Below are 55,290 nucleotides of genomic sequence, written 5' to 3'. Positions count from 1 at the left end.
ACGCAGCGAGCTGATGTCCACATCCACCGGCCCGCCCTCGGCGCGGGCCTTCGCGGAAGGCGCGAGCGAATCGACAAAAGGCACGGCCGCTCCTCCTGCTGCCACGCAACCGGCGCAACCCGTTGCAATCAACCATGTGCGACGCTTTGAATCCATGTCCGTACTCCGCGAAAGATGGCGCATTGTTCCCTGCGCGGCACCGCTTGGACATTAGGACAACCCTCTATAAGCGCTCACTGATTTGCACGTTTGTCGTTGACAAAAATCAATCATGCAAGTGCTGCGGTGCAACAAAGTGAAACCCGTTCGACCGGCGGCGCGATGTTGCTTGGAGGCGTTTGCGAGGCTGGGGTTCAGTTGGGCAGCTCGGCGATCGACAACGGGCGGCGCAAGGTCATGCGCTTGGCGTAATGGCCTTCCATGCGTTCGAGCACGCCGGAGAGAAAGCGCACGGCCTCGACGATGTGCGGCCCTTTATTGAGCATGGCGCACTCGGCGCGAATGCTCAGGGCGGCATCGCTGACCTCGGGGCGGGAGGGTAGGCCGCTGCGGGCCATGGTGTCGAGAATCTGAGTGGCCCAGATCACCGGCAGGTGGGCGGCCTCGCACATCCAGAGAATTTCTTCCTGGGCTTCGGACAGCCGCTCGAACCCCAGTTCCACCGCCAGATCGCCGCGCGCGACCATGACGCCCAGGCGCGGGTGCGCCAGGGCTTCGAGCAGGATGGCGGGCAGGTGATCGAAGGCCTGACGGTTTTCGATCTTGAGCACCACACCGGCATCGTCGCGCTGTCGTGCGCTGAGTTCCGCGCGCAACTGGCGCACGTCTTGCGGGCTGCGCAAAAAGGACAGCGCGACCAGATCGAGATGGCGAGCCATTGCGGCGAGATCGTCGCGGTCTTTTTCGGTGAGCGCGGGAAGGTCGAAGCGGGTGTCGGGGAAATTGATGCCCTTTTCCGCCTTGAGGCGACTGCCGCTCGGCTCGGCGTGGGTGATGCGCAGTTGCAGGGTGTCGTCCGTGCGGGTTTCGATGACCGCGCCAATGCGCCCGTCGTCCAGCCACACGCTTTGCCCGACCTGCGCCGAGGTGAAGGCGGCATCGAGGGTGCAGTGCACCTGCGGCGGCGTGGTGAAGGCGCCATCGTCGCCGCGCTGCCCAGCATGGCCGGGGCGTTCTTCGCGCAGCAGCACCAGCGGGTCGCCGACGAACAGCCGCAGTTCGCCCGGAACTTCGGCGATGCCTTGCAGCGTGCCTGCGGCCATCTCGACAGAGTCGTTCGTCAGCTTGAACGGCATGCCTTCGGCCAGATAAGCCGAGCGTTCGAAGGCAAACACCAGCAGCGCGCCCTCGCGGGAAATCAGTCTGCCTTGCCGCGCGCGCGAGCGCAGATCGGTGACCTGCAGCCGGGCGGACGATGGCAACTGCGCGGGCAGGGGCGGATGCAGCGCTCCGGCGTGCAGCAGGATTTGTCCCTCGGGAGCTTGCGGTGGCGGGCCCTCACCGCACCACAGCGCCAGCAGCGCAGGGGCGATGATTTGTCCGCGCACATCGTGCCGGGGCCGCAGATGCAGGATGCGGCCCTGCGGCAGCAACTCGCCCGTGCGCGACTTGGGCCCCGCCAGATCGATCTGCACCAGAGGACGGCGCTGCGGCGAAGCGTCGGTGCCATGAACAAGCTCGGCCATGCGCTGCCAGACGGCGGTATCGTCATGCGCGCAGTTGATGCGGGCGATGTCCATGCCGGCCTCAACTAGGGCGCGTAGCCCTGCAGCGTCTTGCGCGGCTTCAGTAGCCAGCGTCACCATGATGCGCACCTCGCGCTGCGGTCGCGGCGGGTTGAGCAGGGCGGTGGTGTTGTGCTGCAGCAGTTGCAGGCCCTCGACGAACGTGCAGGGGGGCGCGGGGCGCTGGCTGCGGGCATGGCCGAGCAAGTCTTCGAGCCGGTCGAGCACCGCGTCGAGCGCGGCGAGCACATGGGTTTCCAGCATGCCCAGCGAAGACAGGCCGATCTGAGCCAACTGGGTCTGCAACGGCCGCAGATCGGCCTGGCGCACGGCGATGTAGTGCAGCAGATTGTGGGCGCTGGCGCGGCGCTGCGGCGGCAGCGCGTCGATGCGGTCTTGGTGGGCTTGCTCATACGCGAGCGCGGCGCGGCGTAATTCGGAGACCGCGTCGTACAGCAGGCGGGGAGGAGAGGGCGTGGGTACGGAAGACATGTGCGCTTGTTACCACGCGCAGGTGTCGGCCCTGTGTCAATCCAAGTGGTGACATCAGAGCGTCACATCGCCCATTCACAGTGAAGGCATCAATCCGGGAGAAAAACGAGATGAACGATTCAGTGCACAACGGCATGGACGTGTCCATGCGCGATTTCAAAATGGGCATGGGCATGATGAACCGCGAGGCCGCCAGCACGATGAAGGCGTTTGGTGCCTTCATGGGCGAGGCCCTGGGCGATGGCGTGCTCGACGCCAAGACCAAGGAACTCATCGCCCTGGGCATGGCGATTACCGCGCGCTGCGTCTATTGCATCGGCATCCATGTCGAGAAGTCGCTGCGTGCGGGCGTGAGCCACGCCGAAATCGTCGAGGTCTGCAAGGTGGCCATCGTCATGGGCGGCGGCCCGGCGATGACCTATATCGCCGAAGTCAAGAAGGCGCTCGATCTGTTCGAGCAGGTTCGCGCTTGAGCGCTTCCCTGCTCGCGCCTTAAAACCCTTCGTCCTCGCGCAGATAGCGCCATTGCCCCAGCGGCAGTGCACCGAGGCGCAAGCCGCCGATGCGCACGCGCTTGAGACCGGTAACTCGCAGGCCGACGAGCTCGCACATGCGGCGAATCTGGCGCTTCTTGCCTTCGCGCAACACAAAGCGCAATTGCTGCGGGTTGATCCATTCCACCTGCGCCGGCCGCAGCGGCTGGTCGTCGAGCTTCAGACCGTGGCGCAGCAGGGCGAGGCGGCTCTCGGGAAAGGCGGCCTGCACGTCTTCTTCTGCGCCGTTGCGGGCTGGCGCATCGGTCAGGCTGACCCGCACCAGATATTCCTTCTCCACCGCGCTGTCTTCGCCGATGAGTTGACGGGCGATGCGGCCGTCCTGCGTGAGTACCAGCAGGCCGGTGGAGTCGATGTCGAGCCGACCCGCCACGGCCAGATGCCGCAAATGCGCGGGTGAAAACGGCTGCGGCGCTTCGCATTCGGCCCAGCGGTTTTCGGCCTTGATGAGCGCGACCGCCGGGGTGTAACCGTGCTCGGCCTGCGCGCTGACATAGCCCACCGGCTTATGCAGCAAGATGGTGACCTGCGCCGCCTGCCGGTGCTGCGCCGCCTTGCGGATGACAATGCGCGAGGCGGGCAGATTGCCCGCCACCTTGGTGCCGAGCACTGCGGGTGTGCCGTCGAGCAGCACCCAGCCGCGCTCGATCCAGTCGTCTGCCTCGCGCCGTGAGGCCAGGCCGAGTTCGGACATGCGCTTGGACAGGCGCACTTCGACGGCGGGGTCGCCCTGCGGTGCGGGCGCGACCACCGTTTTGGCGGGTGCGCTGCGCCGAGGCGCGGGTTCGGAAGAGCGCGGCCGTCCCGGCCAGACGGAAGCGGGGCGCGGTTTGGTCGTCATGGGTCTATGGGTTGAGCCGGCTGGACGCGCCGCATCAGCGTGAACAAACCGCTCGCCAGCGCGCGCAGCGGCAGTTGCGAGACCAGCAGGCCGCTGAACACCAGCGCGCAACCGAACAGGGCGCGTGCGTCCAGCGACTGATGCAGCACCAGCCACGCCGCGAGCGCGGCGAACACGCCTTCCATGCTGAAAATCACCGCGGCATGCGCGGGCACGGCGTGCCGCTGCGCGACCACTTGCAGGGTGTAGGCCACGCCGACCGACAGCGCGCCGCCGTAGAAAATGGTCCAGGCCGCGCGCTGCAGCGCTTCCAGACTGATCGATTCCACCAGCACCCCGGCGCCCAGGCACAGTAGGCCGCAGACGACGAACTGCACTACGGCGAGTTGCAGCGGGTCGTGGCGCGGCGCCATGCGGCCCAGCAGCAGCAACTGCACGGTGATGAACAGCGCACCGCCCAACTCCAGCCAGTCGCCATGCCGCACGCTATAGCCCTGGCGCACACTGAGAAAGTACATGCCGCTTGCGGCCAGTAAAGCGCCCAGCCAGACGCCAGCGCCGACGCGCCGCCCCCACAGCAGGCCCAGCAGCGGCACCAGCACGACGTAGAGCGAGCTGATGAAACCGGCGTTGGCCACGGTGGTCGATTCCAGCCCGATCTGCTGCATGGAAATGGAGATGGCCACCACCACGCCGAGCAGGCCGCCGTCGCGCAGCAGGCTGCGCAGATTTGAGGCAGGATGTGCGGCCGGATCGGGACGACGGCGCAAGGCCATCACCGCTAGCACCACGGCAGCGCCCAGCATGAAACGCAGACCGGTGTAGTAGAACGGCCCCACCGTGCCGATGCTCGCGGTCTGGGCGACGAAGGCCGTGCCCCAGATGAGCGAAGCCAGCAGCATCAAGGCGCTGGCGCGGAGCGAGGCGGGGGAGGTGGACATGACAGAAAATAAAAAACCGCCGCGCAGGACAGGAAACCGAAATTGGCAACGACTCGCTGCGCAGCGGAGTGGCGAAATGATAAGTCTTACATGCTGCGCCGGTATTGGCCGCCTACCTCGAAAAGCGCGGCGGTGATCTGCCCCAGGCTGCACACCCGCACCGCGTCCATCAGCACGGCAAACACATTTTCGTTATGAATGACGGCCTGCTGCAGCCGGTGCAGCAGGGCGGGCGCCTCGGCCGCGTGGCGATGGTGAAAGTCGGCCAGACGCTGCAGTTGCGACTCTTTTTCGGCCTCGGTGGAGCGCGCCAGTTCGAGATGCGCTGGAGCGGCATCGCCGTGCGGATTGCGGAAAGTGTTCACCCCGATGATGGGCAACTCACCGGTGTGCTTGAGCATTTCGTAGTGCAGACTTTCCTCCTGGATTTTGCTGCGCTGGTAGCCAGTTTCCATCGCACCCAACACCCCGCCGCGCTCGGCAATGGCTTCAAACTCCTTCAGCACAGCCTCTTCGACCAGATCAGTCAGCTCTTCGATGACGAAAGCGCCCTGATTCGGGTTTTCGCACTTCGCCAGCCCCCACTCGCGGTTGATGATGAGCTGAATCGCCATCGCCCGGCGCACGCTTTCCTCGGTGGGCGTGGTGATGGCTTCGTCATAAGCGTTGGTGTGCAGGCTGTTGCAGTTGTCGTAAATAGCGATCAGCGCCTGCAGCGTGGTGCGGATGTCGTTGAACGCAATTTCCTGCGCGTGCAAGCTGCGGCCGCTGGTCTGCACGTGGTACTTGAGCTTCTGACTGCGTTCGTTGGCGCCGTATTTGTCGCGCATGGCGACCGCCCAGATGCGCCGCGCCACGCGGCCGAGCACGCTGTATTCCGGGTCCATGCCGTTGCTGAAAAAGAAGCTCAGGTTGGGCGCGAAATCGTCGATGTGCATGCCTCGGGCCAGATAGGCCTCCACAAAAGTGAAGCCGTTGCTCAGGGTGAAGGCGAGCTGGCTGATGGGGTTGGCCCCGGCCTCGGCGATGTGATAGCCGGAGATGCTCACCGAGTAGAAATTGCGCACCCGGTGTTGCACAAAATACTGCTGAATGTCGCCCATGACCTTGAGCGAAAACTCGGTGGAAAAGATGCAGGTGTTCTGTCCCTGGTCTTCTTTCAAGATGTCGGCCTGCACCGTGCCACGCACGTTTTCCAGCACCCATTCGCAGATTTTCTGCGCCTCGTCATCGGTGGGTTGGCGGTGGTTGTCGGCTTCGAATTTGGCCATCTGCTGGTCGATGGCGGCGTTGAGGAACATCGCCAGAATCGTGGGCGCCGGGCCGTTGATGGTCATGCTCACACTGGTGGCGGGGTCGCACAGATCGAAGCCGTCGTACAGCGCCTTCAGGTCGTCGAGGGTGGCGATGCTCACGCCGGAATTGCCCACCTTGCCGTAGATGTCCGGGCGGCGGTCGGGATCTGCACCGTAAAGCGTGACGGAGTCGAACGCGGTGGACAGGCGCTTGGCCGGCATGCCCTCGCTCAGCATCTTGAAGCGCCGGTTGGTGCGAAAGGCATCGCCCTCGCCGGCGAACATGCGGGTGGGATCTTCATTCTCGCGCTTGAAGGCGAAGGTGCCCGCGGTGTACGGAAAGCTGCCCGGCACGTTGTCGCGCATCAGCCAGCGCAGCACCTCGCCATGATCGGCATAGTGCGGCAGCACCACCTTGCGCAGCGTGGTGCCCGACAGCGTGGTGTGGGTGAGGCGAGTGCGGATTTCGCGGTCGCGAATTTTCACCACATATTCGTCACCGGCGTAGGCGCGCTGCATGTCGGGCCACATCGCCAGCAGTTTGCGCGCGGCGGGCTGCATGCGGGCTTCGCGCTGTTCGGCCAGATCGGTCACGGCCTGCACTGCGGAGATTTTGTGCGGGTTGGCCGCGTGCAGCATGCGGCCGCTTTCGCGCAACTGCTGCGCCTCGCGCGCCAGGGTCGCTTGCGTCTCGACATTGCGGTGATAGCCACGCACCGCGTCGGCGATTTCCGCCAAATAGCGGCTGCGCGCAGCCGGCACGATGGGGGTCTGGTGGGTGCTGTGGCGTGTGGTGACCGGGGGCAGTCGTCCTTCGGCAAGCTTGAGTCCATGCTCTGCCAGCCGGGGTTTGATGGCCTGATACAGCGCCGTCACGCCGTCGTCGTTGAAGCGCGCGGCCATGGTGCCGAACACGGGCAGGTCTTCGGGCTTGGTCGTCCAGGCTTCGCGGTTGCGCTGCAGTTGCTTGGCCACGTCGCGCAGCGCGTCCATCGCGCCTTTGCGGTCGAATTTGTTGATGGCGACGAAGTCGGCGAAGTCGAGCATGTCGATTTTCTCCAACTGGCTGGCCGCGCCGAATTCCGGCGTCATGACGTACAGGCTGGTGTCGGCGTGCGGCACGATGGCCGCATCGCCCTGGCCGATGCCCGAGGTTTCGACGATGATGAGATCGAAGCCCGCCGCCTTGCACGCGGAGATGACTTCGGGCAGGGCGGCGCTGAGCTCCCCGCCCGATTGCCGGGTGGCGAGACTGCGCATAAAGACTTCATTACTGTTGCGCCACGGCCCGATGGCGTTCATGCGGATGCGGTCGCCCAGCAGCGCACCGCCGCTTTTGCGGCGGGAAGGGTCGATGCTGATGACGGCAATGCGCAGCGCGTCGTCCTGATCGAGCCGGGCGCGGCGGATCAGCTCGTCCACCAGACTGCTCTTGCCCGCGCCGCCGGTGCCTGTTACCCCGAGCACCACGCCGTGCGCGCCTTCAGCCTGCTGGCGAAGGCTGTGCATCAGCGCCGCGTCGGCAGTGCCGTTTTCAATCTGCGTGATCAGGCGTGCGAGCGAGGATGGCGAAGTCGGCAGCGCGGCAGTCGCCTGTTTTGTGTCCAGCGCGGGCAGGGGACGGTCGGCGCGCTGCAGCATGTCGCCGATCATGCCTTGCAGACCCAGCCGCTGACCATCTTCCGGGCTGTAGATCCGGGCCACGCCATACTGCTGCAGCGCCTCGATTTCGTCGGCCACAATCACACCGCCGCCGCCGCCAAACACCTGAATATGCCCCGCGCCCAGTTCGCGCAACCGGTCGATCATGTAGCGGAAAAATTCCACATGCCCGCCCTGATAGCTGGAAATGGCGATGGCGTGCGCGTCCTCCTGAATCGCCGCGGTGACGATCTCGTCCACCGAACGGTTGTGGCCCAGGTGAATGACCTCGGCCCCCATGCTGATGAGGATGCGCCGCATGATGTTGATGGCGGCATCGTGGCCGTCGAACAGCGAGGCTGCCGTCACGAAACGCAGCCGCTGCTGCGGCGAATAGGCGGCCAGCACCTTGGCCTCGGACAAGTCGGTCATCGCGGTCTCCTTCGACGCAGCGTACATGGCGCAGCGGCATGATTGATTGACGTTTACGTCAATTAGAACTGTAGCCGATCTGCGACCGCACTGAGGCTCTATCTGGTTTGCGGTGCACTATCGCCAACTACGACAAAACCCTAAGTCTGTTTTCATATTTCCCCCTTACGCTTGTGGTCAGTTCAGCCAAACAGAGACAGGGGCGTCTTTGGTGCAGGCGGGCAATTGATCAGGAGACACTTATGCGCAGACTCTTTTTTCTCGCGCCGGATGTAAATAGCGCGCACGCTTTGGTCGACAGCCTGCTGCTGGCCCGTATTCCAGACAAGCATATTCACGTGTTGGCGCGGGAGGGAACGCCGATGGGCGACTTGCCCGAGGCGGGCGTGGCTCAGCGATCCGACCTGATTCCCGCCATCGAGCGCGGTGCGGCGGCGGGCGGCGCCACCGGCCTGGTGGCCGGGTTGGTGGCCGTGGCGATCCCGGGCATGGCCATCATTCCCGGTGGCGGGCTGGTCATTGCGCTGGCCGCGGCAGGAGCGCTGGTGGGCAGCTGGGCCAGCAGCCTGGTGGGGGTGAGCGTGAGCAGCACCCGGCTTGAACGCTTCAAGGAGGCGATCGCGTCGGGTCAGGTGCTGGTGATGGCCGACGTGGCGCACGAGCAGGTGGAGTCCGTCATGCATCGCATGAAAGAGTGCTGCCCGAACGTGGCCTCGGAGGGGATGGACAACGACATTCCCGCTTTTCCGTAAGCCGCTGGGTTTTCAGTCGCCCAACAGATCCTTGGCCACGCGGGTGATTCTCGCCACGCCGGGGTGAGTGATGCGCCGCTCGACCGAGATGGCGTAGAACTCCTGGTGCATGTCGGCGCAGTGACCGAGCAGCGTCACGCCAAGTTCGCGCGCGATGTCGGCTTGCAGCACGCTGGGGGCGGCAAATGCGCCCCGGCCCTCGCGGCCGAAGGCGGTCATCAGCGCGCCGTCCTCGAATTCACCGGCGATGTAGGCGGCGATTTTGTTCTGGCCCAGCCATTGATCGATCTGCGCGCGCACCGCCGACGACGTGGCGGGCAGCAGCAGCGGCAGCTCTGACAGACACTGTGGAAAAGGCTGCGTGACGCGCTCCAGCAGCGAGGCGCTGGCATAGAAACTCAAGGTGGTTCGGCCCAGCCGGTGGTTGAACGCCCGCACATTCACGTGCGCGGGCAGCGGGGCGTCGGCGATCACCAGATCGAGCCGGTGCACCGCCAGATCGGCCAGGAGGTCGTCCATTTCGCCTTCTTCGCACACCAGCCGGGGTGACTCGCCGCCTTGCAGGGCGGGCTCGATGAGGCGGTAGGCAATGGCTTTCGGCACGGCATCGGTCACGCCGATACGCAGCGGCGCGGTGGGGCGCGCGGGCTGATCGTGTTGCAGTGCGGCCTCCAGTTCTGCGCCCAGGGTGAAGATTTCCTCCGCATAGCGCAGCACCAGTTGCCCGGCTTCGGTCAGTTCCAGATTGCGGCCGCTTTTGCGCAACAGCCGTTTGTTGAAGGATTCCTCCAGCAGCTTGATCTGCCCGCTGAGCGTTTGCGGTGTGAGGTGCAGCTGCTTGCCCGCCCGCACGATGCCGCCCGTCTTGGCTGTGACCCAGAAGTAGTGCAAGTGCTTGAAATTCATTTGTACGGTCCCCAATCACTTCGAATAAGTCGAAATGAAAAATTCAAAAATACGAATTTACTCGAAGTGACAACATCTCTACAGTTCGTGCTGTCTTGATTCTTTTATGGAGTTCAACATGAACGAGAGCAATGCCTGGGGCAAGAGTGCCGTGGTGTATTCCACCGGCACGGCTGCCGCTCCTGATTCCGCTTCTATGCCGGCGCACCGTGTGCTGCGCAATACCTATGCCTTGCTGGCGCTGACCCTGACGTTCAGCGCGGCGGTGGCCGCGGTGAGCGCCGCGCTCAGGCTGCCGCATCCCGGCATCATTCTCACCTTGGTGGGCTATTTTGGCCTGCTGTTTGCCACCTACAAGCTGAGCAACAGCGTGTGGGGTCTGGGCGCGGTGTTCGCGCTGACGGGCTTCATGGGCTACACGCTGGGGCCCATCGTCAATCATTACCTGGCGATTGCCGGCGGTGGCGAGATTGTGAGCATGGCCTTCGGCGGCACGGCGCTGATTTTCTTCGGGCTGTCGGCCTGGGTGCTCACCAGCAAGCGCGATTTCAGCTTCATGGGCGGCTTTCTGTTTGCCGGCATGATCGTGGCGCTGCTGGCCGGATTGGCGGCCGTGTTCTTCCAGATGCCCGCCTTGTCGCTCGCGGTTTCGGCCGCGGTGGTGCTGCTGATGTCGGGCATGATTCTGTTCGAGACCAGCCGCATCGTGAACGGTGGCGAGACTAACTACATCCTGGCCACGGTGAGCCTGTTTGTCAGCATTTTCAACCTGTTCACCAGCTTGCTGCAGTTGCTCGGTTTCATGAGCAGCGACGACTGAAGGAGCACGCGATGAACTGCCCGCACTGCGCAGAGACCACCCTGGTGATGGCCGAGCGCCACGGCATCGAGATTGATTACTGCCCGAAGTGCCGTGGCGTGTGGCTCGATCGCGGCGAGCTCGACAAAATCATCGAGCGCGCCGCGGCGGTGGAACAGGCGGCGGCCCCGCGAGCGACCGCGCCCCAGCCCGTGGTCCCCCAGCCGGCCCGCCAGCCGAATTTCGAGGACAGCGATTTTCGCCAGCGTTCCTACGATCCGCGCTTTGGCCAGCAGCCCTACAAAAAGCGCAAGTCGCTGCTGTCCGATCTGTTTGATTTCGATTGACACACTGCGCTCCAACCGTGTCATTTCTTGGGGGGCTGCGGCCCCCCTTTTTTTGTGCCTTCCTTTACGCTTTTTTGACTCGATCATGGAATTTCTGCACGCTTCGTTTCTGGGTTATGCGCTGTGGCTCTGGCTGGTGTTTGGCGGCGTGGTTGTCACCCTGCTGGCGCTTGACCTCGGGGTGTTGCACCGCGAGGGCGGTGAAATCAGCGTGACGGAAAGCCTGTGGCTGTCGGCGGGCTATATCGCCGTGGCGGTGGCTTTTGGCGGCTGGCTGTGGTGGCAGGTGGGAGCGCAGCAGGGCATGGATTACTTCACCGCCTATGCGGTGGAAAAAAGTCTGTCGCTCGATAACGTGTTCGTGATCTCGCTGGTGTTCACCGCCTTCGCCGTGCCGCGCGCTTTGCAGCACCGCGTGCTGTTCTGGGGCATTCTGGGGGTGATCGCGCTGCGCGCCCTGCTCATCGGCGCGGGCGCCACGCTGGTGCAGGAATTCCACTGGGTGCTCTACCTGTTCGCCGCTTTCCTGATCTACACCGGCATCAAAATGCTGTGGGCCGCCGATCATGCGCCCGACCCGATGCACAACCCGGTACTGCGCCTCATTCGCCGCGTGGTGCCGGTGACGGAGCAGTTGCACGGCAAGGCTTTTTGGGTGAAACAGCCTGACGCGCACGGGCGGGTGCGGCGCATCGCCACCCCGCTGTTCATGGCCTTGGTTACGGTGGAACTGGCTGATTTGGTGTTTGCGGTGGACAGCGTGCCCGCCGTGTTCGCGGTCACGGCCGATCCCTTTGTGGTGTACACGAGCAATATCTTCGCCATTCTGGGACTGCGCGCGCTGTACTTCGCGCTGGCGGCCATTCTGCACCGCTTCGCCTATCTGAAATACGCGCTGGCGCTGGTGCTGGTGTTCATCGGTGGCAAGATTATTGCGGCCGAGTGGGTCGGCAAGATTCCCTCGGCCATCAGCCTGAGCGTGACTTTTGGCCTGCTGGCTGCGGGTGTGCTGTTCTCGTTGTGGAAAACGCACGGCGCAGCAAGCGAAGGCAGGCCTGCTGGGGGTTGACGATCAGCAAACGTGTCGCAAGCCAAGTTGGCTGTTGCGTCTGGCGTTCAAAATCTCCTGGCTGTTGCGGCCGGGTTCTGCGGCGCGTGCTGAATCAGCTCATTTCGCTGGCCTGTGCAATGACTTCGAGCAGCGCGGCGCCGTAGGTGTCGCGCTTTTTGTCGCCCACGCCGGAAATGCCGCGTAGCGCATCCAGGCTATCCGGCCGGGCCAGGGCGATGGCCTGCAGCGTGGCGTCGGGAAACACCACAAAGGCGGGCACGCCGTGCTCTTTGGCGGTGGCTGCGCGTCAGGTGCGCAGGTGGGCGAACAGCTCGGCATCGGCGCTCGACATGGCCTGCATGGTCAGCCGCGTGCCGGTCGACGTGGTGCTGCCGTTGGTGCTGCGGCGACGGCGCTGCCCGCCGGGCTCGCGGTGCTTGAGGTGGATGCGCTGCGCGCCCTTGAGCACCGCGCGACTGGCGTCGGTGAGGTGCAGCACGTTGAAATGCGCGGCGTCGACTTCGACCAGTCGTTGTGCGACGAGCTGGCGCAGCAGCAAGCGCCAGTCGGTCTCGCTCAGATCGGCGCCGATGCCGAAGGTGGACAACGCATGGTGGCCGTGACGCTCGGTCTTCTCGGTGCGTTTGCCGCGCAGCACGTCGATGAGATGGCTGGCTGCGAAGCTGGTGCCGCTGGCCTGGCGGCAGCGGTAGATGGTGGATAGCAGCTTTTGCGCGGCCTCGGTGGCGTCGACGAGTTGCGGCGGGTTCAGGCAGTTGTCGCAGTTGCCGCAGGGCGCGCTGGCTTCGCCGAAGTAGCCCAGCAGGCGCACGCGGCGGCAGTCGGCGGCTTCGGCCAGCGCGAGCATGGCGTCGAGCTTGGCGGTGGACAGGCGCTTGTAGGCGTCGTCGGCGTCCGACAGGTCGATCAGCCGACGTTGCTGCACCACGTCGGCCAGGCCGTAAGCCATCCACGCGGTGGCGGGCAGGCCGTCGCGCCCGGCGCGGCCGGTTTCCTGAAAATAGCCCTCGATGGACTTGGGCATGTCGAGGTGGGCGACGAAACGCACATCGGGCTTGTCGATGCCCATGCCGAAGGCGATGGTGGCCACCATGACGATGCCGTCTTCATCGAGAAAACGCCGCAGGTGCGCCGCGCGTGTGGCCGCGGGCAGGCCGGCGTGATAGGGCAGGGCACGCAGGCCGTGGCCCGCGAGCATCTCGGCCACTTCTTCCACGGTGTTGCGCGACAGGGCGTACACCACGCCGCAGTCATGCGGATGTTCGCTGCGGATGAACTGCAGCAGTTGCGCGCGGCCGTCGCGTTTTTCCACCACGCGGTAGCGGATGTTGGGGCGGTCGAAACTGGAGACGAACTCGGCGCCCTCGTGCAACAGGCGCTGCACGATTTCGTGGCGCGTGGGTTCGTCGGCGGTGGCGGTCAGCGCCACGCGCGGCACCTCGGGCCAGCGCTCGCGCAGCAGCGAGAGCTGGCCGTATTCCGGGCGGAAGTCGTGGCCCCACTGCGAGACGCAATGCGCCTCGTCGATGGCGAACAGGGCGATGCGCAGATCGTCGAGCAGGGTCTGGCCGGATTCGCTCAGCAGGCGTTCGGGCGCCATGTAGAGCAGGTCCAGCTCGCCCTGGCGCGCCGCACGCTGCACCGCGCGGGCCTCGCTGGCGTCGAGGGTGGAGTTGAGAAAGGCGGCGCGCAGGCCCAGCTCGCGCAGCGCGGCCACCTGGTCTTGCATCAGCGCGATCAGCGGCGACACCACGATGCCCACACCCTCGCGCAGCAGCGCCGGAATCTGGAAGCACAGCGATTTGCCGCCGCCGGTGGGCATGAGCACCAGGGCGTCGCGGCCCGCAACCACATGGTCGATGGCCTGGGCTTGCAAACTGCGGAACGCGGGGTAGCCCCAGACGTGTTGCAGCGCGTCCAGGGCAGAGGGAAACTTCTTGGGCATGGACGCTATTGTCGCTGCGCCGACAGCCTTACTTGCGCATCAGCGTGGACTTGCCGAACAGGCTCTCGATGAGATCGACCGCCACCTCGGCGGTACGGTTGCGTTCGTCGAAGGCGGGGTTGAGTTCCACCACGTCGAGCGAGGCCAGCAGGCCGGTGTCGGCGATCATTTCCATGCAAAGCTGCGCTTCGCGGTAGGTGGGGCCGCCGGGCACGGTGGTGCCCACGCCGGGGGCGATGTCGGGGTCGAGAAAATCGACGTCGAAACTCACATGCAGATGAGTGTCGTTGTCCACGCCTTCGAGTGCCCGGCGCATGGCGTCGCGCATGCCGTATTCGTCGATGTAACGCATGTCGAACACGTCGAGCCCGGCCTGATGCACCAGCCGTTTTTCCTCTGCGTCCACGCTGCGGATGCCGATCTGCCGGATGCAGGAGGGTTGCAGTTGCGGCGCCGGGCCGCCCAGGGTGGTGAGCGCTTGCGGGCCGTTGCCGCACAGGCAGGCCACGGGCATGCCGTGAATGTTGCCGGTGGGCGTGACGGTGTGGGTGTTGAAGTCGGCATGGGCGTCGAGCCACAGCACGCGCAGCTTGCGACCCTGTGCGCGGCAATGCTGCGCCACCGCGCTGAGCGAGCCGATGGCCAGGCAATGATCGCCCCCCAGCAGGATGGGCAGGGCTTGAGCCCGCAAGGCATCGCCCACGGCCTGATGTACCGCGGTGTTCCAGGAGATGACTTCGGGCAGATGGCGATAGCCGCAGGCCGGTGGTTGCCAAGGGTTGTGCGGGCCGATGAGATTGCCGGTATCGAGCACCGTCAGGCCCTGAGCGCGCAGGGCGCGGTCGATGCCGGCCACGCGCAGCGCTTCCGGCCCCATGGAGGCGCCACGGTCTGCAGCGCCGATGTCGGTGGGCGCGCCGATGAGATGAATGACGGGGCTGGCACTCATGGGGCAACAGGCTCGGATTCAGCCTCTGTGTCGCTCTCTGCACCGACATCCGCACCGTTCAGCTCGAAGGCCCGCGCCAACACGTCCCACGCCTGCTCTGCGGTTTCGACGAAGTGAAACAGATCCAGGTCTTCGGCGGCGATCATGCCGGTTTCGACCAGATAGTCGAAGTTGATCAGCTTGCGCCAGAAACTCTCGCCGAACAGCACGATGGGGCGCTGCCGCACCTTGCGCGCCTGCGTCAACGTGAGCACCTCGAACAACTCGTCGAGCGTGCCGAAGCCGCCGGGGAAGCACACCAGCGCGACCGAGCGCATGAGAAAGTGCATCTTGCGCAGCGCGAAGTAGTGGAACTGGAAGCACAGCTCCGGCGTGATGTAGGGGTTGGGCCGCTGTTCGTGCTGCAGCACGATGTTCAGGCCGATGCTTTTGCCCTGGGCTTCGAACGCGCCGCGGTTGCCCGCCTCCATGATGCCCGGGCCGCCGCCGGTGACGACCACCAGCGGCTCGTCGGCATCGCAGGTGGCGCGGGTGACGAGGGTGGCGAAGCGCCGCGCCTCTTCGTAGTAGCGCGACATATCGAGCTGCATGCGCGCCCGCGCGACGGCCTGGGCGTTGCCTTTGGCAATGGCTTCGGCCAGGCGCTGTTGCGCCACGTCGCGCGGCAGGATGCGCGCACTGCCGAAGATCACCAGGGTGGACTCGATGCCGTGCTCGGTCTGGATCAGTTCGGGCTTGAGCAGCTCGAGCTGCATGCGCACCGCGCGCATTTCTTCACGCAGGATGAACTCGGTGTCTGTGAACGCCAGTTTGTAGCTGCTGCCCGGCTGGTCGTAGGGCGAGGGCTCGACGGCGACGATGGCCGCATCTTCGCCTGCGCTGGGAAAGTTGCGGTCGGTGAGGTGGCTGCGTTTGTGGCGCAAAAGGCGTTGTTTGTTCATGCGGCAAGCATAGCGAATCGGTTTGAACGGGAAAGGGATGTTTCGCGAGATGTTTCGCAGCGCCGCAGCCGTTACGTTTTCAAACGGCATTGCGTCGCAAATGCGCCTAAAACCCTCACATCAAAAAACGATGAGGAGCACATCATGGCAAGCATTCACCTCGATACCCCCGCGGCGGCTGGCACGCCGGGGCGCAACATCCGCAAGGCTGCTGGCATCTGGAGCCTGCTGTTTGCCAGTCTGACGGCCATCATCGGCTCGGGCTGGCTGTTCGCCCCGCTCACGGCGGCCACGCAGGCCGGGCCGGCCAGCATTCTTTCGTGGGCCATCGGCGGCGCGGCCATTCTGGTGCTGGCCTTCGTCAATGCCGAACTGACCAGCTCGTTTCCGGGCATGGGCGCGGTCATCACCTTTCCCAAGTTGAGCCACGGCCATCTGGCTGCGGCGGTGGTGAGCTGGGTGGTGTTTCTCGGCTACGTGACCGTCGCCCCGGCGGAGGTGCTGGCGGTGGTGACTTACGCCAACAACTATCTGCCGGGCATGGTCGATGCGAAAACTTCGCTGCTGACCGATACCGGCATGATCGTCAGCATCTTGCTACTCGGCGCTTTCATCCTCATCAACGCCTGGGGCGTGCGCGCCCTGCTGCGGCTGGGCAATACCTTGATGATCTGGAAGCTCATCATCCCCATTCTGACCATCGTGGCGCTGATGCTCGCCTCGTTTCATGTGGGCAATTTCACCGCGCAGGGCTTCGCCCCGTTTGGCGCCAAAGGCACGATCGCGGCCATCGCTACCTCGGGCATCGTGTTCAGCTATCTGGGCTTTCGCCAGGCCATCGAACTGTCGGGCGAGGCGACCAACCCGCAGCGTGACGTGCCCATTGCCATCATTGGCTCGGTGCTGATCGCCGGGGCGATTTTTGTCATGCTGGAAGTGGCCCTCATCGGCGCGGTCAATCCTTCCGACATCGCGCAGGGCTGGGCCAAGCTGCACTTCACCGGGGTGTCAGGCCCGTTCGCCGGTCTGGCCGTGATTCTGGGCATGAGCTGGCTGGCCATCCTGCTCTACATCGACGCTGTCGTGTCGCCTGCGGGCACCGGCCTGGTGTATGGCGGCACTACAGCGCGCGTGGTTTACGCTACCGGGCGCGACGGTCTGTCTACGCCCTGGTTCGCCAAGCTGAACAAAAACGGCGCGCCGTCCACCGGGCTGTGGATCACCTGGATCGTGGGCATTCTGTTCTTCCTGCCGTTTCCGTCGTGGCAGAAAATCGTCACCTTCATCTCGTCGGCCACCGTGCTGGGTTATGGCATCGGCCCGGTGGCGCTGATGACCCTGCGCCGCAGCATGCCGCTGGGCACTTATCCGCGCCCCTTCACCTTGAAAGGCGCAAGCCTGTGGGCGCCGCTGGCCTTCATCGTGGCCAACTTGATCATCTACTGGTCGGGCGCGAGCACGGACAACTTCCTGTTCGGCGGCCTGGCCATTATCTTTGTGCTGTTCGTGATCGGTCAGGCCATCACCCACGGCGGCAAACTCAGCCATCTGCAATGGAAGGGCGCGTGGTGGCTGGCGCCGTATTTCTTCGCCATGTGGCTGGTGACCTATCTCGGTCCGAAGGACCTCATCGGCGGCACGGGATTGCTGACCTTCTATCAGGGCATGGTCGTCGTGGTCATCATCAGCATCGCCATCATGGCCATCGCCGTAGCCAGCGGCTTGCCCGAGCCGGAAGAGGCGCGCGAACTGATCGCGATGACTGGCAGGACGCGCGGCTGATTGCTTCCGCGCAACAAAAAAGCCGCCTCGTGCGGCTTTTTTGTTGCGGCGGCGGTCAGTCCTGCCGCCGGTTGAAGCCGATCTGTTCGTAGAACGCACGCTTTTCGGCGGACAGCTGCTGATCGGCGCGGTGGATGGCGGCTAAATCCTCGACCCAGAGTGAAACCGGCGCGAGTTTGAACATATTGGCGAGCTCGTCTTGGTGCAGCGTGAGGGCGGTCATGGGCGGGTGAGGTGCGGGATATCGAGAGATGCAAATTTTAGGAAGTGTTCTTCAGGCAGGCGCGGGCTGAAACAACAGGAAACTGCAGCTGACGTGAATTTTTTCCGGTTTACCCACGGTAACAGCGCACGCCCGCGCGAACCGATAGGCTAGGTCTGAATGCCCACATGTTTGCTGGGTGAGCAGGAGGAATAGTGATGCAGTACCGACAATTGGGCGCTGATGGGCCGAATGTCTCGGCTCTTGGCCTGGGATGTATGGGGATGTCCGAGTTTTACGGGCAGGGCGACGACGCTGAATCGATCGCCACCCTTCGCCGCGCACTCGATCTCGGCGTGAATTTTCTCGATACGGCCGATATGTACGGCGTAGGACGTAACGAGCTGTTAGTCGGCCGCGCCATCAACGGGCGTCGCGATGAGGTTTTCCTAGCGACCAAATTCGGCAATATGCGCGGGCCGAATGGCGAGTTTCTGGGGGTGAACGGCCGCCCCGACTATGTGCGCCAGAGCTGCGAAGCCAGCCTGAAACGGCTGGGCGTGGACGTGATCGATCTGTATTACCAGCACCGCGTCGATCCCGAGGTGCCGATCGAGGAGACGGTGGGCGCGATGGCCGATCTGGTGCGCGCGGGCAAGGTGCGCTGGCTCGGGCTGTCCGAGGCGGCGCCAGCCACCATCCGCCGCGCGCACGCGGTGCATCCGATCTCCGCGCTGCAGTCGGAGTATTCGCTCTGGTCGCGCGACCCTGAAGGCTTGCTGCTCGACACGGTACGCGAACTGGGCATCGCTTTCGTCGCCTACAGCCCCTTGGGTCGAGGCTTTCTCACCTCGCAGATCAAGTCGCTCGACGATTTGCCCGAAGGCGACTGGCGCCGCCGCTCACCGCGTTTTCAGCCGGAGACCTTTGCGCGCAATTTGCGTCTGGCCGAAACCGTGCGGCAGATGGCCGAGGCGAAAAACTGCACCCCGGCGCAGTTCGCCCTGGCATGGCTGCTGGCGCAGGGCGATGATGTCATCGCCATTCCGGGCACCAAACGGCGGCGCTATCTGGAGGAAAACATGGGCGCATTGCGGGTGCGTCTGAGCACGGCGGATCTCATTCGCATCCATCAAGCGGTGCCGCCCGGTGCGGCCAGCGGCGAGCGCTACCCGGAAGCCGGGATGCAGGCGGTCAATCGTTGACCTAGTTTCCGATTCTTCGGCGCAACACCCGTAGATTTTCAGAGGGACGACGCTTGGGCAAGTCGGTAACATGACTTGACATTCCAAGAAAAATCGTCCCCATGCCTGCCTCACCGCTGACCGATCCCGAGATTCTTCAAGCCCTGACCGCCGAGAACCGGCTCCTGCCGTCGCCCAGCGCGGTCGCGCTTGAACTCATGCGCGCGCTGGAGCGGCGCGATCTGGGCATGCGCGACATCGCCAACATCGCGCGCAAAGACCCGGCCCTGGTGGCGCGCATGATCCAGTTGGCCAACTCGGCCATTTTCGCGGGCATGCGTCCCGCGGTGGCCATTGAAGAGGCGGTGCTGCGCATCGGCACGGGCGGGCTGGCCCGGCTGGCCATTGCGCTGTCGCTCATGCAGGCGAGCAAGGCCACGGATATCGAAGGTTTCGATCTGCGCCGGTTCTGGATGACCTCGATCCAGCGCGGTCTGGTGTTCCAGTATCTGTCGCAGCGTGTGGGCAAGATGCCCAGCGCAGAAGCCTTCAGCCTGGGCCTGCTCGCTGATGTGGGGCAACTCGCGATGGCTGTCAGTCTGGGCGCGCAGGCGGTCTATATCGGTGCCGAAGGTTCGGTGCAAGCGTTGCTGGCTCAGCAGTTGCAACAGTACGGCTACGACCAGGGCGACGCCAGTGCGGTGCTGCTCGCGCACTGGGGCTTTCCGCAGACCTTGGCGCAGGCCGTGCGTATTCGGCCGCAGACGCCGGGGGCTGCGGGCAGCCGTGAAGCGCAGCTGGGCGAGTGCGTGGCGCTCAGCCGCAGCCTGCAGCTTCGTCCGGGTAGTGTGGCGGCCGATGCCGGGCAGATGCGCAACCTGGCCGAACATCTTCAGCTCAGCGAAAGCGATCTGCAGGGTGTGCTCGCCAGCGCCGCGCAAGACATGGCGGGCATGGCAGCGGTGTTCGAGATGAAGCTCGAACAGGCCGAGGTGGATACCGAGTTCGACCGCCTGCGCCGCGCTCTGGCCACTCCGCCGCTGCTCGACGAACCCATTGCCGACGAAGTGCTGATTGTGTCGAAAGACGCCGCGCTGCGTCTTGGCCTGCGGCAGGCGCTGGAATCGGCTGGGCACGCGCTCGCCGAAGCCGCCACCCCGGCCGAGGCGTTTGAGATCGTGCAGATTCAGGGGCCGCGGGTGGTCGTGCTCGATTGGGCCGACGGCGACAGCGTGGCCGCGCTTTGCCGCAGCCTGCGCACCGAGCGCGGCCCGCGTATCTACTTGCTGGCCCTGTCCCGCGACATGGAGCAGCACGCGGTGCTGAACGCGCTGGATGCCGGCGCGAACGACGTGCTCTTTGCCCCCGTCTTGCCGCAAATGCTGATCGCCAAGGTGCAGACCGGAGCGCGCGCCACGCGGGTGCTGGCTGCTGCCGAGGCCGAGCGCAGCCACGGTTTGCGTACCCTGCGCACGCTGGAACAGCGCAACGCCGAGTTGCTGCAGGCCGCGGGTACCGACGAGCTGACCGGCGTGGGCAACCGCCGCGCGCTCGACGCTTTTTTGCCGCCGCTTTTTGCCCAGGCCGCAGCCGAGGGTCAGCCGCTGGCGTGTCTGATGTTCGACCTCGATGAATTCAAGCGCATCAACGACCGGCTGGGCCATGACGTGGGAGATCAGGCCTTGCGTGCCGTGGGGCGTGTGCTGCGCCAGCAGTCGCGCGGCATGGATTTTGTTGCGCGGGTGGGGGGCGAGGAGTTTTTGATGCTCTGCCCGCAAACGACCGAAGAGGCCGCGATGCGTGTGGCTGAGCGCATCCGCGCCGCCATTGCTGTGCCGCAAGCCGATCTGCCGCCCTTGTCGGTCAGCGTGGGGGTGGCTCTGGGCGCCGCGGGTTTCGCCGACGCCGCATCGCTCATCCGTGCCGCCGATCAGGCTTTGCTGCAGGCCAAGCGCCTGGGCCGCAACCGGGTTTGTCTGGCGCCGACTGCTTCCTCTGCGGCGGCGAGCAATTGATCTGAATGATCTGAATTTCAGACCAGCAGATGCAGGTCGGCCTGCCGGATACGCAGGCCAAGGGGGCCGCCGATCTCCAGCGCGAGTTCGCGCCAGAGTGTCGGCAGGGCGTAGGTCTCGGCTTCCAGCCCGCAGGGCAGCGCACAGCGCAGCCGCCACAGCGGGCCTTCGCATCGGGCTTCGATCAGGCGGGCCGTCAGGGTGAGGCTGTCGTCGTCTTGAGTCACTAAAGTCGAAGCCGGGCAGGGATGCACCGCCTCGGCGCGAACGGCCAGGGTGACTCGGGCGCCGGGTTGCAACTCGGTGTCAGCAGGCAGCGTGCCGCGCCAGTCCAGCACGGGCTGCGCTTCGATGCCGAGCGAGAGCACGTCCTGTGCGCCCAGCCGCGACTGTGCCAGCACTTGAAGCGGCCACAAATTGTCCACACCCGCCAGTCGCGCCGTGGGCAGATCGGCCGGGCGCTCGAACACTTGTTGTGGCGTGCCCGCCTGCAGCAGACGCCCGCCATCGAGCACGCCCACGAGGTCGCCCAGCAGGCGTGCGTCCACCGGGTCGTGCGTCACCAGCACGGTGGTGAAGGCGCGCTCGCGCAGCAGTGCAGCCAGGGTGCGTCGCAAGCCTGGACGGGCCTCGGGGTCGATGGCCGAGAAGGGTTCGTCGAGCAGCAGCAATTCGGGTGCACCGACCAGCGCCCGCGCCAGCGCAACCCGCTGCCGTTGGCCGCCGCTGAGCTGGTGCGGATACTGGTTCAACCAGGGCCGCAGATCGAGCGCGTCGAGCAGCGGATCGAGATCGGCCTGTGCGCCACGGCCGAACTGCAGATTGCGCGCAATCGTCCAGTGCGGAAACAGCGCATCGCGCTGGAACATATAGCCGATGCGGCGCTTCTCCGGCGGCTGGGCGGTGAGGTCTTGCGCGCCCAGTTGCACCTGCCCGGCGCGCGCGGGCAGAAAGCCGGCGAGGGTGTCGAGCAGGGCGCTCTTACCCGCGCCGTTGTGGCCCAGCAAAACCAGGGTCTGGCCGCGCGGAACTTGCAGATCGACGACGGCCGACTGCCAGGCGCCGATGCCCCATTGCAGCCCGCGTAAACGCAGAGAGCCAGGCACGCCATGAGCCGGGCTGGTGACTGCGGGCGTTGCCAGGACGGTGCGTTGCGTCAGTGCAGCCATGCCTTTTGCCGGTCTTGCGCGGACTGCGGCGCGCGTGCCGAGGCGAGCAGCCTCAGTCCCCAGAACAGCGCCATGACCACCAGCAGAAACAGCACCGAAGCCGCCACGGATTGCCGCAGCCCGGACTGCAGGAACAGGTCGTAGATGCGTATCGGCGCCGTCATCGGGTAATAGGCCAGCAGCACCACCGCGGCAAACTCGCCGATGGCGCGGGCGAAGCACAGCGTCAGCCCGGTGCCGATGCCCTGACGCGCCAGCGGCAGGGTGACGCGGCGAAATACCTCCCACGGCGCCGCGCCCTGAATGCGCGCGGCGCGCTCGATCTGCAGGTCCACCGCCTCGAATCCGCCGCGGGCGGCGTTCACCGCATAGGGCAGGCCGACATAACTCATCGCCAGCACGATGCCGGCAAACGTGCCCCAGAACTCCAGGCCGATGTGCGCCAATGGTGCGCCCAGCCAGCCGCCTCGGCTGAACACCAGCAGCAGCGCGATGCCCGCAATGGTGTGCGGAATGGTGAGCGGCAGATCGACCAGCGCTTCCACCGCGCTCTTGCCACGAAACTGCTGCCGCGCCAGCACATAAGCCAGCGGCACGGCGAACATCGCAGCCAGCACCGTGCTGAACAGCGCCGCGCCCAGACTCAGGCCAATGGCGCTGCGCACATCCGCCATCGCCGCCACTTGCCGCAGATCGCCCAGCGTGGGGTGCAGCAGCAGGGCCAGCAAGGGCAGGGCGATGAAGGTCAGCAGCGTCGCGCCGATCAGCCAGAACACCCAGAACATCGGGCTGCGCGCCTCACGCCTCAACATGGTTTGCGTTCCTCGGCGAGGTGATCAAAGTGACACGCCCGCCGGGCCGCCCCAAGGGCGTGTCGCCCCTTGAGGGGAGAGCCAAGCGCAGCGCAGGCTTTCGGGGCGGGCTCATCTTGGCCAGGGGACTGTGAGCTTGCGCAGGTCTGCAGGAACTTTGTCGCGGTTCATGGCGTAGGGTTGCTTGAGCGGAATGAAGCCATTGGCCGCAATGACCTTTTGCCCTTCTGGTCCGAGCAGGTAGGCGATGAACTCCTGCGCCAGCTTGGGATGCGGGGCGGTCGTTGGGATCGTGACCGCGTAAATGATGGGACGGCCGGAAAGTTCGCCGTTCTTGGTCTTGGCGCTGGCCTTGGCGTAATCGGCGTCGTATCTGGGATCGCTGAGATTGATCTGCGGCGGCAGGTCGATGGACTCCATGTGATGCTGCACGGCATCGGAGCGGTAGATGGCGAGATAGTCGATTTGACCGAGCTGCAGCGCCGAGATCAGATCGGTCTCGGTATCGCGCATATTGCTCTCGGGCGAGTTGGCCAGCACCTTGGCTTCAAGGTCGGGCTGTTTGTAGTAGCGGCCGGCCAGATCGAGCATCTGCAGAGTTTGATAGCCCGAGGGATCGGTGTTGGGGTTGGATCGCCCGATCTGCACGCCGGGTTCGGAGAGAATTTTCCACCAGTTGTCGGCGTTGATCTCCTTCGCGCCCTTGCTCTTGGGGGTGTAGATGAAGGTGATGGCGTTGCCCAAAAAGCCGATGGACCAGTCGGCCGTGGGTTTGTTGCCCTCATCGCCCTTGAACATGTACTTGGGGATGACCGAATAGTCGGCCACAGCCACTACGTCAGCCGGCTGGTGCAGAACAGTGACCTGCTTGACCATTTTGACGCTGCCGCCGAATTGCGGCTGCACGGTCACGCCCGGATGCAGCTTCTCGAAGCCGCGTGCCAGGGTGGTGAAGGTTTTGCCGAGAGTGCCCGCGGCGAACACGGTCAGGGTTTCAGCCTGGGCCGTGGTGCAGGCGGCAGCCAGCGCCAGTGCGCTCAAGGTGAGAGGGAGTGTTTTCATCGGGTGCATTGCAAGTCTCCTGTCGTTGTGCATTTTGAGCATAACGCGAAAGGCCGACGTTTGTCGTGCCCGCAGAAAGCAAGGTGGTGAGAGCGTGTTACGAAACCCGTGGCGGCCGCTGTGCCGACTTGGGGCGGAAGGCCACGCACACTGCGGGGTCGGTTTCCAGATACGGCCCGCCGATCAGATCGACGCAATACGGCACCGCGGCGAACAGGCCCGGCACGGCGCTTTGCCCGGCGGCGTCGCGCACGCCTTCGAGCGTTTCGGCAATCGACTTGGGCTGGCCCGGCAGATTGATGATCAGCGTTTTCGCGCGGATGACTGCGGTTTGCCGCGAAAGAATGGCGGTGGGCACGAAGTGCAGGCTGATGCGGCGCATCTGTTCACCGAAGCCGGGCATCTCCTTGTCGGCCACATCCAGCGTGGCCTCCGGGGTGACGTCGCGCGGAGCGGGGCCGGTGCCGCCCGTGGTCAGCACCAGGTCGCAATGCTCGGAGTCCACCAGTTCGCACAGCGTGTTGGCGATCTGCAGGCGGTCATCGGGTATCAGCCGTTCGACAAAGCTCACCGGGTTGAGCAAGGCGCGCCCGAGCCAGTCGCGCAAGGCGGGAAGGCCCTTGTCTTGGTAGATGCCGGTGCTGGCACGGTCGCTGATGGAGACCAGGCCGATGCGCACCGGATCGGCGGCGGACGTTTCAGAAACTGGGGAGGGGTTCATCGTCGGCGGGATGGTGAGGTGTGTCGTGCGCGGCGATGGCCGCTTTGACGAACTGGAAAAGTTGACGGGTGAGGCGCGGCGGCTTGTCGGCGCCGACTTCGGCGCGTGCGCCGCGCACGAGCTGGCGCAATTGTTGCGCGTCGGTGCTGGGGTATTTGTCGAGGAATTCGGTCTGCGCCTGATCGTCGGCAAGCAGAACGTCGCGCCAGCGCTCCAGCGCGTGCATGCGGGCGACGCTGGCGCGGTCGTCCTGGGTGGCTGCGGCAATGACCGCGCGCACTGCGTCGGCATCGGTCGAACGCATCAGCTTGCCCACATAAAGGGTCTGGCGCTTGCGGCCGCCATGCGCGGTGATGCGCTGTGCTTCTAGCACGGCATCTCGCAGGGCTTCGGGCAGATCGGCCTGCCGGATGGTGTGGGCAGGCAGACTGATCAGTTGTTCGCCCAGTTCTTGCAGTGCGAGCATGTCGCGTTTGACCTGGCTTTTGCTCGGCGGTCGGTCGTCGGGTGGATCAAAGGCGGGGCCGGTGGGGCGATGCGGGAATTTCATGGCTCTTATTATCCGTTGAGTTCATGCGTGCCCTGGCCACCTGCCCATCCTGGACAGTGAGCCGGGCCGCCAAAAAAGGAATGCCATATCGTGGGACGTTTCGCCTACAACAAATCGCAGTTTCAGGATCTCGCCCAGCAGGCGCTCGAACAGGCGCTCAAGGTCGGCGCCTCGGACGCTCAAGTGGAAGTCTCCGAAGGGCAGGGCATGTCGGTCGGCGTGCGCAACGGCCAGATCGAGAACGTGGAGCACAACCGCGACAAGAGCCTGTCCATCAGCGTGTTCGATGGCCAGCGCCGTGGCCATGCCAGCACGTCGGACTTTTCGGCAGAGGCCATTGCGCGCACCGCGCAGGCGGCGTTCGACATCGCCCGCTACACCGCCGAAGACGACTGCGCCGGGCTGCCCGAGGTGGAGCTGCTGGCCATCGGTCAGCAACAGCCGCAGCTCGATCTCTATCACCCCTGGGATCTGACGCCGCAGAGCGCGGCCAAGATCGCCCTGCGCGCCGAGAAGGCCGCGTTCGCCGTGGATCCGCGCATCCGCAACAGCGAAGGCGCCAGCGTATCCGCGCAAGAGTCGCACTTCGTATTGGCCAACAGCCGCGGCTTCTGCGACGGCTACGCTACCTCGTCGCATAGTCTGTCTTGTGCGCCCATTGCAGGCCGCGGCGACGATATGCAGCGCGATTACTGGTGGACGTCCGAATGCGACCCCGCCGACCTGGCTTCTCCCGAGGCGGTGGGGCGTTACGCCGCAGAGCGCGCGTTGTCGCGGCTGAAGGCGCGCAAGCTGTCCACGCGCAAGTGCCCGGTGTTGTTCGAGTCGCCGCTGGCCTCCGGCCTGATCGGCAGCTTCACCCATGCCATCAGCGGCGGCGCGCTGTATCGCAAATCCTCTTTTTTGCAAGACAGTTTGGGACAGCAGGTGTGGGCCGATCACATCGACCTGATCGAAGACCCCACCCTGCCCAAACGCCGCGGCAGCGCGCCGTTTGACAGCGAAGGTGTGGCCACGCACAAGCGCAGTTTGGTGAGCGGCGGCGTGGTGCAAGGCTATCTGCTCGGCACTTATTCGGCGCGCAAGCTCGGCATGCAGACCACCGGCAACGCCGGCGGCGCGCACAACCTGCTGCTGCAAAGCCGCCTCACGCAGGCCAAGGATGATCTGCGCGCCATGCTGCGCAAGCTCCACACCGGGCTGTTCGCCATCGAACTCATGGGCCACGGTGTCAACTATGTGACGGGCGACTATTCGCGTGGGGTCATGGGGTTTTGGGTGGAAGGCGGAAAGATCCGCTATCCCGTGCAGGAAATCACCATCGCGGGAAATCTGCGCGACATGCTGCGCAATGTGGTGGCCGTGGGCGCGGATACGCACACCTATGGCAGCAAGACCACGGGCTCCATCCTGATCGACGGCATGACGGTGGGCGGCGCGGGCTGAGTTTGCCGAGCCCCTCGCACAAGGCCGCCTTCGGGCGGCCTTGTCGTTTGCGCGTCAGCATTGTTGACTTCAAGTCAAAGCTGATTCGCGCCAGAGTCAGGAATCCTTCGCGCTTACCCGCAATGATGCGAATGGTTACAGAAGTTACGATGGTCACGTCGGGTCAAGCCGTCTCGCGACTGCAGAAGAACTCACATCCCGATCCTTTCTTATTCCCCTTCCGGAGACCCCATGGAACGTCGCTCCTTTGTCAAACACGCCGGTCTCGCCGGCATCCTCGCTGCCGGTACCGCCCCGGCCGTCATGGCCCAGCAATCGGTACGTTGGCGTCTGGCCTCCAGCTTTCCCAATTCGCTCGACACCATTTATGGCGCCGCCAATGTGTTCGCGCAGAAGGTCAAAGACCTGACCAACGGCAAGTTCGAGATCTCGGTGCACGCCGCCGGTGAACTGGTGCCGGCGTTCGGCGTGGTCGACGCCGTGCAGCAAGGCACGGTGGAGTGCTGCCACACCGCGCCGTACTACTTCTTCGGCAAAGACCCGACCTTCGCGCTGGGCGGCACGGTGCCGTTCGGCTTTAACTCGCGCCAGATGACGGCCTGGATGTTCCAGGGCAACGGTCTCAAGCTCATGCGCGAGTTCTACAGTCAGTACAACTTCCTCAACTTCCCCTGCGGCAACACCGGCGCGCAGATGGGTGGCTGGTTCCGCAAGCCGATCAAGAGCCTGGCCGACATGAAGGGCCTGAAAATGCGCATCGGCGGTTTCGCTGGCAAGGTGATCGAGCGCATCGGCGTGGTGCCGCAGAACATTCCCGGCGGTGACATCTACCCCTCGCTGGAAAAAGGCACCATCGACGCGGCGGAGTGGATCGGGCCCTATGACGACCTGAAGCTCGGGTTCTACAAAGTGGCGAAGAACTACCTGTACCCCGGCTGGTGGGAAGGCGGTCTGGAGCTTGACCTCTATGTCAACCAGAAGGCCTACAACGCGCTGCCCGCAGACTACAAGGCGGCGGTCGATGCTGCGACGGCCTATGCCCACGTCAATATGCAGGCTGCCTACGACGCCAAGAACCCCCCGGCGCTCAAGGAACTGGTGGGCAAGGGCGCCAAGCTGCAAGGCTTCCCCAAAGACGTCATGGAAGCGGCGTACAAGGCGGCCAACGATCTTTACAGCGAACTTTCCGCAAACAATCCGAATTGGCGCAAGGTCTACGCCGACTGGGTGAAATTCCGCAACGACGACATTCTGTGGTTCCGTTTTGCCGAGAACGAGTTCGACCGTTTCATGTCCACACGCAAGCTCACCTGAGCGCTGCCCCTAGCCAAAAAGCCCGCTTCGGCGGGCTTTTTTCAGGGCGTTTGGGACGGGTCAATACAATTGGAATCATCTTGATATGAAATGAATCATCTGTATCGAGAGTGACTCATTTACCCGGAGACCCTATGGAACGCCGTTCATTTGTCAAACACGCCGGCCTGGCCGGTATTCTCGCGGCGGGTAGCGCGCCCGCCGTAGTCATGGCCCAGCAGTCCGTGCGCTGGCGCCTGGCGTCAAGTTTTCCCAATTCGCTCGACACCATCTTCGGTGCGGCCAACATCTTCGCGCAGAAGGTCAAGGAAGCCTCGGGCGGCAAGTTCGAAATCAGCGTCCATGCTGCCGGTGAACTGGTTCCACCCTTCGGCGTGGTCGACGCCGTGCAACAAGGTACGGTGGAGTGCGCGCACACCGCGCCGTACTACTTCTTCGGCAAGGACCCGACCTTCGCCCTGGGCTGTGCCGTGCCCTTCGGCATGAACTCCCGCCAGATGAGCGCCTGGATGTATCAGGGCAACGGCCTCAAGCTCATGCGCGAGTTTTATGCAAACTACAACATCATCAGCTTTCCTTTGGGCAATACCGGCGCGCAGATGGGCGGCTGGTTCCGCAAGCCGATCAAGAGCCTGGCCGACATGAAGGGCCTGAAAATGCGCATTGGCGGCTTCGGCGGCAAGGTGATGGAGCGCATCGGCGTGGTGCCGCAGAATATTCCAGGCGGTGACATTTATCCCTCGCTGGAGAAGGGCACCATCGACGCGGCGGAGTGGATCGGCCCTTACGACGATCTGAAGCTGGGCTTCTACAAGGTGGCGAACAACTACCTGTATCCCGGTTGGTGGGAAGGCGGCCCGCAGCTCGACCTGTATGTGAACCAGAAGGCGTACAACGCTTTGTCGCCGGAATACAAGGCCATGGTGGAACTGGCGGCCTCGCATGCGCACATCAATATGCAGGCCATGTATGACGCCAAGAACCCTCCCGCGCTCAAGGAATTGGTGGGCAAAGGCGCCAAGCTGCAAGGCTTTCCGAAAGACGTGATGGAAGCGGCGTTCAAGGCGTCCAACGACCTTTATAACGAGCTTTCAGCGAGCAATCCCCGTTGGAAAAAGGTCTACACCGACTGGGCCAAGTTCCGCAACGACGACATTCTCTGGTTCCGTTTTGCGGACAACGAGTTCGACCGTTTCATGGCCACGCGCAAATTCACCTGATGTGCGCAGAAGTGGTCTGATGAAAACGCCCCGCAAGTCGGGGCGTTTTTTTATTCCAGGGCGGCGGCAAGATGGTCGATCAGTGCACGCAAGGTGGGCGACACAAAGCGGCTCGGCGGATAGAGTGCGTAGGCACTGCCACCATAATTTCCGAGGAAATTCCAGTCCGGCAAGACCTGGACGGCAGACCTGTTCTCCAGTGCGGGGCGCGCCACATAGTCAGGCAAGGTGCAGAGCCCCAGACCGGCCAGCATGGCCTCCAGCCGCAATGCGCTGTGATTCACGGTATAGCGACCCTGCACGACGACTTCAGTCTCAGTGTCGCCCTGCCGAAAACGCCAGCACCTGTCGTGAGCATCTTCGCCCAGGGGAAGGCAGCTGTGCGCCGCCAGATCGGACGGATGAGTAATAGCCGGGTGGGCCGCAAGATACGTGGGCGCTGCGCATAGAACGTGCTCTACCTGCATCAGCTCGCGCGCGGCAAAGCCTTCGGGCGGATGACGCGTGACGCGGATCATCAGATCGACGCCCTCGCGAAAGGGATCGACCTCATGGTCGGTCGCGATCAATTGCAGTTGTACCTGGGGCCATTGCGCCAGAAACTGCAAGAGCAAGGGATGCAGCACATGCCGGGCTAGGGCCTGTTAACGCTATTGATGCCCCCGCGTTGCCCCCAGACGGGGAGGGATGCAAGGCGGAGGTGCGAGGCAAGGCTGGTCGCCTTGCCTCGCACCGACAACGCCGCAGACGCCCCGCCTGGGGGCAACCCTTCGGGCCGGGGGTCTGGGCGGCGCACTGCCACGTTGCAGTCCGCTTGTGGTGCAAGACACCACGGCGCGGCCTGCGCCTCGCATTGCCTCCGCCCAGACCCCCGGCGCGGGGGCATCAATAGCGTTAACAGGCCCTAGTGCCTTGGGGGCGCTGATGCAGATCGATCCCTTCGGCGTTCCGGCTATTTGTTGCGGCACTTGCATGACGGCTTGCGCCGCGGCGACCAACTCGCCGCAGCGCACGCGCGCCGCGTCTCCTGCGGCGGTCAGACGGAGTTGTCGCGTAGTTCGCAGGATCAGCTGAATGCCGAGGTGTTTTTCCAGGCGAAAGACCTGACGGCTCACCGCCGAGGGCGTGGTGCCAAGCTGCCGTGCGGCTGCGGAGAAACTCCCGAACTCGGCGACTCGCAGGAAGGTCACCATTTCAGGCAGAACGCTCAAAAACGCATTTGTACTCACGGCGCAATAGTCCTGTTCCGGTGGAGGGTCTGGTTTGCCAGGGATGCACGCCCAACAATGGGACAACGCTCCATCTTATGCAGGTCTTTCGATGACAAATCCGCCTATCAAGCGCGCGGCCTCAGCGCCCGCATTTCATGCGCTCAACTTGGGTGTGCCTGAAGTGCTGCTTCTACTGGTTGCAGCGGTTTGGGGTGGCAGTTATGCGGTGACCAAATTGCTGGCTCAGCAGTGGCCGGTGCTCGACTTGCTCACCCTGCGCTTTGGTTTGACCTTTCTGATCCTGTCGCCGACCTTGCGTCCCCTGTTTACGGCGCAATGGCGAGGCGGGTTGGCGGTCGGCTCGATACTGGGACTCAACCTGCTGGCCGTGTTTCTCTGCGAAACCTACGGCGTCACGTTGACGACTGCAGCAAACGCTGCTTTGCTCATCAGTCTTTGTGTCGCGCTGACGCCACTGGTCGAATGGGCGCTATTGGGGCAGCCGCCCACCTTGCGCGTGTGGCAGGCGGCGGGTTTGTCGGTGATCGGAGCGGGTTTGCTGTCGGCAACATCGGGAATTGGCCGCCCGGGCTTGGGCGATGCGCTGGTGCTTCTCGCTGCCTTGCTGAGGGCCGTGATGGTGACTCAAACCAGACGGCTTGCAGCCCGTCATGCCTTGCCCGCACTGACTTTGACCGCCGTTCAATCGGGCGTGGTGACGGTGGGGTTGGCTGCCCTGGTGTGGGTCTGGCGCGGGCCACACTGGCCGTCCATCCCCCTGCGGGCCAGTTTCTGGGCCGGGATGGCGTTTCTGGTGTTGCTGTGCACCGTATTTGCTTTCTTTGCGCAGAACTATGCGGCGTCGCGCACGAGCCCCAGCCGGGTCTCGTTGTTGATGGGTAGCGAGCCTTTGTTTGGCGTGTTGGTTGGCGTTGCTCTGCTGGGCGAGAAGATGACGATACCGGGCTGGCTGGGAGGTGGTCTGATGGTGTTTGCAGCTTGGCATGCCACTCGCCTTCCGAATCAGACGAATGAGACCGCGTCTGCCTTATGCGGGCTTCGCACCCCGAATCCACAACCTGGCGAGCCCGTGCGCCACCAAGACGCACAGGGCGCCCACGAACGCCCCGCCGATCACGTCAGCAGGGAAGTGCGCGCCGACGGCGATGCGTGACCATGCCACCCAAAGCGCGAACAGCCACAGCACGACGCTCCAGGGGCGGGGCAGCGAAAAGGCCAGACTTGCGGCAAGCACCATGGCAAATGCCGCGTGACCCGAGGGAAAGCTGTGCGCAAACTTGGGTTCTCCAAGCACATGAACCATCTGCGGCCCGAAAACCTCAAGCGGTCGCGGAAAGTGGGCCCAGGGTTTGAGTACGCCGTAAATCGAGACAAACAACAGCAGATTGGCCCAGGCGTAGACCAGCACGCTGCGCAGAGAAATCAACCGGGGCCAGCGCATCGCGAGGGTCAGCAGCAGGCCGAGGTAGACCGGCAGCAGATGATGGTCGCCCAAGGCGGTGCCCAGGCGTGCGGCGTTGTTCCACACCGGGTTGTCTCCGGCGTGATTGATGGCGAGGAATAGGCGGGCGTTCCAGCCGTCCCATGCGTACCAGAGGGCGTGAGGGTCGAGTTTCATGGGCGGTTATCCGTTTGCGGGCACCAGGCGCGTGCCCGCGAGCACATCGTGCAGATACTGACGGTCTTTGCGCAGCAGGCTGGTGCCGGCCCACAGCAAAATGCCCGCCGCGAGCAGCCAGCCGGTCTCCTCTGGTGAAAGATGCAGGGCCGCAGCCAAGGTCAGGGCGGGGACGACCCAGAGCCAGGCCAGAACGGCGCGCCATAGTGCCCGCCCAAGGCCGAGCGGCGCCCCGCTTGGGGTGACCAGAGCGATTTTCCAGACCTTCATGGGTAGTGTTTGTCGACCTGCACTCCAGAACCCGGCGCCATAGCCGGTGAGCGCAACGAATTCTGCGGCTTGCAGGATGACTCGGTGTGTTGCCGACGCCTGCGGCAAACCCAACAAGTGCAGTAGCCCTAGCGTGACCGCCGCAGTGACCAGGGACAGGCCCAGCAGTATGAGCCCTTCATAGGACAGGCAGGCCAGGCGTCGGCGCAGTGGGGGCGCGTTTAGAGAAAGCATGGATTTGGGCGAAGACGTGCGCCCGTCGCGCGAACTTAGCGAGCCGGGCAGCGCAGCACATCTGCACAAGGCAGGGCGGCGGAAGCGGCTTTGGCGGGTATCGGCGCCGATGCCGGGAGAGGTGGCTGGGGCGCGGGTTTGACGGGGGGCTTGACAGGTGGCGCGTGGCTTGCAGCAGCCTGTTTTTCCTGCAAATATTTGCCCACCTGTCCGGGGTGGGGCTTGGGATGTCGGGCTTCTTCCTTGAGCCGCTCACGTTCGGCCTGAGGCAGTTTTTGGTAGGCCTCCCAGGCTTCGCGGCGGCTTTGCTGCGGCGTCTTGCCGGTGGAGAGAAAATTTTCGCGCGCCAGACGACGTTTTTCCGGACTGAGGTGCGCCCACTCATTCATCCGCTGCTGCAGGGTTTTTTGCTGCTGCGGACTCATTGCGGGATAGCGGGCGGCAATGTCGAGCCATTTTTTCTTGCGGTCGTGATCGAACTCGCTCCAATCGGCTTTTAGGGGGGCAAGAATGTGCTGCTGCGTCGCGCTGAGGTGTTGCCAGCTCGGCGGCGCTTCAGCCGCATGCGCCGGAGTGACGCAGAACAGCAGGGCCACGAACAGGCCCAGCAGCAAGGCGGCCTGAAACAGAGCCGACTGAAACAGGGCAGACTGAAGCAGGAGGGAGCGCTCCATCAGGCGTGGAGGACAGGGGCGCAAAGCCATTAGCGCTCCAGCTTGAGGTAGCGGGCAAATCCGGGATCGGCGTAGGCCGCTGGCGGCAAATCGCCCAGCAAAAGGGCGGTGTCGATGTCGGCCGTGACGCGGATGAACCGTTCCTGTTGATAGTCTTGCAAGACCAGCAGGCCGACGACCAGCACGATCAGCGGCAGAACGGCGCCGAAACGAAACAGCCACGACCTCCAGAGCGAGGGGCCCGCCAGCGAAAGCGCGCGGCCCTGCGCGACGGCAGCAGTTGCCGAAACGGGCTGAATCTGGGCGACCGCCATCAGCCGCAGGGCCTTGAGGCGCTCGGACTGTTCGGGCGTGATCTGCTGCTCGGCCTGTTGCAGCCGTGTGGCGAGTTGCTGCGCAAGGCGGGCTTCGACTTTGGGGCGCAGCGGATCGGTTGCGTCGTTTTTCATGAGTAGCCCTGGGCTTTCAAGACGCGTGCCAGCGAATGGATGGCGCGCGAGCAATGCGTTTTGACGCTGCCTTCCGAGCAGCCCATGGCTTGCGCGGTTTCGGCAACGTCGAGTTCCTCCCAATAACGTAACAAAAACGCTTCCCGTTGACGTGCGGGCAAACGCGAAATTTCAGTTTCGAGATGTTTCAGGATTTGCATGCGCTGAACCTGGGTTTCGGCGCTCTCGAGATGCTCGCTCAGTGCTTCGAGTTCCAGCGTTTCGAGCAGGTCAAATTCGCCCTCGCTTTCCTGAGATTCAAAATCCGACAGATTGCTGAACAGCGCGCTGCGCACCTTGCGCTTGCGATGCCAGTCGAGAATGGCATTGGTCAGAATGCGCTGGAACAGCAGTGGCAACTCCTGGCGCGGTTTATCGGCGTATTTGGTCGCCAGGCTGATCATCGCCTCCTGCACCAGATCCATCGCGGCGTCGTCGTCGCGCGTCGAGAACGCGGCGCGCAAAAAAGCGCGCTTGTCGATGCTGGCGAGGAATTCGTTTAGTTCTCGTTCGGTGGCCATCGAGTCGGACGTCGTGCGGTCCGTGAGGATGAGAGGCAACTACACATTATGCAATGGCGCATCGTTGCACCAAATAGGCCACAGGACGGGCTCATGAAGCTCAACCAGCCGACTGGTATTGGGGCGACGTTGGGGCGTCAATCCGTTCTGATGCGAGACCAAAATCCCCACGGTCATGTGCAGCAGTGCTGCGCTGCACTACACTACCCAGTTCCGTTTGGTCTGAGCCTCCGTGCAGCAACAAGGTGAGATGCGATTTGCATTGCCTGCCGCGCCCACAACGTTCCAGATCGTACGTGTATCCCAAAGGCCGGCCACAAGCGGGTGCCGAGGGAGACCTGAAGTCTTTCGTCAGAGAAATTCACAAGGTGAACTCATGGAAATGAATCGCACAGAACACAAGTCGGCCGCTACGGCCGCATCAAAGTCCGGCGCGGCAAGCGCGCAGGAACTCACCGGGGCCGAAATCCTGGTGCGATGCCTTCAGGAAGAAGGCGTCGAATTCATGTGGGGCTACCCCGGTGGGGCCGTGCTCTACATCTACGACGAACTCTACAAGCAAACCTCGATCCAGCATGTACTGGTGCGGCAGGAATCGGCTGCGGTTCATGCTGCAGACGCCTATGCCCGTGCGACGGGCGATGTTGGTGTGGCCCTGGTGACCTCCGGGCCGGGGGCGACCAATGCCATCACGGGCATCGCCACCGCGTATATGGACTCGATTCCGATGGTGATCATCACCGGGCAGGTGCCGACGACGGCCATCGGGCTGGACGCGTTTCAGGAATGCGACACCGTGGGCATCACCCGCCCGGTGGTCAAACACAATTTCCTGGTCAAGGATGTACGCGATCTGGCGGCCACGATGAAAAAGGCGTTCCACATCGCCCGTTCGGGCCGGCCGGGCCCGGTGGTGGTGGATGTGCCCAAGGACGTGTCGCGTCACACCACTCAGTTCGAGTATCCCAAGACCGTGGAGATGCGCTCGTACAACCCGGTGCGCAAGGGCCACGGCGGGCAGATCCGCAAGGCGGTGCAACTGCTGCTCTCGGCCAAGCGTCCGTATATCTACACGGGCGGTGGCGTGGTGCTGGCGAATGCGTCTCCCGAACTGCGCAAGCTGGCCGATTTGCTGAAGTATCCCTGCACCAATACGCTGATGGGGCTGGGCGCGATGCCCGGCGAAGATCCGAAGTTTCTCGGCATGCCCGGCATGCACGGCACCTTCGAGGCGAATATGGCGATGCAGCATTGCGACGTGCTGCTCGCGGTGGGCGTGCGGTTCGACGATCGGGTGATCGGCAATCCGGGGCATTTTGCGCAAAACCAGCGCAAGATCGTGCATATCGACATCGATCCTTCCTCCATCTCGAAGCGGGTGAAGGTGGACGTGCCCATCGTGGGCGATGTCGGCGAGGTGCTGCGGGAACTCATCGATCAGCTTGAACAGTCCTTCAAGGCGGGCAACAAGAACGACGGCGGCGCGCTGGCGGCCTGGTGGGCGCAGATCGAGGAATGGCGCAAGCGCGACTGTCTCGCCTATGAGCATTCGACCGAGGTCATCAAGCCGCAGGCTGTGATCGACACGCTGTACGAGCTGACCAAAGACCGCGAGACCTATATCTGCTCCGACGTTGGACAGCATCAGATGTGGGCCGCGCAGCTCTATAAGTTTCCCGAGCCGCGGCGCTGGATCAATTCGGGCGGGCTAGGCACCATGGGCGTCGGGCTGCCTTATGCTATGGGCATCAAGCTGGCCAAGCCTGAAGCCGAAGCCGTTTGCGTCACTGGTGATGGCTCCATCCAGATGAATATCCAGGAGCTCGCCACCTGCCTGCAATACGGCACGGCGGTGAAAATCATTCTGCTTAACAACCGCTATCTCGGCATGGTGCGGCAGTGGCAGGAGATCGAGTACGAAGGCCGCTATTCGCATTCCTACATGGATTCCTTGCCCGACTTCGTCAAGCTCGCCGAAGCCTATGGTCATGTGGGCATCAAGGTGGACAAGCCCGAAGACCTGCGCCCCGCCATGGAGAAGGCGTTTGCGATGAAAGACCGCACGGTCTTCCTCGACATCTCGGTGGACCCCACAGAGAACGTCTGGCCCATGGTGCAGGCGGGTCGGGGGATCACCGATATGTTGCTTGGGTCGGAGGATCTCTGAGCCATTGAACCGCGCGAGTCGTCGGGGTTTGGCCGTAGCGGCGTCTCACCGGACGCCGCGCCCTGCCAAACGCCAAGCCCGCGCTTTCGACAACCGCGTGCGCTGTTATGCACGCTTCCATCATCAATCTCGCAGCAGCCAGGCGACGCTTACCGGCGCCGCACGAAGCCTGCGTAGAGGAGTGAATTCATGAAACACATCATTGCCGTTCTGCTGGAAAACGAACCCGGTGCCCTGTCGCGTGTGGTGGGCTTGTTCTCCGCTCGGGGCTACAACATCGAATCGCTGGTCGTGGCGCCCACGGAAGATGCCTCACTGTCGCGCATGACCATCGTCACCAGCGGCTCCGAAGACGTTATCGAGCAGATCACCAAGCACCTCAATCGGCTTATCGAAGTAGTCAAGGTCGTCGATCTCACCGAGGCTTCCTTCATCGAGCGCGAGCTCATGTTGATCAAGCTGCGGGCGGTGGGCAAGGAGCGCGAAGAGATCAAGCGCATGTCCGACATTTTCCGCGGCCACATCATCGATGTGACCGACAAGTCCTACACCATCGAACTGACCGGCGACGCCGCGAAGCTCGACGCTTTTATCCAGGCGGTCGATCCCACGGCCATTCTGGAAACCGTGCGAACCGGCAGCTGCGGAATTGGCCGCGCCGAGCGTATCCTGCGCGCCTGATTCCAAGACGGCGCATTTTTTCTTTGTGGCGTGGAGCGTCCCGCCAAGAACACAAAACCTCAACTTCAGGAGCCAATATGAACGTTTATTACGACAAAGACGCCGATCTCTCCCTCATCAAAGGTAAGAAAGTCACCATCGTGGGTTACGGCTCGCAGGGTCATGCGCATGCCCAAAATCTGAATGACAGCGGCGTGAAGGTCACCGTCGGCCTGCGCAAGAACGGCGCATCCTGGGAGAAGGCCAAGAAGGCCGGCCTGAAGGTCGCCGAGGTCGAAAAGGCCGTTGAAGGCGCCGATGTGGTGATGATGCTCATGCCCGACGAGAACATCGCCGAGGTCTATCGCAATGCCGTCGAGCCGAACATGAAGAAGGGGGCTGCACTGGCCTTTGCGCACGGCTTCAACGTGCATTACGGCCAGGTTCAGCCGCGCGCCGATCTCGACGTCATCATGATCGCCCCCAAGGCGCCCGGCCATACCGTGCGCAGCACCTACACCCAGGGCGGCGGCGTGCCGCATCTGATCGCGGTGCATGCCGACAAATCGGGCAAGGCGCGCGATCTGGCGCTTTCTTACGCTGTGGCCAACGGCGGCGGCAAGGCCGGCATCATCGAAACCAACTTCCGCGAAGAGACCGAGACCGATCTGTTCGGTGAGCAAGCCGTGCTGTGCGGCGGTACGGTCGAACTGATCAAGGCCGGCTTCGAGACTCTGGTCGAGGCCGGCTATGCGCCCGAGATGGCCTATTTCGAGTGTCTGCACGAACTCAAGCTCATCGTCGATCTGATCTACGAAGGCGGCATTGCCAACATGAACTACTCGATCTCCAACAACGCGGAGTACGGCGAGTACGTCACCGGGCCGAAGGTCGTCACCGAGGACACCAAAAACGCCATGCGTCAGTGCCTCAAGGACATCCAGACAGGTGAATACGCCAAGAGCTTCATTCTGGAAAACCGCGCCGGTGCGCCCACCTTGCTCTCGCGTCGCCGTCTGACCTCCGACCATCAGATCGAACAGGTCGGTGAGAAGCTGCGTGCGATGATGCCTTGGATCAAGGCCAACAAACTGGTGGACAAATCGAAGAACTGATCTTCGGACCCTTGGACTTTCACAACACCCGGCCCCTGCCGGGTGTTGTGCTTCATGCCGGGCCTTACGGCGACTAAACTCCACCCATGACTTATCCCCATCCCATTCTGGCCCGCGAAGGCTGGCCCTTTATTGCCAGCGGCGTGCTGCTTTCCGTGATTGTTTGGGCGCTCGCCGGGTTCTGGTGGTCATTGCCGATCTGGCTGCTAACGATTTTCGTGGTGCAGTTCTTTCGTGATCCCGCCCGTCCGATCCCTCGCGATCCGCTCGCCGTTCTCAGCCCGGCCGATGGCCGCATCGTGGCCATTACGCATGCGTTCGACCCTTACGCCGGGCGCGATGCCCTCAAAATCAGCGTGTTCATGAACGTGTTCAATGTGCATTCAAACCGTGCCCCGGTGGACGGCGCCTTGCGCGATGTGCAATATTTCCCGGGTAAATTTGTGAACGCCGATCTCGACAAGGCCTCCGAGCAAAACGAGCGCAATGCGCTGGTGATCGATTGCGATGGTCGCGTGGTGACTGCCGTGCAAGTCGCCGGCTTGATTGCCCGGCGCATCCTTTGCTACGTCAAGGCGGGCGATGCCCTGCAGCGCGGGCAACGGTTTGGATTCATCCGGTTTGGTTCGCGTGTCGATGTCTATTTGCCGTTGGACACACAGTCGCGCGTTTCGATCGGAGACAAGGTTTACGCCAGCAGCACCGTGCTGGCCGATTTCGCTGCCTGAAGTCCTTTTCTTAAGACGTCTATTCGTTCAGAGAGGTTGAGTATGTCGCGAAATGTGGCCCAATTTCCCCCGCAGAACAGTTTGTCGGAACGGACAGATGCGCCTCCAGAAGCCGATACGCCCCGGTCGCCGGAAGTGACCTATCAGCCGCCTGAGCCTGACGACGATCCTGCACACCGTCGTCGGCGCGGCATTTATCTTCTGCCCAACTCCTTCACCGCTGCCGCGTTGTTCTGCGGCTTCTACGCCATCGTGATGGCGATGAGCGGGCGATACGACTCCGCGGCCACGGCCATCTTCGCCGCCATGGTGCTCGACAGCCTCGATGGCCGGGTTGCGCGGATGACCAATACCCAAAGCGAATTCGGCGCCCAGTTCGACTCGCTCGCCGACATGGTGTCGTTCGGTGCGGCCCCTGCGCTCATCATTTATGAATGGTCGCTGCGCGGTCTGGGCAAGCTGGGCTGGTTGGCCGCCTTTGTGTATTGCGCAGGGGCTGCTCTGCGGCTTGCGCGTTTCAACACCAATGTTGCGGTGATCGACAAACGCTACTTTCAAGGCCTGCCCAGTCCGGCCGCTGCCGCGCTGGTGGCCGGTTTTCTCTGGATCATGACGGATGCCGGTGTGCAGGGCGCGCATGTCGCCTGGTTCAGTTTTGTCATCACGCTTTTCGCCGGACTCACCATGGTGACCAACGTGCCGTTCTACAGCTTCAAGGACGTGAGCTTTCGCCGCAGCGTGCCGTTCATCAGCATCTTTCTCATCGTGTTGTTGATCGGTCTGATCGCGTATCAGCCTCCGCTGGTGTTGTTTGGCTTGTTTGTTCTATATGGATTGTCCGGCTACGGCGTCTATGTGTGGCATCGTCTCAAGGGCCGCCCGGTTAGCGTGATCGCCACCTCAGTGGACGAGCCTGACGAACGCGGCTTGCATTGATCAATCTTTTTACGAGCGAGTGTTGACAAGCGGTTCAGGCGCTGCGACAATAATTGTTTTACGCGGGAATAGCTCAGTTGGTAGAGCGCAACCTTGCCAAGGTTGAGGTCGCGAGTTCGAGTCTCGTTTCCCGCTCCAAATTCTCAGCAAAAAAGGGAAGCCAAGCTTCCCTTTTTTGTGTCCGGTGCATGTTGTCGCTTTCCTGTGACGACACAGGGTTTGACCAATGGCAGATCAAGTCTGGGTCAGCGCTGCAGCATCCTGCGGTTTTGCGTACGATCTCTAATCTTTACGCAGCCAAGTCGCCCGGCGGGGTGGCAGAGTGGTTATGCAGCGGCCTGCAAAGCCGTCTATGCCGGTTCGATTCCGACCCCCGCCTCCAAATATCTGTAAATCAACAGCTTACAGGATTGGCCCACACTAACGCTGTGGGCTTTTTTTCGTCTTTCGGACATCAATTTGTCCCCGCAATGACCCTGTAGTGACCAAGAATTCCCATTTTCCGGGAGTGCCCCAAGGGCCGCGTCCCATCCGCTCGACGTTACGCCTCCGCAGGTCTGTTTGGGCTTTCTTGCAGCACCATCCGGCACTGGATCAGCGTCGCTCAGTTGGGGGAGTGCAAGGCAACATTTGAGTGCAAAAATAGATACCTACTGAAATCGCAAAAGGGAGCGCAGCTTGATCAAATCGTACGCAGACTACCAAAGGTATCTCGAGGCGGACCGCATCGCTTTGGGGGTGAATTCGCGCTGGGCCTGGCTGTTTGACGAAATTTTTCAATTTCAGCGCTTGCTTAGAAAAGTCGAATTTCTCACAAACTGTGAGAAAAATTTTTTTCGGCGCCGCCTTGCAGTATATCGTTTTCGTAAGCTTTCGATCAAGCTAGGGTTCTCGATACCGATCAATGTTTTTGGCCCAGGCCTTGCAATTTTGCACTACGGCACGATCGTCGTGAATTCCGGGGCAAGAATTGGTTCGAATTGCAGAATTCATACAGGCGTGAATATTGGAGCGCAGCTTGGCAGAGGAAACGAAGTGCCAAGAATAGGACACAATTGTTATATTGCACCAGGGGCAAAAATTTTTGGTGCGATAGAGATTGGGGACAATACAGCAGTGGGCGCCAATGCGGTAGTCAATAAAAGCTTTCCCGAGGGTAATGCAACTATCGGCGGAATTCCTGCGAAGGTCATTTCACAAAAATCGACTAAAGGACTTTTTGTTCATGGAGATTCTCGATTTTGAGAGGCGGGCCGGATCGCGTCATTAAGTATCTTTTTTAAATTTTATGCAGTTTATCTAAATTGGCATTTCATTCAATATGCATGCCCCAATACGTATATTAATGGTAGTTGACGGACGCTATCCTGCAACGGGTGGTGCAGAGATGCAGGCCCGGCTACTTAGTCGGTCATTCGCCGCAGCCGGTCACGACGTGCGCGTTCTGGTGCCGCACCTGGACCGCTCGCTCCCGTTTGCCGATCAGGTCGATGGTATTCCGGTACTAAGATTGGGGTATCCGAAAATAAAGGGACTTGGTGCGATATTACTCAATCTAAATTTTGCGCTCTGGTTGTTGAGGCATCAAGGCGAATTTGATGCTATTCACATTCATATGATGCATAATCTTGCCGGGGCGGCGGGTTGGATCAATCGATGGCTGAAGCCAACTCTTATAGTCAAAGTTTCGGGTGCAGCGGAGTTTCAAGGGGGCATTCTCGACCCAAAATTAATGACAAAGCCTGTTCACCGGATTCTGCGGAGAGGTGCACAGCATCTCGATGCCTATCAATGCATCAGCAAGAGGACGGTGAAGATCATGCTGGAAGCCGGCTTCGCCAAGGAGCGCCTGCATCTTCTGCCGAATGCAGTGGATTTGGTGCGCTTTGCATACAAAGGGACTAGAGATCAGTCTTCACTTCGTGCTGTGTTTGTCGGGCGTCACGTCCCGGTAAAAGGACTGGATGTCTTGCTGGAGTCCTGGGTGAGGGTATCCTTGCAATCACCTGATGCGCACTTGACCCTTGCCGGTGATGGACCAGAGAGAGAAAGGCTGATGACGCTTTCCCGGCAGTTGGGCATTGAGAACAGTGTTTCTTTCCCTGGTTTGGTGCAGGATGTGCCGGCACTTTTGTCCACGCACAATTTGTACGTGCAGGCCTCGCATCAGGAGGGTCTGCCCAATGCGGTTCTCGAGGCGATGGCAAATGGACTACCAACGGTTGCTACCCAGATCAGTGGTCATGAAGATGTGATCGCTCACTCCGAGACGGGATTGCTTGTGCCGCCAAATCATGCCGATGAGTTGGCGGCGGCGATTAGTCATTTGGCTGAGAATCCAAACTTAAGGCAAGAGATGGGAGCAACTGCCCGGCGATTTGTTGAGCAATACTTTTCTACTGAAGCGGTCATGCAATCGCTTTTAGCTGTCTACACTCAGCCAAGTGCTCCGCTGAGCCATCCAATGACTAAGGCAAAAATCAATGCAAATCGGTAAGGATGCCGTGGTTAGGGCAAAGGGTGAAAAGCGTGGAGTACTTGCACGCCTTTTTCAGCATACTTCAAATTATTCGATTGGTAGTGTGCTGGTTATGTTGGCCAGCATCATATCTTTTCCAATTCTCACTCGGATTTTTTCGGTTGCGGAATATGGAACAATGGCATTGGTTACCTCTACGATCCTATTTTTAGTAGGAATAGGAAAACTTGGCTTGCAACACTCGGTGGTACGTTATTACAGCGAGGTTGAGGCGGGGACGAGGAATAATACTGCGACGCAGTTTTTTTCAACTGTCTTGTTTGGGATGGTTGTCGTTGGAATAGTTGTGACCTTGCTCAGTATAGTAGCAATCTATTTTATGCCCACGGCCTGGTTGTCAAATGAGCAAACAAAATACTTGATTATATTGGCGTCGCCATTGATTTTTATCCGTGTAGTGGATAGTGCAATGTACAACATGCTCCGTGCTCAACAAAAAAGCGGAATTTACAGCGCCTATTTCACGGTTAGGAAATATCTTGGGCTGTGTTTGATATTTTTTGTGCTTTTTTATGTTTCACGCACTTTAGAAGGGTTTTTTATTTCTTCCATGGTGGGTGAATTTATTGCTGTAGCAGTCATAATTTTTTACTATGCGAGGCAGCACGTTTTTGATGTGCGGCAGTTTAATAGGCCGCTTTTCATGTCGATGTTGGTGTTTGGATTACCTTTGCTTGCTAGCGAGCTTTCTATGCTGCTGCTGAACATGAGTGGGCGTTACATCATAAATTATCAACTCGGTCCAGAGCCTTTGGGCGCATTTTCTGCAGCATTTAATTTTAGTGATTATTTGCAGGGAGTGTTGACTGCTTCCTTTGCGCAGGCTGTTGTGCCGATGTACTTCAGGATGTGGGAGCAACAGGGGCGCGAAAAAACTATTGAATTCATACAACAAGCCCTTAAATATTATATTGCACTTGCACTGCCGATTTTGGGTGGCATGGCTGCTGTAGGTCCTGAATTACTCCGGCTTCTGGCCTCTTCAAAATATGACGTAAGTGCAACATTGATTGTATTTATCGTTGGGGGCATGCTTGTTTCTGGTGGGACTCCAATTTTTAGTGCCGGAATCTACATCAATAAACTAACTAAAGTAGTCATGTATTCGGTATTGACGGCCGCTGCCGTAAATATTGTATTGACAGTTGTGCTTGTTCGCCCATTCGGTATTGAAGGGGCTGCTTTTGCTGCCCTGGTCAGCTACATCTTGTACACTGTCATGGCGGCATATTATGGCCGCAAAGTTGTAAAAATAAACATCCCGTGGTTTGATGTATTAAAATATGGATCATTCACTCTAATAATGTATTTTGTGGTGGTTTACATTGATCCACCGGATCTGGCTTTTCGAATTTTTTCTCAAATTATTGTTGGCGCGCTTGTGTATGGTGCTTTGATTATTATTTTTGACCGGCAGGTGCGAAATCTATTGCGACAAGGTGTCGCAAAGTTGATGAGGGCGCGATAAGTTTTTCTATATGCTGGATGTACGATTTTAATATTCATATCGATGATATTATTTTTTCTGTTCTTTTTCTGAATTTTCTCTCTGATGCCTTCTGCGCTTTCTATTGCTCCGATGCTCGATTGGACGGATCGACATTGCCGCTATTTTCATCGTCTGATTACGCAGCGAGCTTTGCTTTACACGGAAATGGTGACGACTGGGGCGTTGCTATATGGAGACGTGGCGCGGCATCTTGATTACAGTTCGCATGAGCACCCTGTTGCGCTGCAGTTAGGCGGTAGTGAGCCAGTTGATCTGGCCTGTTGCGCGAGACTGGCACTTGAATGGGGTTATGACGAAATCAATCTGAACTGTGGGTGCCCCAGTCCTCGGGTGCAGCGTGGGGCATTTGGGGCTTGTTTGATGGCTGAACCCTCGCGGGTGCGGGATTCGGTTGCTGCCATGGTGGAGGCGGTTTCAGGCACGATCCCGGTTACGGTCAAGCACCGCATTGGTGTCGACCATGAGGATAGTTACGGTTTTGTGCGCGATTTTGTGGGAACGGTGTCGCAAGGCGGTTGTGAGACGTTTATCGTGCATGCCCGTTCCGCATGGCTTGATGGCCTCAGCCCGAAGGAAAACCGTGATATTCCACCGTTGCGGCCAGAGTTTGTTCTGCAGTTGCGGCGCGACTTTCCAGAACTTGCCTTTGTGCTCAATGGCGGCATCAAGACGGGGCAGCAGATTGGCGAGTGGTTGCCGCAGGTTTCCGGCGTGATGGTGGGGCGGGCGGCTTATCAAGACCCGTGGAGTCTGGCGACTTGGGATCAAGAATTTCTGGGGAGTGCCGATTCGGCTGCACCTGAGCGCGAAATCGTCGAAGAGCAAATGGGCGCCTACATTGCGGAGTGGAAGGCAAAGGGCTTGCATCCGCAGGCGATTACCCGGCATATGCTCAATTTGTGGAAGGGGCAACCCGGTGGACGCCGCTGGCGGCAAGTGTTGAGTGATTCGAGTTTGTTGTCCACGCTGTCGGTGCCTGAGCTATTCGCGACGGCCAGACGCGCCCGCCTGTCGGCCGAACTCGACGAAGCGATGGAGTCAAATCAACCCAGCCAACTCGGTCAACTCGGTCAACCGTTAACGGCTTCGGCTTGCGTCTGAACGCTCGCCCTGGCGTGCGATTCTGAACGGATTTCCGCGGTTGACAGCGCCACGACCTTCAGCGCGGCGTCGCGGAAAGACTCTCCGTCAATGCCCTTGAGCGCGACGACAGGCGCGGTGTCGAACGCCCGAAAATGGTTGGACATCGATCGGGTGTAGCTCGGGTCGTAGTGGTGCTGCAGGATGTCTGCAGTGAAGGCGGCAATCTCGCCTTGTGTGATGAGTTCCTGCCAGCGTTCGACGGTTTCGGCGCCTCGCAAGGCGCGCAGGCTGGCCAGGCGCTGCAGCAGCAGGGGGCGATCGGCAGACAACTGGGCGTAGTCGGCTAGCAACAGCGCAACGCGCAGGTTGGTTTCGAGCTCCAGGGTGATGCAATGCCCCTGGCGCATCTGCTCCATCAGCGCATCTGGGACGTGAAGGGCGCCAATCTTCTTGCTCTCTGCCTCGACAAATACCGGGCGGTTCGGATCGAAGCGGCGCAGATCGGCCCACACGCGGGTCTCGAACAATTTTTGCGAGGGCTGCGTTTCACCCGGCTCCAGGCCCAGCACGGAACCTCGATGCTGTGCCAGCGCCTCGAGATCGAGCACTTGCGCCCCGACCTCACGCAGTGATTGAAGCAGACGGCTCTTGCCGCAGCCGGTACGGCCGCAGATGACGTGAAATTGAAGTTGCCCGGACCGTTGCTCCAGATCGGCGCGCAGGGCGCGGCGCAAGGACCGATAACCGCCCTGCACCAGCACCACGGAAAAACCGATGCGCGCCAGAATGTGGGCCATCGCGCCCGAGCGGTTGCCGCCGCGCCAGCAGTACACCAGAGGCGTCCAGGATTTGGGCAACTCGGCCGCATGCGCCTCGATGTGGTTGGCGACGTTGCGGGCGATCAGCGTGGCACCGCGCTTATTGGCGACGAAGGGATCGACCTGGGCGTAAAGCGTGCCGACTTCGGCGCGCTCGGCGTCGTCGAGCACCGGCCAGTTTTGGGCGCCAGGCATGTGATCGAGCGCGAATTCCGACGGGCTGCGCACATCGATCACGGCGCTGAAAGACTGCAGCTTCTGCAGTGCTTCAGCCGCATCCATTACGCGGGGGTTCATGGCGCCAATCTCGCGGCAGGCAGGGCCAGCAAAGGGGCGAGGTGCGGCCAGACGGTATCGAGCATGGTGGGTTGCGCTTGTGCGGTGGGGTGAATGTTGTCGGACTGAAACCAATCGGGATGGCCGACGACGCCAGAAAGCAGAAACGGGACCAGCGCCACACGCTGCGATTTTGCAACCGCCGGAAACACGGCCGCAAAACGCGCGGTATACGCCGGGCCGTAGTTTGGCGGAATTTGCATACCGACCAGCAAAACACGCGCGCCCGCCTTTTTGCACAGTGCGACCATACGGCTCAGATTGTTCTGCGTTTGCTGCAAGGAAAGACCGCGCAGGGCATCGTTGCCGCCCAGCTCGATGATGACCACGCGCGGCTTGTCGCGCGCGAGCAGGGCGGGCAGCCGGGCCAGCCCGCCCGCTGTGGTGTCGCCGCTGATGCTGGCGTTGATCACGCTCCAGCGCGGCTCTTTGGCTTCGAGCCGCTGGCGCAGCAGATCGACCCAGCCTTTTCCCGTCTCCAGCCCGTATCCGGCAGACAGGCTGTCGCCCACCACGAGCAGAGTGGCTATGGGCGTGGATACAGGCGGTATGGCGGCCCGCGCGGCGCCGGCTAGCCCCATGTCCGCCGTCAGCGCCGACACCATAAGCCCCAAGACCTTGCGCCGCGACAGCGGGGACGGGCTTTCTACAATCAGCGGCTTTCCATTTTTCATAACAAGGCTTCCATGACGGTCGATGTGATTGTCGCGCAGGATCTGGGCAAGACCGTTTCCGATGTCGGCGACGCCCTGACCATTCTTCACGCGGTGCAACTGCGAGTTCCTGCGGGACAGAGTGTGGCCATTACTGGCGCCTCGGGCTCGGGGAAATCCACGCTGCTGGCTTTGCTCGCCGGCATGGATCGGCCCAGCACAGGTCAGGTGTGGATCGACGGCGTTGATCTCGACAGCCTCGACGAGAACGGCCGGGCCGATCTGCGGGCGCAGAAAATCGGCTTCGTGTTCCAGAATTTTCAGCTCATCGACCACTACACCGCGCTGGAAAACGTGGTGCTGCCTCTGGAAATTTCCGGGCGCGCTCACGGCGCGGTGGACGCCGCAACGACCTTGCTGCACGCCGTGGGTCTGGGCCAGCGCCTGCATCATCGCCCGGCCTTGCTGTCAGGCGGTGAGCAACAGCGCGTTGCCCTGGCCCGCGCCTTCGTGGGCCGACCCCGGCTGGTCTTGGCCGACGAGCCAACGGGCAATCTCGATGCGGCCACAGGTGAGCGCATCATGGATTTGATGTTCCGGCTGCGCGCCGAAATGGAGGCAACGCTGGTACTGGTCACACACGATCCGGCGCTGGCCGCACGCTGCGACCGCGTGTGCACCATGCACGCCGGTCACTTGACCGAACAACCCCAGGCGGTGGCTGCATGAAGCCGCTCTACGGATTTCACGCGGTGGGCGCGCGCCTGCGTGCGGCCCCTGCGTCGGTGCACGCGGTGTATGTCGATGCCAGTCGGCGCGATGCGCGCATGCAGCAGTTTCTGCGCAAAGTCGAGGCCTCGGGCGTGGAGCTGAAAACCCTCAGCGCCGAGCGCCTGACTGCGCTGGCGGGCACCGACCGTCATCAGGGCGTGGTGGCGCAGGTCGATGACTTGCCGACTGTGCACGACCTGCACGCCGTGCTCGATGCCGTGGAGGGCGCGCCGCTGGTGCTGGCGCTCGATGGCGTGACCGATCCGCACAACCTCGGCGCCATCCTTCGTACTGCCGACGCGGCGGGGGTGCATCTGGTCATTGCGCCGAAAGATCGCGCGGTCGGGCTCAACCCCACCGTGGCTCGCGTGGCCAGCGGCGCGGCGGAAACCGTGCCCTATCTCATGGTGACCAATCTGGTGCGCAGTCTGGGCGAATTGCAGGATCGTGGCCTGTGGGTGATGGGTACTGACGAGGCCGCGACCGACGATGTCTACGCCGCCAAATGGACGCAGCCCGCGGTGCTGGTGATGGGCGCCGAGGGCGCCGGCATGCGCCGTCTGGTGCGCGAGACCTGCGATCAGCTGCTGCAGATTCCCATGCTCGGCGCGGTGGAGAGCCTCAACGTCTCCGTCGCCGCCGGGGTTTGTCTTTACGAGGCCGTGCGTCAACGGCGCGCCTGAGCCTGATCTATCGGGCTTCGCTGGCGCGCTCCAAGCGGTGATGCATGCGCTGCAGCGCAATCCAGACAATCAGGGCGATGATCGGGATGGAAATGCCCTCGGCCAGCTTGGGCTTGATGTGCAGCCAGGGTTCGGCCGCTTCGAACAAATGGCCCACCAGTGACGCCATGTAGTACGTGATCGCGGCCACCGACAGGCCCTCGACCGTCTGCTGCAGACGGAGTTGCAGGAACTGCCGACGGTTCATCGACGCCAGCAAGCTGCGGTTTTGCTGCTGCATGGCCACTTCCACCCGTGTGCGCAGCAGGTTGCTGCAGCGTGAAACCCGCTCGGAAAGCGCCTGCTGTCGCCGTGCCGCCCAGGCGCAGGTTTGCATCGCGGGTGCCAGCCGACGCTCCAGGAATTGCCCGATGGTCTGCAGGCCGAAGATCGGCTTTTCGTGCAGTTCGGTCACACGCCGGTTGACCAGGTCGTAGTACGCATTCGCCGCGGTAAACCGGCCGTGAGAAGCGGCATAGACACCTTCCACGGCAGACGCCAGCAAAGTCAGACGATCCAGGGTTTTGTGGTCGCGATTCGGCTCGGCGTCTTCGGCGCCGCCGTTGCTGCCGATGGCGTCCATGATGCTCACCAGATCCTGCTCGTATCGGTTGAGTTGGGGGGTGAGTTCGCGAGCGACCGGTAGCGTCAGCAAAGACAGCAGGCGATAAGTCTCGATTTCGAGCAGGCGCTGCACCAGTCGCCCGCGCCGCCGCGCCGACATGGCCTTGCTCAACACAATGAAGCGGGTAAAGCCGTCGGGCGCGATGCGCAGATCGGTGAAGACCTGTGCATGACCGTCGGCCACATCCGACCCGACCAGTGCATCGATGTCGAGAACCGCGGAAAAATCAGGCAGGGTGTCGCAGCCCAGTTCGCCCTCGGGCATGACGGCGACGTGGTTGGCGCACAGGCGTTGCCCCGGAATGCGCGCCAGCCATTCCGCCGAAACGCGGTCGCAGGCGCAGCGTTCAAACAGCGGATCTTCCGGGCCGAGGGCCTCGTGCGTAATGAAGGTGTAGCTGACGAACTCGCCGTGGCGCTCCCAGCGCAGGCGCACCGGGCCGATCTGCTCCGTGTGAAACATGCTGCCCATTGCTGGCGGCGGCAGGTGCAGATTGCCGAGCAGTTCACTGAGGTGTTCAAACGCCTGCTGCGACTCGGACGGGCTGACCAGCATCACTTGATGGCTGACCTGCGCCGGCGCACCCACACGCTCGAACGGGCGGGCGTGGATCTCGTTGTGAAGCTGCTGACGCAAAGGATGTTCGGACATGAGAGACGAGCGGTGGGCTGAAAGAAAAACTGAAAGACGCAGGACGGGGCCGAGCCCGTCAGTCGGTCTGGGTGGGCGGAAGTCTGCTATGATGCTCGGGTTTTGTGCGGTGCGGAATGAACGCATAAAAAGCGTTCAGAAAGCACCGGGCCAGCGCAACAAAAAAGTGACTGGCCCGCATCAAGCAGCACAAAACAGAAGCACAGAGCGCGCCATGCTACCAACGCGAATGAGGGAGTGATTTGACGGATCGCTCAAAATTCAGCACGAGGTCATTGTGTGGCGCAAACTGTGGCGCAAACCACCCGCAAACCGGCTCAACCAGGTGTTGAGCCGCTGCCGAAGTTACCCGGTGCTTGCACTGGAGAATTTGGGCGGCGTGCCAATCAGAGCCGGATTTCAGACCCAACTTGGATTGGAAACTTTATGTCAGTCTCAATGCGTCAAATGCTGGAAGCCGGGGTGCACTTCGGTCACCAAACCCGCTTCTGGAATCCCAAGATGGCCCCGTACATCTACGGCCATCGCAACAAAATCCATATCGTCAACCTCGAAAAGACGCTGCCGATGTACTTGGAGGCGGCGAAGTTCGCTCGCCAACTGGCTGCGCGCCGTGGCACCATTCTGTTCGTCGGCACCAAGCGTCAGGCGGGTGAAATCGTGCGTGAACAGGCCGAGCGTTGCGGCATGCCCTATGTCGACCAGCGCTGGCTCGGCGGCATGCTGACCAACTTCAAGACGGTCAAGACCTCGATCAAGAAGCTCAAGGACATGCAGGCCCAGGCGGCCGAGGGTGTGCTCGAGCAGATGAGCAAAAAAGAAGCGCTGACCTTCCAGCGCGAAATGGATAAGCTGGAAAAATCCATCGGCGGTATTCAAGATATGGCGGCTCTGCCCGATGCGATTTTTGTCATCGATGTGGGCTACCACAAGATCGCCATCGCCGAGGCGAAGACGCTGGGCATTCCGGTGATCGGCGTGGTCGATACCAACCATTCCCCGCTGGGCGTGACTCACATCATTCCGGGCAACGACGACTCGGCCAAAGCCGTGATGCTGTACGCGCAGGGCATGGCCGATGCCATCCTGGAAGGCAAGAACGACGCGGTCAATGAAGTCGTGCAAGCCGTCTCTGAGGGCGAAGAAGAATTCGTCGAAGTTCAGGAAGACGCGCCTGCCGCTTGACGGGGCCAAGATGATCCTGCTGCAACGGCCCGATTCACCGGCCTGAAACACCCCGGGGCTGCGATACACAGCCCCTTTTTTTCAACTGCGTTTCTAGTTTTCGATTTCAAGGAGTTCAACAATGGCGGCAATTACCGCAAGCATGGTGGCAGAACTGCGTGCCAAGACCGATGCCCCGATGATGGAGTGCAAAAAGGCGCTGACCGAGGCCGAAGGCGATATGGATCGCGCTGAGGAAATCCTGCGCGTCAAGCTCGGCAGCAAGGCCAGCAAGGCGGCTTCGCGCGTGACGGCCGAAGGCATCGTGGCGGCCTATATCAACGGCACGACCGGCGCGATGATCGAGCTGAACTGCGAAACCGATTTCGTGGCCAAGAATGACGATTTCCTGGCCTTCGGCAAAGACCTGACCCAGTTGATCGCGGCGCAGAACCCTGCCGACGTGGCGGCGCTGTCGGCACTGACGCTCGATGGCGAAACCATCGAAGCGCGCCGCAGCAAGCTGATCGGCAAGATCGGCGAGAACATGACCATTCGTCGCTTCAAGCGTTTTGCGGGCGATCACAAGCTGGTGAGCTATCTGCACGGTACGCGCATCGGCGTGATGGTCGAGTTCACCGGCGACGAAGTGGCCGCCAAGGATGTGGCCATGCACATCGCCGCGATGAAGCCGGTGGCGCTGTCGTCGTCGCAGGTGCCCGCCGAGCTGATCGAGAAAGAGCGCTCCATCGCCTCGCAAAAAGCGGCCGAGTCGGGCAAGCCCGCCGAGATCATCGCCAAGATGGTTGAAGGCTCGGTGCAGAAATACCTCAAGGAAGTCTCGCTGTTCGATCAGGTGTTCGTCAAGAACGACAAGCAGACGGTCGAGCAAATGCTGAAATCCGCCAACACCACGGTGCACGGCTTCACCATGTACGTGGTGGGTGAGGGCATCGAAAAAAAGTCGGAGAATTTTGCGGAAGAGGTGGCCGCGCAGATGGCTGCAGCCAAGCAAGGTTGAGCGCCGTTGCCCGGCTGACCGGGGCCGATTTGGGCCAATTGGGTCGATTGGGCCCGGTCGCCTAGCACCTTGTCGTCTCGCTTCTTTGCAGCTTCTCCAACTCGGCCTTTTCACCTTTCTACCGCTCGCCAGGAGTCACCATGTCCGGATACAAACGTGTTCTGCTCAAGCTCTCGGGCGAGGCCCTGATGGGCGATGATGCTTATGGCATCAATCGCGTCACCATCGAGGCCATGGTGCGGGACATCGCCGAGGTGGTGCATTCGGGCGTGCAGCTGGCGATAGTCATCGGTGGCGGCAACATCTTCCGCGGAGTGGCGGGGGGCGCTGTGGGCATGGACCGGGCGACGGCGGACTATATGGGCATGCTGGCGACGGTGATGAATTCACTTGCGCTGAGCGACGCCATGAAGCACGCCGGGCTGAATCCGCGCGTGATGTCAGCCATTGCCATCGACCAGGTCGTCGAGTCTTATGTGCGGCCCAAGGCGCTGCAGTACCTCGAGGAAGGCAAGTCGGTGATTTTTGCAGGCGGCACGGGCAATCCGTTCTTCACCACCGATACGGCCGCCGCGCTGCGTGCAGCCGAGGTTGGTGCCGAGGTCATGCTCAAGGCGACCAAGGTCGATGGCATCTACACCGCCGATCCGGCCAAAGACCCGCAGGCCGAGCGTTATGCGCGGATCAGCTTCGATGAGGCGATCGCGCGGCGTTTACAAGTGATGGACGCGACGGCCTTTGCGCTGTGCCGCGAGCAGAAGATGCCGATTCGCGTATTCAGCATTTTCAAGCCGGGGGCGCTGATGCGCGTGGTTCAAGGCGCAGACGAAGGCACGGACGTCTACGTCTGATTACCATCGCAGTCTTTGAGGCCCGCGCCGCGCTGCTTTTTGCGCAGCGGGTTTTGTTTTTTCCCGATCTGTTTTTGGAGTGCATCATGGGAATCGCAGAGATCAAGAAAAACACCGAAGAAAAAATGCACAAGTCGATCGAGTCGCTCAAGCTCGATCTGGCCAAGGTGCGTACCGGGCGTGCGCATACCGGCTTGCTCGATCATGTGATGGTGGACTATTACGGCACCATGATGGCGATCAATCAGGTGGCGAACATGAATCTGGTCGATGCCCGCACCATCAGCGTGCAGCCGTGGGAAAAGAAAATGGTCCAGGCCGTCGAAAAGGCGATTCGTGAGTCCGATCTGGGTCTGAATCCCCAGACGCAGGGCGACATCATTCGCGTGCCCATGCCTGCGCTGACCGAAGAGCGCCGTCGCGATCTGGTCAAGGTCATCAAGCAAGAAGGCGAGGGGGCCAAGGTGGCCGTGCGCAATTTGCGCCGCGATGCGAACCAAAGCCTGAAAGACCTCGTCAAAGCGAAAGAAGTCTCCGAAGACGACGAGCGCCGCGCGCAGGACGAGGTGCAGAAAATTACCGACCGCTGTATTGCCGAGATCGACAAACAACTGGCGCAAAAAGAAGCGGAGATCATGGCGGTCTGACGGGAGCCAGCGGATTGTTCCGCTGCTCTGATCGGCGTTCCAAGCTGTGTTTCTCATATTGATGGCATGAGCAAGAAAACCATCGCCAAGCGCGACCCCTCCACGCTGCCACGCCATGTGGCGGTGGTCATGGATGGCAACGGACGTTGGGCGCAGCGAAGGTTCTTGCCGCGTTCCTCCGGGCATAAATTCGGTGTTGACGCGCTGAAAAAAATCGTGCGTCACTGCGCGGAGATCGGTGTGAAGCACCTCACGGTGTTCGCGTTTTCTTCTGAAAACTGGGCGCGGCCGGCAGAGGAGGTGCAAACCTTGATGGACCTGTTCGTCAAGGCGCTACAGCGTGAGTCTGCGGAACTGGCCAGACAAGGCGTGCAGTTGCATGTGGTGGGCGATCTGTCGGCCTTTTCTGTCGAGATGCGCGCGCTCATCGACCAGTCCGAGGCATTGACCCGCCAAAATGACACCCTGGTGCTCAACGTGGCGCTCAACTATGGCGGGCGTTGGGACATGACGCAGGCGGCACAAGCTCTGTTAGCCGCGCAGGAGGCCCCCACGCAGCAAGCGCTAGCGCGGCATCTGGCCCTGTCGCACTCGCCCGACCCAGATCTGCTGATCCGCACCGGGGGCGAGCATCGCATCAGCAATTTCCTGCTCTGGCAACTGGCCTATACCGAGCTCTATTTCAGCGATATTCTCTGGCCCGACTTCAATGCCGAAGCCTTTGACGCAGCGCTGGCCGATTTTGCCAGCCGCCAGCGTCGTTTCGGTGGCGTCCCCGAGGCCAAATCGCCCGCCGCGGCCTGAGGCGGCGAGCGGCGCATCTGCATCATGTTGCGACAGCGCGTCCTGACCGCCCTGGTGTTGATGGCACTTTTGCTGCCTACCTTGTTCTGGCGTGATCCCCTGCCATTTGCGCTATTGGCGCTGGCGTTTTGTGCTGTGGGCATGGGCGAGTGGGCGCGGCTGGCTGGCTATCAAGGCTTTAGCGCGTTGTCCTTCTGGGCTTTGCTCTGGGCGGCGATTGCGGCGGCTTTGCTCTGGCTACTGCAACAGCAGGCCTGGCAGATGGCTTTAGCCTGGCGCTGGTTCTGGCTGGCCTGCAGCATGGCATGGTTGCTCGCGTTGGGGCTGAGTCTGCCCAAGGCCCGCCTGCCCGCGGCGCTGCGTCATCCTTTGACGCTCACTCTATTGGGCTTTTTGCTGTTGCAGGCCGCCTGGCTGGCGCTGGTCCAACTACGCGTGCAGGGCGCGCTTTTCATGCTGTCTTTGCTGGCGCTGGTTTGGGTGGCGGATATTGCGGCGTACTTTGGCGGCAGGGCCTGGGGGCGCAGCAAACTCGCGCCGTCGATCAGCCCTGGCAAGACCCGTGCCGGGGCCTGGACGGCTCTGATCGCCACGCTGTTCTACGCTGCAGTCTGCGTGAGTCTGGCGCCGACATACCCCAATTATTTTTCGCGACTCAATACGCAGTTCGGCGGATTCGGGCTCGCGATTCTGGTCGTCGTGCTGCTGGCGTTTGCCATTGCGGGCGATCTGTTCGAGTCCTTGCTCAAACGCGCGGCAGGGCTGAAAGACAGCGGCAAGTTGCTGCCGGGACATGGCGGCGTGCTGGACCGCATCGACGCGCTCTTGCCGGTGTTGCCTTTGGCCTTGCTGCTGTTGGCGTTATGAAAACGGTCACCATTCTCGGCTCTACCGGCTCGATCGGCGCCAATACGCTGGCCGTGCTGGCGCTGCACCCAGAGCAGTTTCGGGTGTTTGCCCTGGCCGCGCACAGCAATGCCGACAAACTGTTTGCGCAGTGTCTCGAATTTCGCCCGAACTACGCCGTGCTCGGTAGTGCGCAGGCGGCCAGCAGCCTGCAGCAACGTTTGCGCGCCGAGCATTGCCCGACGGAAGTATTGAGCGGCCCCCGGGCGCTCGACGACGTGGCGGCCGCGCCCGAAGTCGATCTGGTCATGGCCGCCATCGTGGGCGCCGCCGGTCTGTCGGCCAGCCTCGCCGCGGCCCGTGCTGGCAAGCGGCTGCTGCTGGCCAATAAAGAGTCGCTGGTCGTCGCCGGCGATCTACTGTTGCAGGCCTTGGCGCAAGGCGGCGGCGATCTCATTCCCATCGACAGCGAACACAGCGCCATTCAGCAAAGTCTGC

General features: G+C 62.1%; 52 protein-coding genes, 2 tRNA genes and 3 pseudogenes (2 of these 57 only partly in view). 32 read left to right on the top strand and 25 right to left on the bottom strand.

The genetic code is table 11. The features are described 5' to 3' along the window. Together petA and B3H47_RS02450 are read right to left on the bottom strand one after the other, a co-directional pair. On the bottom strand, positions 1 to 156 hold the 5' portion of the coding sequence (petA, locus tag B3H47_RS02455) for a ubiquinol-cytochrome c reductase iron-sulfur subunit (protein WP_172979002.1). The gene continues 426 nt to the left of window position 1, outside the view; 156 of the gene's 582 nt are visible here — the first part of the coding sequence; the start codon lies at positions 154 to 156; its stop codon lies off the left edge, out of view. A gap of 197 nt (positions 157 to 353) precedes the next feature. Further along, positions 354 to 2,216, bottom strand: a complete 1,863-nt coding sequence (locus B3H47_RS02450; protein ID WP_286985878.1) for a pyruvate kinase — start codon at positions 2,214 to 2,216, stop codon at positions 354 to 356. A 110-nt stretch (positions 2,217 to 2,326) separates the two neighbouring features. On the opposite strand from B3H47_RS02450, the gene B3H47_RS02445 reads away from it, so the two are divergent. Beyond that, a complete protein-coding gene (locus B3H47_RS02445) occupies positions 2,327 to 2,689 on the top strand; it encodes a carboxymuconolactone decarboxylase family protein (protein ID WP_286985876.1) in 363 nt (120 codons plus the stop codon). Between the two features lie 19 nt (positions 2,690 to 2,708). Here the strand turns inward: B3H47_RS02445 and B3H47_RS02440 are convergent, their stop codons facing one another. From B3H47_RS02440 to icmF, 3 genes are all read right to left on the bottom strand, one after another. After that, complete coding sequence (locus B3H47_RS02440) at positions 2,709 to 3,611, bottom strand: pseudouridine synthase (RefSeq protein WP_286985873.1); 903 nt, start codon at positions 3,609 to 3,611, stop codon at positions 2,709 to 2,711. Next, complete coding sequence (locus tag B3H47_RS02435) at positions 3,608 to 4,552, bottom strand: DMT family transporter (protein WP_286985869.1); 945 nt, start codon at positions 4,550 to 4,552, stop codon at positions 3,608 to 3,610. The genes B3H47_RS02440 and B3H47_RS02435 overlap by 4 nt, the downstream gene beginning before the upstream one ends. A gap of 86 nt (positions 4,553 to 4,638) precedes the next feature. Then, positions 4,639 to 7,920: a fused isobutyryl-CoA mutase/GTPase IcmF gene (icmF, locus tag B3H47_RS02430; protein ID WP_286985867.1), complete on the bottom strand. Its 3,282-nt coding sequence runs from the start codon at positions 7,918 to 7,920 to the stop codon at positions 4,639 to 4,641. A gap of 242 nt (positions 7,921 to 8,162) precedes the next feature. On the opposite strand from icmF, the gene B3H47_RS02425 reads away from it, so the two are divergent. Continuing rightward, on the top strand, positions 8,163 to 8,672 hold the full coding sequence (locus B3H47_RS02425; protein ID WP_156054738.1) for a DUF1269 domain-containing protein: 510 nt from the start codon (positions 8,163 to 8,165) through the stop codon (positions 8,670 to 8,672). A 12-nt stretch (positions 8,673 to 8,684) separates the two neighbouring features. Here B3H47_RS02425 and nhaR read toward each other — a convergent pair whose 3' ends face one another. Beyond that, positions 8,685 to 9,578 (bottom strand): transcriptional activator NhaR, encoded by an 894-nt coding sequence (gene nhaR / locus B3H47_RS02420; protein ID WP_286985863.1) that lies wholly within the window; start codon positions 9,576 to 9,578, stop codon positions 8,685 to 8,687. Between the two features lie 118 nt (positions 9,579 to 9,696). Between nhaR and B3H47_RS02415 the strand changes: the two genes are divergently transcribed. The 3 genes from B3H47_RS02415 (at position 9,697) to B3H47_RS02405 (ending at position 11,793) form a co-directional block, all read left to right on the top strand. Then, positions 9,697 to 10,398, top strand: a complete 702-nt coding sequence (locus B3H47_RS02415) for a Bax inhibitor-1/YccA family protein (RefSeq protein WP_286985858.1) — start codon at positions 9,697 to 9,699, stop codon at positions 10,396 to 10,398. Between the two features lie 11 nt (positions 10,399 to 10,409). Further along, entirely contained in the window at positions 10,410 to 10,724 is a 315-nt protein-coding gene (locus tag B3H47_RS02410; protein WP_286985857.1) for a zf-TFIIB domain-containing protein, read from the top strand. A gap of 85 nt (positions 10,725 to 10,809) precedes the next feature. Beyond that, a complete protein-coding gene (locus B3H47_RS02405; protein ID WP_276705924.1) occupies positions 10,810 to 11,793 on the top strand; it encodes a TerC family protein in 984 nt (327 codons plus the stop codon). 94 nt (positions 11,794 to 11,887) lie between these two features. On the opposite strand, the pseudogene recQ reads toward B3H47_RS02405, so the two are convergent. From recQ to B3H47_RS02390, 3 genes and pseudogenes are all read right to left on the bottom strand, one after another. Then, positions 11,888 to 13,741 (bottom strand): annotated as a pseudogene (recQ, locus tag B3H47_RS02400) (DNA helicase RecQ). Between the two features lie 28 nt (positions 13,742 to 13,769). Beyond that, the gene (rocF, locus tag B3H47_RS02395; protein WP_286985856.1) at positions 13,770 to 14,690 is read right to left on the bottom strand and encodes an arginase; all 921 of its coding nucleotides are present in this window, start codon (positions 14,688 to 14,690) and stop codon (positions 13,770 to 13,772) included. Continuing rightward, positions 14,687 to 15,631, bottom strand: coding sequence for a TIGR00730 family Rossman fold protein (locus tag B3H47_RS02390; RefSeq protein WP_276705921.1), 945 nt, complete (start codon positions 15,629 to 15,631; stop codon positions 14,687 to 14,689). Before B3H47_RS02390 ends, rocF begins: the two co-directional genes overlap by 4 nt. 144 nt (positions 15,632 to 15,775) lie before the next feature. Here B3H47_RS02390 and B3H47_RS02385 point away from each other — a divergent pair, with 144 nt between their 5' ends. Next, a complete protein-coding gene (locus tag B3H47_RS02385) occupies positions 15,776 to 17,413 on the top strand; it encodes an APC family permease (RefSeq protein ID WP_276705920.1) in 1,638 nt (545 codons plus the stop codon). Between the two features lie 55 nt (positions 17,414 to 17,468). Here the strand turns inward: B3H47_RS02385 and B3H47_RS02380 are convergent, their stop codons facing one another. Continuing rightward, entirely contained in the window at positions 17,469 to 17,636 is a 168-nt protein-coding gene (locus B3H47_RS02380; RefSeq protein WP_286985845.1) for a hypothetical protein, read from the bottom strand. Positions 17,637 to 17,833: 197 nt separating this feature from the next. On the opposite strand from B3H47_RS02380, the gene B3H47_RS02375 reads away from it, so the two are divergent. Together B3H47_RS02375 and B3H47_RS02370 are read left to right on the top strand one after the other, a co-directional pair. Beyond that, a complete protein-coding gene (locus tag B3H47_RS02375) occupies positions 17,834 to 18,820 on the top strand; it encodes an aldo/keto reductase (protein ID WP_286985843.1) in 987 nt (328 codons plus the stop codon). Positions 18,821 to 18,921: 101 nt separating this feature from the next. Then, entirely contained in the window at positions 18,922 to 20,814 is a 1,893-nt protein-coding gene (locus B3H47_RS02370) for a sensor domain-containing diguanylate cyclase (RefSeq protein ID WP_286985841.1), read from the top strand. A 17-nt stretch (positions 20,815 to 20,831) separates the two neighbouring features. Here B3H47_RS02370 and B3H47_RS02365 read toward each other — a convergent pair whose 3' ends face one another. The 5 genes from B3H47_RS02365 to yjgA all read right to left on the bottom strand — a co-directional run bounded on the left by B3H47_RS02365 (position 20,832) and on the right by yjgA (position 25,128). Beyond that, the gene (locus B3H47_RS02365) at positions 20,832 to 21,983 is read right to left on the bottom strand and encodes an ABC transporter ATP-binding protein (protein ID WP_286985838.1); all 1,152 of its coding nucleotides are present in this window, start codon (positions 21,981 to 21,983) and stop codon (positions 20,832 to 20,834) included. Further along, positions 21,971 to 22,795: an ABC transporter permease gene (locus B3H47_RS02360; RefSeq protein ID WP_286985834.1), complete on the bottom strand. Its 825-nt coding sequence runs from the start codon at positions 22,793 to 22,795 to the stop codon at positions 21,971 to 21,973. The genes B3H47_RS02365 and B3H47_RS02360 overlap by 13 nt, the downstream gene beginning before the upstream one ends. 111 nt (positions 22,796 to 22,906) lie before the next feature. Beyond that, positions 22,907 to 23,857, bottom strand: coding sequence for an extracellular solute-binding protein (locus B3H47_RS02355; protein ID WP_286985830.1), 951 nt, complete (start codon positions 23,855 to 23,857; stop codon positions 22,907 to 22,909). A 97-nt stretch (positions 23,858 to 23,954) separates the two neighbouring features. Next, complete coding sequence (gene mog / locus B3H47_RS02350; protein WP_286729840.1) at positions 23,955 to 24,578, bottom strand: molybdopterin adenylyltransferase; 624 nt, start codon at positions 24,576 to 24,578, stop codon at positions 23,955 to 23,957. Beyond that, the gene (yjgA, locus tag B3H47_RS02345) at positions 24,556 to 25,128 is read right to left on the bottom strand and encodes a ribosome biogenesis factor YjgA (RefSeq protein WP_013106415.1); all 573 of its coding nucleotides are present in this window, start codon (positions 25,126 to 25,128) and stop codon (positions 24,556 to 24,558) included. The genes mog and yjgA overlap by 23 nt, the downstream gene beginning before the upstream one ends. 90 nt (positions 25,129 to 25,218) lie before the next feature. Between yjgA and pmbA the strand changes: the two genes are divergently transcribed. The 3 genes from pmbA (at position 25,219) to B3H47_RS02330 (ending at position 29,108) form a co-directional block, all read left to right on the top strand. Further along, positions 25,219 to 26,574 (top strand): metalloprotease PmbA, encoded by a 1,356-nt coding sequence (pmbA, locus tag B3H47_RS02340; RefSeq protein WP_286985820.1) that lies wholly within the window; start codon positions 25,219 to 25,221, stop codon positions 26,572 to 26,574. A gap of 231 nt (positions 26,575 to 26,805) precedes the next feature. Next, a complete protein-coding gene (locus B3H47_RS02335) occupies positions 26,806 to 27,888 on the top strand; it encodes a TRAP transporter substrate-binding protein (RefSeq protein ID WP_013123721.1) in 1,083 nt (360 codons plus the stop codon). Positions 27,889 to 28,022: 134 nt separating this feature from the next. Next, positions 28,023 to 29,108 (top strand): TRAP transporter substrate-binding protein, encoded by a 1,086-nt coding sequence (locus B3H47_RS02330; protein ID WP_286729836.1) that lies wholly within the window; start codon positions 28,023 to 28,025, stop codon positions 29,106 to 29,108. 50 nt (positions 29,109 to 29,158) lie between these two features. Here the strand turns inward: B3H47_RS02330 and B3H47_RS02325 are convergent. Continuing rightward, positions 29,159 to 29,737: pseudogene (locus tag B3H47_RS02325) on the bottom strand (substrate binding domain-containing protein); the annotation flags it as partial. Positions 29,738 to 29,758: 21 nt separating this feature from the next. Then, entirely contained in the window at positions 29,759 to 30,301 is a 543-nt protein-coding gene (locus B3H47_RS02320; RefSeq protein WP_286985909.1) for a LysR family transcriptional regulator, read from the bottom strand. Between the two features lie 127 nt (positions 30,302 to 30,428). Between B3H47_RS02320 and B3H47_RS02315 the strand changes: the two genes are divergently transcribed. After that, positions 30,429 to 31,493, top strand: coding sequence for a DMT family transporter (locus B3H47_RS02315; RefSeq protein WP_286985808.1), 1,065 nt, complete (start codon positions 30,429 to 30,431; stop codon positions 31,491 to 31,493). On the opposite strand, the pseudogene B3H47_RS02310 reads toward B3H47_RS02315, so the two are convergent. From B3H47_RS02310 to B3H47_RS02290, 5 genes and pseudogenes are all read right to left on the bottom strand, one after another. After that, a pseudogene (locus B3H47_RS02310) lies at positions 31,467 to 31,781 on the bottom strand (phosphatase PAP2 family protein); the annotation flags it as partial. The gene B3H47_RS02315 and the pseudogene B3H47_RS02310 overlap by 27 nt on opposite strands. Before the next feature lie 183 nt (positions 31,782 to 31,964). Beyond that, positions 31,965 to 32,462 carry an RDD family protein gene (locus tag B3H47_RS02305; protein WP_286985805.1) on the bottom strand — a complete coding sequence of 166 codons (498 nt, stop codon included), beginning with the start codon at positions 32,460 to 32,462 and terminating at the stop codon, positions 31,965 to 31,967. A 35-nt stretch (positions 32,463 to 32,497) separates the two neighbouring features. After that, complete coding sequence (locus tag B3H47_RS02300; protein ID WP_286985800.1) at positions 32,498 to 33,136, bottom strand: DUF3106 domain-containing protein; 639 nt, start codon at positions 33,134 to 33,136, stop codon at positions 32,498 to 32,500. A 29-nt stretch (positions 33,137 to 33,165) separates the two neighbouring features. Beyond that, positions 33,166 to 33,585 (bottom strand): DUF3619 family protein, encoded by a 420-nt coding sequence (locus tag B3H47_RS02295; protein WP_286985798.1) that lies wholly within the window; start codon positions 33,583 to 33,585, stop codon positions 33,166 to 33,168. Beyond that, positions 33,582 to 34,145 (bottom strand): RNA polymerase sigma factor, encoded by a 564-nt coding sequence (locus tag B3H47_RS02290; protein ID WP_041608698.1) that lies wholly within the window; start codon positions 34,143 to 34,145, stop codon positions 33,582 to 33,584. The genes B3H47_RS02295 and B3H47_RS02290 overlap by 4 nt, the downstream gene beginning before the upstream one ends. A gap of 376 nt (positions 34,146 to 34,521) precedes the next feature. Between B3H47_RS02290 and B3H47_RS02285 the strand changes: the two genes are divergently transcribed. The 11 genes from B3H47_RS02285 (at position 34,522) to dusA (ending at position 44,901) form a co-directional block, all read left to right on the top strand. After that, positions 34,522 to 36,312: an acetolactate synthase 3 catalytic subunit gene (locus B3H47_RS02285; protein ID WP_286985792.1), complete on the top strand. Its 1,791-nt coding sequence runs from the start codon at positions 34,522 to 34,524 to the stop codon at positions 36,310 to 36,312. Positions 36,313 to 36,501: 189 nt separating this feature from the next. Further along, complete coding sequence (ilvN, locus tag B3H47_RS02280) at positions 36,502 to 36,993, top strand: acetolactate synthase small subunit (protein ID WP_286985789.1); 492 nt, start codon at positions 36,502 to 36,504, stop codon at positions 36,991 to 36,993. A 23-nt stretch (positions 36,994 to 37,016) separates the two neighbouring features. Further along, entirely contained in the window at positions 37,017 to 38,087 is a 1,071-nt protein-coding gene (gene ilvC, locus B3H47_RS02275) for a ketol-acid reductoisomerase (protein WP_286985785.1), read from the top strand. A gap of 86 nt (positions 38,088 to 38,173) precedes the next feature. Next, the gene (locus tag B3H47_RS02270; RefSeq protein ID WP_286985784.1) at positions 38,174 to 38,815 is read left to right on the top strand and encodes a phosphatidylserine decarboxylase; all 642 of its coding nucleotides are present in this window, start codon (positions 38,174 to 38,176) and stop codon (positions 38,813 to 38,815) included. A 42-nt stretch (positions 38,816 to 38,857) separates the two neighbouring features. Then, complete coding sequence (pssA, locus tag B3H47_RS02265) at positions 38,858 to 39,751, top strand: CDP-diacylglycerol--serine O-phosphatidyltransferase (protein WP_286985783.1); 894 nt, start codon at positions 38,858 to 38,860, stop codon at positions 39,749 to 39,751. A 62-nt stretch (positions 39,752 to 39,813) separates the two neighbouring features. Continuing rightward, positions 39,814 to 39,889 (top strand) — tRNA-Gly (locus tag B3H47_RS02260). 170 nt (positions 39,890 to 40,059) lie between these two features. Then, positions 40,060 to 40,133 (top strand) — tRNA-Cys (locus B3H47_RS02255). A gap of 296 nt (positions 40,134 to 40,429) precedes the next feature. Further along, positions 40,430 to 40,996 carry a serine O-acetyltransferase gene (locus tag B3H47_RS02250; protein ID WP_286985782.1) on the top strand — a complete coding sequence of 189 codons (567 nt, stop codon included), beginning with the start codon at positions 40,430 to 40,432 and terminating at the stop codon, positions 40,994 to 40,996. Between the two features lie 76 nt (positions 40,997 to 41,072). Then, on the top strand, positions 41,073 to 42,248 hold the full coding sequence (locus B3H47_RS02245) for a glycosyltransferase family 4 protein (RefSeq protein WP_286985781.1): 1,176 nt from the start codon (positions 41,073 to 41,075) through the stop codon (positions 42,246 to 42,248). Further along, positions 42,235 to 43,758: a lipopolysaccharide biosynthesis protein gene (locus B3H47_RS02240; RefSeq protein WP_286985780.1), complete on the top strand. Its 1,524-nt coding sequence runs from the start codon at positions 42,235 to 42,237 to the stop codon at positions 43,756 to 43,758. The genes B3H47_RS02245 and B3H47_RS02240 overlap by 14 nt, the downstream gene beginning before the upstream one ends. An 84-nt stretch (positions 43,759 to 43,842) precedes the next feature. Then, positions 43,843 to 44,901, top strand: a complete 1,059-nt coding sequence (dusA, locus tag B3H47_RS02235) for a tRNA dihydrouridine(20/20a) synthase DusA (RefSeq protein WP_286985779.1) — start codon at positions 43,843 to 43,845, stop codon at positions 44,899 to 44,901. Here dusA and mnmH read toward each other — a convergent pair. Together mnmH and B3H47_RS02225 are read right to left on the bottom strand one after the other, a co-directional pair. Beyond that, entirely contained in the window at positions 44,871 to 45,998 is a 1,128-nt protein-coding gene (gene mnmH / locus B3H47_RS02230) for a tRNA 2-selenouridine(34) synthase MnmH (RefSeq protein ID WP_286985778.1), read from the bottom strand. The two genes, dusA and mnmH, sit on opposite strands and share 31 nt — an antisense overlap. After that, positions 45,995 to 46,618, bottom strand: coding sequence for an arylesterase (locus tag B3H47_RS02225; protein ID WP_286985908.1), 624 nt, complete (start codon positions 46,616 to 46,618; stop codon positions 45,995 to 45,997). The genes mnmH and B3H47_RS02225 overlap by 4 nt, the downstream gene beginning before the upstream one ends. A gap of 105 nt (positions 46,619 to 46,723) precedes the next feature. Between B3H47_RS02225 and B3H47_RS02220 the strand changes: the two genes are divergently transcribed. Continuing rightward, complete coding sequence (locus B3H47_RS02220; protein ID WP_013123704.1) at positions 46,724 to 47,419, top strand: ABC transporter ATP-binding protein; 696 nt, start codon at positions 46,724 to 46,726, stop codon at positions 47,417 to 47,419. Next, on the top strand, positions 47,416 to 48,144 hold the full coding sequence (gene rlmB, locus B3H47_RS02215; RefSeq protein WP_286985777.1) for a 23S rRNA (guanosine(2251)-2'-O)-methyltransferase RlmB: 729 nt from the start codon (positions 47,416 to 47,418) through the stop codon (positions 48,142 to 48,144). Before B3H47_RS02220 ends, rlmB begins: the two co-directional genes overlap by 4 nt. Before the next feature lie 7 nt (positions 48,145 to 48,151). Here the strand turns inward: rlmB and B3H47_RS02210 are convergent, their stop codons facing one another. Next, positions 48,152 to 49,459: a DUF3422 family protein gene (locus tag B3H47_RS02210; RefSeq protein ID WP_013106391.1), complete on the bottom strand. Its 1,308-nt coding sequence runs from the start codon at positions 49,457 to 49,459 to the stop codon at positions 48,152 to 48,154. A gap of 426 nt (positions 49,460 to 49,885) precedes the next feature. Here B3H47_RS02210 and rpsB point away from each other — a divergent pair, with 426 nt between their 5' ends. The 7 genes from rpsB to ispC all read left to right on the top strand — a co-directional run. Next, positions 49,886 to 50,644 (top strand): 30S ribosomal protein S2, encoded by a 759-nt coding sequence (gene rpsB / locus B3H47_RS02205; protein WP_013106390.1) that lies wholly within the window; start codon positions 49,886 to 49,888, stop codon positions 50,642 to 50,644. Between the two features lie 121 nt (positions 50,645 to 50,765). Beyond that, positions 50,766 to 51,644: a translation elongation factor Ts gene (gene tsf, locus B3H47_RS02200; RefSeq protein WP_156054779.1), complete on the top strand. Its 879-nt coding sequence runs from the start codon at positions 50,766 to 50,768 to the stop codon at positions 51,642 to 51,644. Positions 51,645 to 51,784: 140 nt separating this feature from the next. Next, on the top strand, positions 51,785 to 52,495 hold the full coding sequence (gene pyrH / locus B3H47_RS02195; RefSeq protein ID WP_013106388.1) for a UMP kinase: 711 nt from the start codon (positions 51,785 to 51,787) through the stop codon (positions 52,493 to 52,495). A gap of 86 nt (positions 52,496 to 52,581) precedes the next feature. Next, positions 52,582 to 53,142, top strand: a complete 561-nt coding sequence (frr, locus tag B3H47_RS02190) for a ribosome recycling factor (protein WP_013106387.1) — start codon at positions 52,582 to 52,584, stop codon at positions 53,140 to 53,142. 66 nt (positions 53,143 to 53,208) lie between these two features. Next, positions 53,209 to 53,946: a polyprenyl diphosphate synthase gene (uppS, locus tag B3H47_RS02185; protein ID WP_286985771.1), complete on the top strand. Its 738-nt coding sequence runs from the start codon at positions 53,209 to 53,211 to the stop codon at positions 53,944 to 53,946. Between the two features lie 24 nt (positions 53,947 to 53,970). Continuing rightward, complete coding sequence (locus B3H47_RS02180; protein ID WP_286985770.1) at positions 53,971 to 54,813, top strand: phosphatidate cytidylyltransferase; 843 nt, start codon at positions 53,971 to 53,973, stop codon at positions 54,811 to 54,813. Next, positions 54,810 to 55,290 carry the start of a 1-deoxy-D-xylulose-5-phosphate reductoisomerase gene (ispC, locus tag B3H47_RS02175; protein WP_286985769.1) on the top strand. The gene runs 725 nt beyond the window's last position, so the window shows 481 of its 1,206 coding nt (coding positions 1-481); its start codon is at positions 54,810 to 54,812; its stop codon lies off the right edge, out of view. Before B3H47_RS02180 ends, ispC begins: the two co-directional genes overlap by 4 nt.

This window comes from Thiomonas sp. UBA7699 (assembly GCF_002482605.1).
GTDB classification, from domain to species: domain Bacteria; phylum Pseudomonadota; class Gammaproteobacteria; order Burkholderiales; family Burkholderiaceae_C; genus Thiomonas; species Thiomonas arsenitoxydans.
This window is presented reverse-complemented; position numbering and strand designations above follow the sequence as displayed.

What these genes read in the sequence shown, in the direction of transcription:
- B3H47_RS02300 (WP_286985800.1), bottom strand. Translation starts at nt 33,136, where the DNA reads ATGGAGCGCTCCCTCCTGCTTCAGTCTGCCCTGTTTCAGTCGGCTCTG.
- B3H47_RS02405 (WP_276705924.1), top strand. Translation starts at nt 10,810, where the DNA reads ATGGAATTTCTGCACGCTTCGTTTCTGGGTTATGCGCTGTGGCTCTGG.
- B3H47_RS02435 (WP_286985869.1), bottom strand. Translation starts at nt 4,552, where the DNA reads ATGTCCACCTCCCCCGCCTCGCTCCGCGCCAGCGCCTTGATGCTGCTG.
- B3H47_RS02390 (WP_276705921.1), bottom strand. Translation starts at nt 15,631, where the DNA reads ATGAACAAACAACGCCTTTTGCGCCACAAACGCAGCCACCTCACCGAC.
- B3H47_RS02365 (WP_286985838.1), bottom strand. Translation starts at nt 21,983, where the DNA reads ATGGCTGCACTGACGCAACGCACCGTCCTGGCAACGCCCGCAGTCACC.
- B3H47_RS02290 (WP_041608698.1), bottom strand. Translation starts at nt 34,145, where the DNA reads ATGGCCACCGAACGAGAACTAAACGAATTCCTCGCCAGCATCGACAAG.
- rocF (WP_286985856.1), bottom strand. Translation starts at nt 14,690, where the DNA reads ATGAGTGCCAGCCCCGTCATTCATCTCATCGGCGCGCCCACCGACATC.
- rpsB (WP_013106390.1), top strand. Translation starts at nt 49,886, where the DNA reads ATGTCAGTCTCAATGCGTCAAATGCTGGAAGCCGGGGTGCACTTCGGT.
- B3H47_RS02320 (WP_286985909.1), bottom strand. Translation starts at nt 30,301, where the DNA reads ATGGTGACCTTCCTGCGAGTCGCCGAGTTCGGGAGTTTCTCCGCAGCC.
- B3H47_RS02330 (WP_286729836.1), top strand. Translation starts at nt 28,023, where the DNA reads ATGGAACGCCGTTCATTTGTCAAACACGCCGGCCTGGCCGGTATTCTC.
- B3H47_RS02210 (WP_013106391.1), bottom strand. Translation starts at nt 49,459, where the DNA reads ATGTCCGAACATCCTTTGCGTCAGCAGCTTCACAACGAGATCCACGCC.
- B3H47_RS02380 (WP_286985845.1), bottom strand. Translation starts at nt 17,636, where the DNA reads ATGACCGCCCTCACGCTGCACCAAGACGAGCTCGCCAATATGTTCAAA.
- B3H47_RS02220 (WP_013123704.1), top strand. Translation starts at nt 46,724, where the DNA reads ATGACGGTCGATGTGATTGTCGCGCAGGATCTGGGCAAGACCGTTTCC.
- mog (WP_286729840.1), bottom strand. Translation starts at nt 24,578, where the DNA reads ATGAACCCCTCCCCAGTTTCTGAAACGTCCGCCGCCGATCCGGTGCGC.
- B3H47_RS02415 (WP_286985858.1), top strand. Translation starts at nt 9,697, where the DNA reads ATGAACGAGAGCAATGCCTGGGGCAAGAGTGCCGTGGTGTATTCCACC.
- B3H47_RS02295 (WP_286985798.1), bottom strand. Translation starts at nt 33,585, where the DNA reads ATGAAAAACGACGCAACCGATCCGCTGCGCCCCAAAGTCGAAGCCCGC.
- nhaR (WP_286985863.1), bottom strand. Translation starts at nt 9,578, where the DNA reads ATGAATTTCAAGCACTTGCACTACTTCTGGGTCACAGCCAAGACGGGC.
- B3H47_RS02285 (WP_286985792.1), top strand. Translation starts at nt 34,522, where the DNA reads ATGGAAATGAATCGCACAGAACACAAGTCGGCCGCTACGGCCGCATCA.
- pssA (WP_286985783.1), top strand. Translation starts at nt 38,858, where the DNA reads ATGTCGCGAAATGTGGCCCAATTTCCCCCGCAGAACAGTTTGTCGGAA.
- B3H47_RS02385 (WP_276705920.1), top strand. Translation starts at nt 15,776, where the DNA reads ATGGCAAGCATTCACCTCGATACCCCCGCGGCGGCTGGCACGCCGGGG.
- B3H47_RS02225 (WP_286985908.1), bottom strand. Translation starts at nt 46,618, where the DNA reads ATGGGGCTAGCCGGCGCCGCGCGGGCCGCCATACCGCCTGTATCCACG.
- dusA (WP_286985779.1), top strand. Translation starts at nt 43,843, where the DNA reads ATGCCTTCTGCGCTTTCTATTGCTCCGATGCTCGATTGGACGGATCGA.
- B3H47_RS02425 (WP_156054738.1), top strand. Translation starts at nt 8,163, where the DNA reads ATGCGCAGACTCTTTTTTCTCGCGCCGGATGTAAATAGCGCGCACGCT.
- yjgA (WP_013106415.1), bottom strand. Translation starts at nt 25,128, where the DNA reads ATGAAATTCCCGCATCGCCCCACCGGCCCCGCCTTTGATCCACCCGAC.
- B3H47_RS02360 (WP_286985834.1), bottom strand. Translation starts at nt 22,795, where the DNA reads ATGTTGAGGCGTGAGGCGCGCAGCCCGATGTTCTGGGTGTTCTGGCTG.
- B3H47_RS02445 (WP_286985876.1), top strand. Translation starts at nt 2,327, where the DNA reads ATGAACGATTCAGTGCACAACGGCATGGACGTGTCCATGCGCGATTTC.
- B3H47_RS02245 (WP_286985781.1), top strand. Translation starts at nt 41,073, where the DNA reads ATGCATGCCCCAATACGTATATTAATGGTAGTTGACGGACGCTATCCT.
- rlmB (WP_286985777.1), top strand. Translation starts at nt 47,416, where the DNA reads ATGAAGCCGCTCTACGGATTTCACGCGGTGGGCGCGCGCCTGCGTGCG.
- tsf (WP_156054779.1), top strand. Translation starts at nt 50,766, where the DNA reads ATGGCGGCAATTACCGCAAGCATGGTGGCAGAACTGCGTGCCAAGACC.
- B3H47_RS02355 (WP_286985830.1), bottom strand. Translation starts at nt 23,857, where the DNA reads ATGAAAACACTCCCTCTCACCTTGAGCGCACTGGCGCTGGCTGCCGCC.
- B3H47_RS02180 (WP_286985770.1), top strand. Translation starts at nt 53,971, where the DNA reads ATGTTGCGACAGCGCGTCCTGACCGCCCTGGTGTTGATGGCACTTTTG.
- B3H47_RS02370 (WP_286985841.1), top strand. Translation starts at nt 18,922, where the DNA reads ATGCCTGCCTCACCGCTGACCGATCCCGAGATTCTTCAAGCCCTGACC.
- B3H47_RS02335 (WP_013123721.1), top strand. Translation starts at nt 26,806, where the DNA reads ATGGAACGTCGCTCCTTTGTCAAACACGCCGGTCTCGCCGGCATCCTC.
- pyrH (WP_013106388.1), top strand. Translation starts at nt 51,785, where the DNA reads ATGTCCGGATACAAACGTGTTCTGCTCAAGCTCTCGGGCGAGGCCCTG.
- B3H47_RS02440 (WP_286985873.1), bottom strand. Translation starts at nt 3,611, where the DNA reads ATGACGACCAAACCGCGCCCCGCTTCCGTCTGGCCGGGACGGCCGCGC.
- B3H47_RS02270 (WP_286985784.1), top strand. Translation starts at nt 38,174, where the DNA reads ATGACTTATCCCCATCCCATTCTGGCCCGCGAAGGCTGGCCCTTTATT.
- uppS (WP_286985771.1), top strand. Translation starts at nt 53,209, where the DNA reads ATGAGCAAGAAAACCATCGCCAAGCGCGACCCCTCCACGCTGCCACGC.
- B3H47_RS02315 (WP_286985808.1), top strand. Translation starts at nt 30,429, where the DNA reads ATGACAAATCCGCCTATCAAGCGCGCGGCCTCAGCGCCCGCATTTCAT.
- frr (WP_013106387.1), top strand. Translation starts at nt 52,582, where the DNA reads ATGGGAATCGCAGAGATCAAGAAAAACACCGAAGAAAAAATGCACAAG.
- B3H47_RS02450 (WP_286985878.1), bottom strand. Translation starts at nt 2,216, where the DNA reads ATGTCTTCCGTACCCACGCCCTCTCCTCCCCGCCTGCTGTACGACGCG.
- B3H47_RS02375 (WP_286985843.1), top strand. Translation starts at nt 17,834, where the DNA reads ATGCAGTACCGACAATTGGGCGCTGATGGGCCGAATGTCTCGGCTCTT.
- ilvN (WP_286985789.1), top strand. Translation starts at nt 36,502, where the DNA reads ATGAAACACATCATTGCCGTTCTGCTGGAAAACGAACCCGGTGCCCTG.
- B3H47_RS02240 (WP_286985780.1), top strand. Translation starts at nt 42,235, where the DNA reads ATGCAAATCGGTAAGGATGCCGTGGTTAGGGCAAAGGGTGAAAAGCGT.
- mnmH (WP_286985778.1), bottom strand. Translation starts at nt 45,998, where the DNA reads ATGAACCCCCGCGTAATGGATGCGGCTGAAGCACTGCAGAAGCTGCAG.
- B3H47_RS02305 (WP_286985805.1), bottom strand. Translation starts at nt 32,462, where the DNA reads ATGCTTTCTCTAAACGCGCCCCCACTGCGCCGACGCCTGGCCTGCCTG.
- B3H47_RS02410 (WP_286985857.1), top strand. Translation starts at nt 10,410, where the DNA reads ATGAACTGCCCGCACTGCGCAGAGACCACCCTGGTGATGGCCGAGCGC.
- icmF (WP_286985867.1), bottom strand. Translation starts at nt 7,920, where the DNA reads ATGACCGACTTGTCCGAGGCCAAGGTGCTGGCCGCCTATTCGCCGCAG.